Origin of the sequence: Xanthomonas sp. NCPPB 2632, assembly GCF_041228075.2 — a bacterium.
Lineage (GTDB): Bacteria > Pseudomonadota > Gammaproteobacteria > Xanthomonadales > Rhodanobacteraceae > Luteibacter.
This window is the reverse complement of record NZ_CM192979.1, coordinates 2,636,954-2,694,624: the sequence shown is the minus strand read 5'-3', so window position 1 is coordinate 2,694,624 and position 57,671 is coordinate 2,636,954. Positions and strand designations below refer to the sequence as shown.

Here is a 57,671-nt window from a genome sequence, read left to right as displayed (position 1 = left end):
CGGATTCCACGACCAGTAGAAGCCGCCGTGGATACCCTTGCCGACCAGGTAGTCCACCAGTGCGTTCTGCCAGGTCACGTCCTGCGCACTGCCCTGGCCGTACTTGCCACCGAATTCGCCCAGCAACAATGCCTGGCCCGATGTGGCGAAGCGGCCGAAGTGCTGGTCCCAGATGGCCGGCATGTTGGCCGGAAAGTTGGACGCGCTGAAATACGACTGCATCGACACATCGGGACCGTAGACGTGAGGCGCGAGCAGCAGCCGGTCGGCCGGAATGTTCAGTGGTGTGCACGACAGCGGCTCCAGGTTCTCTCCCCAGAAATGGCCACCGCTGCTGGAGCAACTCGGGTTCTCGCCGATGCCCTCGACCACGATCAGCCACTTGGGTGCGACCTTCAGCACCGCGGCCGATGCGCGTTCGGCGGCCTTGTTCCAGTCGGTGGCCGTGTTACCCGTACCCCATGTGGCCGCGCCGTGCGGTTCGTTCTTGAGGTCGATGCCGATCACGCCCGGTACCCCGGCGTAACGCCTCGCGACGAGGGTAAGGTCGTCGATCCATTGTTGCTCGCTGTAGGACGAGGTGTACCAGAGCTCGGATATGGCGTTGCAATCGGGCGTGTGATGGTCGAGCAGGACATACATGCCGCGGCTGCTCAACTCGTCGATCACCTTGTCCATCACCTGCAGTGAATTCAGCCCCTGCAGATCCGGGTTGAGGCTGTAATCGATGCTGCCGGGCGCAATGCCACTCAAGGACTGCGGACAGAACGGCAGGCGCACGGCGTTGAAGCCCAGGCCTTGCATCTGCGTGATCATGTCCTTCCAGTTGCGTGCCCACAGGCCATGCACGGTGTGTACGTTGGTGTCGAAGCCGAACCAGTTGACGCCGCGTAACTGCACCGGGTTGCCGTTGTCGTCGACCACCTGGCCGTTCTTGATGGCATGGCTCCATACCGAACCGCTCGTTACCACCAGCGCTGCGGCAAGCAGGCAGCGCGCCAGACAGGACTTTCTTGGCATCGACATGGTCTGTCTCCGAAGACGGCCCTCCCGGGAAGGGAAAGCCAAGGCCTGAACGCACGTGGCGTGTGGCGTGCATCATCGTGAGTGGATCGGTCGTGCGTTGTGACTGCGAGCACAGATGCAGGTTTCGTCCGAAAACGCGGTAGCGAATTCAGCGGCGCGTCACGGCAGGCGTTCGAAGGCGATCACCGGCTTTTCGCGGTAGTCGCGCTCGTCGATCGGCAGATAACCGAGCTTCTCGGCGACACGAAGCGACCCGACATTCTGTGGATCGATGATGCAGACGGTGCGCTGCGGGCCCTTCATTCGCAGGAACCAACGAAGTGCCGCCTCCGCCGCTTCGGTCGCGTATCCCTTGCCATGACTGCTGGCACCCAGAAGCCAGGCGCTTTCCGGATAAGGGTCGAAGTCGGTACCGAGGTCGCGCTCGAAGTGCGCCGTGCCCGTCTCGCCGACGTATTCGCCGGTGGCCTTGCTGCGGATGGCGAACAGGCCATAACCGTACAGGCTCTAGTGGCCGACACTGCGCAGGAAACGCACCCAGCTCTCGGGGCGTGGTGAAGGCCCCGCGCCGATAAAACGGTAGACCTCCGGTTGGGAGAGGATCGCGTGGAACGGTTCGAAGTCGTCGATGGTTGGGATGGACAGCGTGAGGCGGTCGGTTTCGATCATGCGATGTTCCCTGTGCATGCTGTCGCCCATGGGCGACGAACGAGGTGATGTCCGATGGCCGGCCAAAGCCGATGCCATCGCCGTGGTTGCCGATTATGCCGCGTATGCACCCGCGACCGCGCGTGCCTCCCTGGATGACTACCGGTGCCTGGGGCCAGGATTGCCGGCATGAGGGGGGGCTTTATCCGGTGCCCCGGCGTCCCTATCTCGACAGACAGCGTTCCCGCCTTGTCCTTGCACTCGCCTGGTGCAGAAGAAGTCCGGGGGCATCCGCCTTCCGTCGATAGATAAAGGACGTCTCATGAATACCTCGCAGAAAATTGCACTCGTCACGGGTGCCACCCGTGGCATCGGTACCGAAACGGTGCGCCAGCTGGCCCAGGCCGGCGTGCTGACCCTCCTGGCTGGCCGCGATGCCGGTCGGGCCAAGGCCGCTGCCGACAAGCTGGTGGCGGAAGGGCTTTCCGTCGAACCGATCGCCCTGGATGTCACGAATGCCGAAAGCATCGCCAAGGCCGTGGCCGAGCTCACGTCCCGCTTCGGCAAGCTCGATATCCTGGTGAACAACGCCGGCATCATGGTCGACGACATGAGCAAGGCGCCGTCCGAGCAGACGCTCGCCGTGTGGCGCGAGACCTTCGACACCAACGTGTTCGCCGTGGTCGAAGTCACGCAGGCGTTCCTGCCTCTGCTGAAGAAAGCGGACGCTGCACGCATCGTCAATGTGTCCAGCCAGCTGGGCTCGCTGGCTTTGCACGTGGATCCAACGTCGCCGATCTACAGCTTCAAGGTGCCCGCCTACGACGCTTCGAAGACCGCGATCAACGCGTGGACCATCCATCTCGCCTACGAACTGCGCGATACGCCGATCAAGGTCAATGCGATCCATCCGGGTTACGTGCAGACGGACATGAACGGCGGGCAGGGCGAGATCGACGTGCCGACCGGCGCGAAGAGCAGCGTCGGCATGGCCCTTATCGGCGAAGACGGTCCGACCGGCAGCTTTACCTACCTCGGCCAGACGCTTCCCTGGTAAACGGCTCACCCACGCTTCTGGCTCATGAGGACATGGCTATGACGACCTACGTCGTGTTTACCCGCGATCGCATCAAAGATGAAAACGAGTTCGCCACCTACGGGCAGCTCGCTGCCAAGGCGGGCGAAGGGCATCCGGCCACGCGGCTGGCTTTCTATGGCGAGGTGGAAACGTTGGAAGGTGATCCGGTCGACGGATCGGTGATCATCAGCTTCCCGAGCAAGGCCGAGGCACTGGCCTGGTACAACAGCCCCGCATACACCGCAGCGCGCGAGCACCGCTTCAAGGGAGCGGACTATCGGGTCTACATGGTCGAAGGCGTGTGACCCGAGTCGCCTGAACAGGCAAGGTCGAGAGAGACTTTCGCTTTGCGGAGGGCTGGCATCCTGCCGGCCCTTTGCCTTGCGGTGGTCGATTACTGCTGGGGTGCCGCAGCCTGCTGGGCGGCGGCCGGGGCCTGTGCCTGCTGCTGGCGTTCCTGCGCGGCCAGCTTCTGGTTGTTGGCCTCGAGGTTCCACAGGCTTGCGCTTTGTTCCGGCGTCTGGCCGATCGCCGTGTTCATGTCGACACCGGAGACCTTTTTCAGCGGCGAGTTCAGGTCGCCCTGCACGGTGTACGCCGTCGAGCCGTCATTCGCCATGACGAGGTGGTCGATGCGGGTGAGGCCTTCCGCTTGTGCCTTCTGTGCAGCGGCGCCGGCCACGTTCTCACTGATGGCGTCCGGCGTGCGGCCCAGCTTCGCGTCCAGCTGATGCACCTGCGCCAGTGCCTGTTCGTACAGGGCGTGGCCGGGGTGATCCTTGTCCTTCAGGCTTTCCATGGGCTGCTCGCGCGTCGCCGCCTTGAGCGCTTCCATGGTCTTCGGACCGGCGATGCCGTCGGCGGTGAGGCCGGCTTCGGTCTGGAAGCGCTTCAGCGCACCCTGGGTGTTGGGACCGAAGTCGCCATCGGGCGTCAGTGACTTGCCGTCGTTGCCGAGGTTGCCGTGCTTGTTGAGCATGGCCTGCAGCGCCGCTACGTCGGGCGAATGATCGTGCAGGCGTAGCGTACCGGCGCGCTGTACATGGTCACCCGATGCCTGGCTCGGATGATCGGCGGCGGATGCTGCCTTGCCCTTGTGCTCGACGGTCACGCCGTTTTCCTTGAGGACGCGATCGGCATCGGCGAGGACATCGAGCGACTCCTTCTCGTGCGCGATGCGCTTGGAAAGGCCCTTGTGCAGCTGGGGCGAACTGGCCCAGATATCCTTGACGTGCGCCGCCTTGTAATCCTGCACGGCATCGACGATGTCCTTGTCGCTGAGCTTGTCGAGCTGGTAGTCGTCGCCGAACTTCTCTTTCAGGCCCTTGGCGAAGATCTTCGGCGTGAGGTCGCGGGTCTGCACGGACGTGCTCCACACGGCATCCTGCACCGCCATGCCGCGGCCGGACAGGTCGATGCCGGCGGCCTTCAGCGCCTTGTCCTGCTCGTTGTAATGCGAGCGGCCGATGAAGTCTTTCTGGTCGGCACCGAAGCCCGGATCGTTCTTGCCCAGCGCCTTCCACTTCTCGTCGAAGGCGGGGGTGGCGGGCGTCAGGCCCTTGAACTGGTCCTTGTACGCCGACTGGTCGAGGTATTCCTGCAGCGTGCCCATCTTCGTGGACAGCTGGAAGGACCCGTACGACACACCACCGTGGTCGCCCTTGCCGGTGGATACCGCGCCGGGACCGGCCGCGCCGGATTCGTAACCGGCCGAGGTCTGGCCAAGGTGCCAGCTACCGGCGACGCGTTTTGCTTTATCGAGATCATCCGTCATGCATCTAACTCCTGGTTGACTAACGAAAACACCCGACATAACCGCCGGGTGGGTGTGATTATTTCTTCAAGCGGTTTTCCAGTTCCGTCGCGCGCTCCGCCGTCTGCGTCAGCGCGCAATCGCCGGAGACGAGCAGGGCAGCCGTGCCGCCGTCCTTGTCGGGCGCGCACTTGGTGTCGCGTGCCTTGATCCAGGCGCGCTCCTCATCGCGGAGTGCCAGGCGGTCCTTGTCGGAAAGCGACTTGCGCAGGGCCTGGTAGGCGGTGTTCAACCGCTTGTCCTGGTAGTCGAATTCCTTGGCGAGACAGCTGTTCATCTTCACGGTGACGCCTTCGGAGGCATCCATGCAGGTGTCGAAGCCTGGCCGGAGGTGCTTGTCTGCGCTGGATGCGGCGGTGTCGTCGGCATGCGCGGGGCCAACGAAGGCGCCGCCAAAGGCCATGACGAGCGCGGCCATGGTTGCCGCACGAAGGGAATATCGCGTCACTGCTATGTTTCCTTGTGTTCCACCCGGACGCGCATCATACCGTGTCGTGCGCGGCAAGGCTTTGAGTTATTTCGTAAGCGGGGTAGGGCGAAGAAACGTCGGCAGATTTGCGCGATGATTGAAGTGCATTATCCCAAGGTACTTACCCAGGAGTTCAAGCTCATGACGAAACCACATCTGAGAGCCATGGTTGGCGCGGCCATTCTTTTCATTTCCACTGCAGCATATAGCAGTGAACTTCCCGGCCGCTGGACCCTGGTCATCGAAAATCCTGAACACGTGGTCGTTGCCACTTTGGCCGTTGAGTTCATGGACGAGCAGGCGGTGTCCTGCCTAGGCGGCGATTGGAAAACCGTGAAAGTCGTTTCGGCGACGACCGGAGACGACGACTTTTTCCCTACGTCAGAGCCGCTTGCCTATCAGATAGAGAAAGGGCAAATCACCATAGGTCGCAACCAGAAGTGCGATGCCTATTTGTTGCTTAAGGGCAAGCTCGGAGAGCCCCAGGTCAAGGGTGACTACTTCAGCTTTGGGATGGGGGGGAGCTTTCCGCTGGGCTATTTCACCTTGAGTCTAAGCCGGTAAAAAGTGCGCCGAAACGCCAGGCGACGTCCGGCCCAGATTTGAGTGGCGGCCCGATGTCGAGTCCAATCCTCGACGGGAAGGATATCTTGCAGGCCGAACCAAACCGCCTTCATCGAATTGCCCAACGGCCCGATGCTCGATGAATACCTTGACGATCAATCGAATCGCATGACCTGAAACACGTTTCCCTCGGGATCGCGGCCATCGTACATATCGTACGGAAACCCTTCGTAGCGCTTCATATCGCCAACCGTGATGCCCGCGGCCTCGAGTCTGGCGCGGTGGGCCGCTAGATCGGATGTGATGGCGAATACGAACTTGGTCGTCGGGCCGGTTCTCTCGTCCTGCGCCGGTGAAGCGGAGGACGCCGTCGTGTTTCGATACTTCGCACCCATGCGATGCAGGGCTAGCTCGATGCCGCCGGCCTGCAAGACGACCCATTCATCGTCGATTTCCTCGACGACAGGAAGCTCGAAGTGGGTGCGGTAAAAAGCCTTGACCTTGGCAACGTCGCGGACGTAAATGATGATTCTCACCAAGGGAATGGCCATGACCGACGGTTCCTGTGCGTTGTTTCACTGCTTGGCAGGGGAGGCCACGAGGACCATGTCGAGATCGTAGTGCGACGCATCGGATCCAGCCTTCGTAGTGAAGGTCAAGGTCACGTCGCGGTTCTCCTGCCGACTAAGCCACCGATGCATGCCATCCGGCTTCCACAGCCCGGTCTTGCGTACGCCGACATCGAGCCGGTCGAGCAAGTCGGTTGCGGCCGTGGCGGTTCGTACGTGATACCGCGTTACCCAACGGTCCATATCGCCGGCGGAAACATATTCGTCGAACGTTGCATCCTTGGGCCAATCCACGCCGGACTGCACCTCTCGCTTGGTCAGGTAACGATCGGCAAACCGCGAGCGCACGAATCCGCCCTCCGGCTTCCAGTCGTACTCCAGACGCAGGGCTACGGTGCGTGCCTCGTCCACGCCGCGGATTTTCGCGACCACATGCAGCGCGGCATCGATACCGGAGGATAGCCCGGCCGATGTCACCAGCTTGCCGTTGTCGGCCCAGCGCACGTCGCGGATAACGTGAACCTTCGGAAACGCCTTGGCCAGTTCGTCGATCCGCGGTGTGAACGTGGTCGCCTTGTCACCGTCGAGCAGGCCGCTGGCCGACAGGATGAAGGCGCCCGTACATACTGACAACACCTGTTTCGCCGGTAGCGATCGCTCGCGGACGAAGTCGAGGATGCGCGTGTCACGCTGGGCGTCGGCCACGTCGCCTCCCGGGATCAACAGGATATCGAACGGAGGTGCCTTGGCGAAGCTCGTGTCGGGATCGATTTTCAGGCCCATCGCAGTGGTCACCGGCTTGCCGTCGGGTGACACGGTGACCACGCCGAAGCCGGCATTGCCGAAGACCTCGTAGGGTCCTGCGAAATCGATGATCTGGACACCGTCGAACATCAGGATGCCGACGCGTACGGGCGGGTCTGACATGGGTTGGTGTGCTGCGAAGGCGGGCAGGGCGAGGAGCAGGGCGATGAGCGGGAACAGATAGCGACGCATGGGTGAGTCCTTTGACTTGGCGTGCCGTTCTTGTCTGGGTAGGTGTGCCGCAACTGAATCTTAGCGGTAACACTTCCCGTGTCCTATAGCCCTTGGGTACACATCGCTTCGGGTACCAGCGGCCATGCCTATTCGCGGGCCACCACACGGTTGAGGAAATGACGGATCCGCGCGCCGTAATCGAACACCTGCATCGCGTAGTGCTAATGTCCCAGATCGTGGGTACGTCGGCCATGCGCTATCTTCCGTATCAGCGGCGGCTTCTGCCAACGAATGCCAAGGACTTTACCCATTCGGCGTCACGTTTCTGCGTCGCCACGCGTTGCTGGCGATAGTGTCGCTCGGCACGGTCCTGCAGCCATGTCACGTAACGGCGAACCACGCGCCCGCTCGCCAGTTGGGCAGGCACCAGGCGCCCCAGGAGGATTCGATGCGCCGCGGGTGCGAATCGCTGGAAGAGGTCGTCCTCGATACTGACGATGGCTTCGGTGCTACCCGGATCGCCCTGGCGTGCGCAGCGTCCGAACAACTGCCTGTCGACCCGCGCCGACTCGTGGAATTCGGTCAGGATGACGTGGAGGCCTCCTGCGGACTCGGCGTCTTTGCTCAGTTTGATATCGGTGCCGCGGCCCGCCATGTTGGTGGCGACGGTGATGCGTCCGGCGTTGCCCGCGGTACTCACGGCTTCCGCCTCACCTGCGTCTTGGCGTGCGTTCAGCACGGCGTGGTCGACGCCGCGCGCCTCGAACAGCGAGGACAGTCGTTCGGAGGCTTCCACCGAGCGCGTGCCGACCAGGACGGCGCGGCCCTGGGAAGCCATCTCGACCGCACGGTTCGCGATGGCTTGCCAGCGCTCGTCCGAGCGACGGCAGACCGTGTCGGCAAGCCGTCGTCGGCGCGTCGGCTTGTGCGTGGGAATGCGCGTTATCGACAGGTCATAGCTCCCTTTGACTTCACTGGCCACTTCCTGCGCTGTACCGGTCATGCCACAAAGCATGAGGTAACGGCCAAAGAATCGCTGGTACGTGATCTGCGCCAACGTACGCCGCTGGCCGGTGATCTCGCAGTTCTCCTTGCACTCGATCATCTGGTGCAGTCCGCGCTCCCACGTCCGGTCCGGCATGACCCGGCCGGTGGATTCGTCGACGATCTGCACCTTTCCCTCGGCCAGGATGTAATGTTGGTCGCGGTGGAAGCCGTGGATGGCCGAGAGTGCCTTCTGGATGAATTCCTCTCGCCACATCGCCGATCGCCAAAGGCCATCCCATGCGCTCGCACGCTCCTTCGCGTGTGTCTTGCCCGCAGGGGTGAGCCAGATATCACGATGCTGCGAACGACGGAAATGGATGGTTTCCTCGAGCGATCCGGCCAGTTCGATGGCGCGGGTGTAGACGGTCGGATCGAGGTCGTCGGGCAGGGTCTCGGAAATGATCAGGGGGGTACTGGCCTCATCGATCAGCACGCTGTCGGCCTCGTCGATGATGGCGATGTGCAATCCACGCAGGATCGGTGCCTCCGTGGCGCGGCCGCCGGCGAATTCACGCAGGCGTTGCTGTGTGCGGGAGGCGTCGCCCAATGCGATCGTGTCCTTGAGGTAGTCGAACGTCAGCTCCTTGTTCGACACGTAGGTGATGTCACAGGCATAGGCGGCGCGCCGGTCGGGAATCGACATGTCCTGTAACACCACACCGACCGAGAGGCCGAGGAAGTCGAACAGCGGCGTGTTGTGTTCGGCATCGCGTTCCGCGAGGTAGTCGTTGACCGTTACGACGTGCGTGGCGGCACCGGTGACCGCCGCAGAGCACGCGGCGAGCGTGGCAGCCAGTGTCTTGCCTTCCCCCGTGGACATCTCCGCGAGCCGCCCCTGCAACAGCATGCGGCCTGCCATCAACTGCACGTCGTGGTGGCGCATGCCGAGGGTTCGTCGCGACGCCTCGCGGATAAGTGCGAACGAGGCCACCAGCCGCTCGTCCGTGAAACCCCCGTGGCGCATGCATTGGGCCTCGTGGGCCAGTCGCATGCGCAAGGCGTCATCATCGAGGGCTCGTGCGGCATCCTCCCTCGCGTTGGTGGCGTCGATGAAACGGCGGGTGGCACGACCGTCGAAGCGGGGCAGGCGTGCCAGCCAGGTACGGAGGCGCTCCTCCCAGACCGAACGCTTCGCGTCGACGCGTTCCAGGTAGGGGCCATCACCCAGTTCCACGTCGCGTCCGGCGAGCAAAGCGCGTACGTCAGACATCGAAATGGCTCAGGAACACCTGTCGTAGCCGTCGAAACCCCTGCATGGCCAACGGCTCGCTGCCGTGGTCGAAGCGCACCTGGGCGCGCTCGCCGAACCGGGGCCTGGCATCGCGCGGCAACGCAAGGTCGACGATGAAAACGCGCTGGATCGTCTTCACGCCATTGGTGTCGTTCGGGTTGGTGGCGATGGTGCCGCCGGCGTTCAGGCCCAGGGCTGCGGTCGGCAGTTCGTCGACCCCGCCCGGGAAGGAGCGCGTTACCTTCGTGGTCCACGCATCGCCGAGTGAATCGGCCAGGCGCAATCCCACGCCGGACAGGCGGCCATGCACCAGGTCGATATCGTCCTGCTGGACGACCGCGCGGACGATCAGCTCGCGCTCCTGCAATACGTAGCCGAGCAGCTCGCCCTGCTTGTAGTAGTGCCCGGGCATATCCTGAGCGGTGGCGACGACCAACGTACCGTCGTCACCGGCGTAACCGGTGAGTCGCGCAAGCCGTGCTTCGGAACGGGCCAGACTTTCCTGCGCCTCGGCGAGCTGGCGGCCGGAGATCGCCGCCTTGGTGGGGTCGACGAAATGCTCGGCGTCATAACGCGCCTGTGCCTGGTCGACTTTCGCGCGGGCCACGGCGGCGTCGGCGCGGAACTGCGGGTTTTCCAGGTGATACAAGGGTTGTCCGCGGTGCACGGCCGTGCCCGGCGTGACCAGCCATCGAACGAAGAAGCCGTTGCCACCCGCGTGCAGCATCGCCTGGTCGGGCAACCAGACCACGCCGAGTGAGCGGCTATGCATCGGCACGGGAACGAAAAGCAGCAGGAGTGCCATGCCACCGACGACGTACGCGGTACGGCGTATCGCTCGCTGCCGTACGCGATGGAGGGAGCCGGACGTCGAGAGGTGTTTCCAGCCCTTCCGAAGCGGCGCCCCGAAAAGGCCCCAGGCGCTCCACAGCGCCATCATCGCGCCGACGAAGAAATACTTGTTGGCAACCGCGAAGATCACCGAAACGGTAACGAACGTGCGGTAGCAGAACGCCATGGGCGTGTATGCGGTCAGCCAGCGCTGCTCCGAGGGCGTCTCGTCCGGGCGGGTGGCGTCGGTGGACCCGAACCCATGGCGATCGATCAGGTAGGTCCACCATGCCTGCCCACGCTGGGCGAGGTTGGGTATTTCGATCAGGTCGGAGAGGATGTAGTAGCCGTCGTAGCGCAGCAAGGGGTTGCCGTTGACCACGAGCGTGGAGACGCCGCAGATGACCATGACGTTGAATGCCACGCCACGCAGGATGCCGGGTTCGGCGGCGAGCCATACGTGCAGCGCGAGCGCCGCGAGGAAAAGCTCCACCAGCATGCCGGCCGCGGCGACCGTCGCGCGCCGGTACTTCGACGGGAAGGCCGACGAGGACGATGCCTCGACATAGGGCACCGGCGCGAAGATCAGGAACATCAATCCCAGTTCGCGAACGGTGCCGCCCCAGCGCTTGGTGGCGAAGCCATGGCCGAGCTCGTGAAGCAGCTTCACTACGGGGTAGACCGCGGCCATGATCATGAGGTTGCTGCCCGAGAGCACCCGGTCGGACAGGTTCTCGGTCAGGTCGTGCCAGTGCTCGCCGGCGAGGATCAGCGCGGGCAGCACCACGAGGGCCCACATTGCCGCACCCCAGCGACCGAAGCACCAGCCGACATACGGCACGAAACGCGTGAGGAAACGATCCGGGTTGAGCAACGGGATCTTCAGGCTCATCGGGTTCATGAGCCATTGCTTGATCGTCTCGGTCCGCTTGCTGCGGTGGCGATCCAACAGCGCCGCTGAATCGGGTATGGCATCCGCCTGGAGCAGGTCGGCGGCATGCAGGCGGGTCAACAGGTCGACGACTTCCGGTTGGGTGCAAGCATCTCGAACGTCGGAAGCGTTGGCACGTTCCCACAAGGCCTGCACCGTGGTCCGGCCGTCCATGCCCGCCAGGAGGGCATACGCCGCGGCGGTCAGCCGATAGACCTTGCCGCCGGTCTGGTCCTGCACCACGTACCAGGGACGGCCGCGGAAGACCATGCGCTGCACGGTCGCGTACGGCATCAATCGCGGCTTCAGTTCCGCGACACTATGCCAGCCGGGGCTGAAAGGACTACGCGACATCGCTAGAGGCCCCAGCTCCACCACTGCATGCGCAACCAGTCGAACGCGTTGTGCAGCAGCACCCAGCCCAGCTGGCGACGGCCGACGCCGATCTTGGCCACGCCTTCCATGCCTGGCAGCAGACGCCGGTCCGGGTCGGTCAGGGCCGCTTCGACCCGGTAGACGTTCTTGCCGTCCTTGGTGGTGGCGACCGGCATGACCTTAACTACATGGATGGGCAAGGCGCCGCCGGCCAAGCCGTTGAGCATCAGCTGCCCGGCCTGCCCCTCGCGCAGGGGCGCGATGTCGTGCTCGTCGACCTCCAGGATGATGCGGTAGCTGTGCAGAGGCGCGATCTCGAACAGCTTCTTGCCCGCCTCGACCGGCGTACCCGCCTGCTGGGCGAGATCGCCGGACACGACGACGCCATCGTAAGGCGCCCGGATCGTGGCTCGATCGATCTTGTCCTCGAGCAGGTCGAGCTGGGCCTGCGCTTCGGCCAGCTGCGCCCCGGTGACGCGGATCGCCGTGAGGTCGTGCTGGGCCATCGCTTCGCGCAGCTTGTTATCGTACTGGTCGCGCTCGCTGGCCCAGCGAATCCGTTCCACGCGCAGTTCGTGGTCGTCCAGCCGTGCCAGCGGCTGGCCGCTGCGCACGGTGTCGCCCGCACGGACCAGTCCTTCGGCAAGGAAACCTTCGAACGGTGCGGCGGCGACGCGCTGGATCTCGCCTTCGGTCACGGTTTTCGCGGAAACGCGATAGTCGACGGGTACGGCGACCAGCACGAGGATCACCAGCGCCAGGATGGCGGCGACCGCCTTCCAGACGAGGTAGCGTGGTCCCACGATCGCACCCCAAAGACGACGGCCTTCGTCGTTCATGCGTCCGAGCGAACTGCGCTCGGCAAGCAGGCGCTGCTCGACCACCGGCGCGATGAGCGCGGCGAAGGTGTCGATCCAGCGCCGTTCGTCGTCGCTGAATGCGGTCTCGCGCTCGAACGTCAGCACCGCGACGATCTTCTGCTGGTGCACCACAGGCGCCGATAGCAGGTGCGCCGCGCCGGTGCGACGCAGCAGGGCCGCATGGGCGCGGAAACCCCCGGCGTCATCGCTGGCCTCGATCGTCTGGGCCAGGTCGAGCACCTCCGCCATCGCGTCGCGATACGCATGTACCAGCGGCGAGGAGGATTCGAAGGTAGCCGCCTCGGACAGCGCCGCGAGTTTGACCTCCGCTTCCCGGACGACGCCGGCGGCGACACGGGTGGCGGTGAACCGGCGGCGCAACTCGTTGACCAGGTCGAACAGCGCCTGCTGGAAGCGGGCGTGGCGCAGGGTGACGGCCAGGGTGTGGACGATACCCGTGGCGCGTTCGCCCGCCTCGACCGCCAGGTCGTGATCGCGCTTGCCGAGCAGGTTGGACAACCAGGCGCTGCCCCAGTGCACTTCCCTTAGCAGCGCGGGCACGATGGTGGCATCGCCCGCCAACTCGAACACTACGGCGCCGGCGACACGGTCATTCGCCGACACGGGCACGGCCACGTGCAAGCGGCCGGGCGTTTCCGCATCCGGCGCGATCACCACCCGGTGTTCGGCAAGGGCCTGGCCCACCGTCTTGCCCATGCGTGACATGTCGGCGTCCGCTGCGGGCCAGACGGCGATCGGCACGTAGTTCTTGCCGTCGGCGGCTTCGACCAGCGCGGCAGCGTGGTGGATCGCGGGGAAACGCTCGCAGATCAGCGCGAGCCACGCGTCGCAGAACACGTCAGAGGACCGGGCTGTGACGAAACGTTCCCACGCCGGGACGACGGGAGCCGCCGCGGTCGCGTCGGTGTCCGGATCCTCGGCGTGATTCTTTGGGTTGTCGGGCAAAGCGTTCATGGCGCAGCCGCCGCCGCGATGGCGGTCATGTCGTCGCGATCGTCGCGCGCATTCACGAACAATGCGTCCAGTTCGTCGACATCGGCGCCCGTGAGGTCACCCAGCGTGGCCTTGAGCTTGATGAAGGCGGTTAGCTGCTGGTAGCTGCCCTTGCGCCGGTCGCGCCGTGCGGCGGCGAGCTGCTGGCGTGCGGTGAGAACGTCAGCCTCCGTTCGCACACCGTGCGACGTGCCGCGACTGGCTAACGCCAGCGCCCGACGAGCCGCGTCGATCGCCGTCCTGGCCGCGACCGTGCGCGCACGCCCGGCACGCCAGCCGAAGAAGGCGGTCTTGACGTTGAGCACCGCCTGACGACGGGCGGACTCGAAGTCGTCGCGCGCTTTGTCGCGCAATGCGAGCGCCTCGACCACCTTGGCCGACTGCGTACCGCCGGAATAAAGCGGTACGTTCAGCTGCAGTCCCACCGTGAGCGTCGCAATCCGGTAACCCGGTTGGCCGGGAAAGTTGCCGACGTTCTGGTCGTTATTGCCGTAGGTGGCGACGATATCCAGCGTGGGCTGGTGCCCGGCGCGTTGCTTGTCGATCTCCGCATCCGCCGCGGCGATGGCTGCGGATGCCGCGCGCAGGGCAGGGCAGTGCTCGTCGATCTGCGCGACCCAGCCGTCCGCGTCGTCACCAAGCAGGTCCGGGATGCGTGCATCCTCGCGCAACCAGGGTTGCACAAGGCTATCGGCGCTGCCGATCCAGGGCTCGATGGCAGCGATCTTGGTCTGGACATCCATTTCGGCGGAAAGCTCGTCCGCGTCGGCCTGCTCGTACTTCGCCCGTGCGTCGTCGGCCTCGGGCTGTGACTTGGCACCGAGCTCTGCCGACCGCCTGGCGATATCCCATTGCGCCTTCAAGGCATCCCGCTGGGCCGCGTTGAAGTCGACCGCATCGCGCGCTTCCATCAGGTCGAACCAGCCCGTCGCGAGCTTGGCGTAGAGTTGCTGTTCGGTATCCGCCAGCTGCCAATTGGCCTGTTCCGCCGCGCTGCCCGCCTGGGCGAGCGCCACGCTGTTGGCCCGGCGCCAGAGCGGCTGGTTGAGGCTCAACTGGCCGGTATGGGCGTGGTAGCGGTCATGCAGGGTCGCGGTCTTCGTATCCAGCGTCTGGTACCGGCGGCCGTTGCCGTTGGTGCTTGCTGTGGCGGAAATCTGCGGCAGCATGGCGCCGTAGGCTTGCCGTTCGCGGGCGCGCGCGGCGACGAGGTTGGCCCGCGCGGCGTCGTAGCCGGGCTCGCTGTCGTGGGCCAGGGCGAACAGGTCGCCGAGCGAGACGACCTTCGGAGTCTGCGTGGCACCCAGGCAGGGAGCGAATAGCAGGGCGATAAGGACGATGGGTAAGCGGTGACGCATGTCCAGGCGCCGCGCAACGGCCCGCCGCCCCTGGATCGGGCTGACCAGCGGCGATATCGCCTGTATGACCGAACGTTCGACCAGCACCTCAAATCCCTTCGCCAGGCGCAGGAGGAGGCGGCCCGTCTTGGACCTGACGACACGTCCCCGCCACCGGGATGCCGGTCGAGGTGCGTGCGTTCTGTGGATTTCCCCCTGTACAGGCGGCATTTTCGCACCTCGACGGTGGCGTGCCAAGTGCGCCCGTGACGGCTACAATGCCGCCACGGTCCGCCGAGGGCGTCGACCGGGAACAGGGGAAAACCATGAAAAGGATGCTTTGCGCGGTCGCCCTGGCGATCGTGGCCACCGGCTGCCAGACCACCGGCCATAAAATCACGACCATCGACGTCGGTACCAGCCGCGAGCAGGTGATCGCTACGCTTGGCCGGCCGGATTCCATCCGGACGGTGGGTGACTTCGAAGTTTTGAATTATCTGGACCGGCACCGCACGCGGGTGTCCATGGCGCACACGGATTACGCGGTGGTGCTCAAGGACGGTAAGGTGAGCCAGTTCGGCCCGGGGCAGGTAAGACGGGACGGGTTGCATTCCGTGGTGATTGATGGGGCAACGAGATGATGAGATGGCGCAGTGAGCTCGTATTCTTTGTTCTTGCCTTCGTTGGGCTTGAGGTGGTTCACGCAACGGGGGATACCTCGCCTGGCTGTGACAGCGGCATGATCGAAACGGTTGCAACGATGTTGCAGGCATCCCGGGTCGATGTCGGTTTGTCGTCCTGCCAACGGCACCCCGTTACGGCGGACCAGTTCATCGTGGCGATAGTCAGTCCGGCGGATGTCCCGAGACAGGCGACGACGGGAGACGGTGCCGAGCATTTCGATCTCGATGTGGTGCTCTGGAACCAGCGAACGCAAGTCGTAGTCGCGCATCGGCACGACGCCGGCTATCTGCTTTCGGACGCATCGTCGCTTCGCGCGTCGTCCGTGGACACCGCACGCTACACGCTTGCTCCGGGTGTTCGTGCGTTCGGCGTTCGAGATATCCATTATCCCTACAACACCCATTCCAAATGGGGCGAGACGCGCCTGACGCTGTTCGTGCAGCATGGGGATCGCTTCGAAAGAATATTCGCCACCCAGGTAGAGCTTCTGACCGACGGCGATAGCACCGCCGCATGTCCAGACGCCACGCGCGCGATCCGGACCACGGTAGGTACGGCGCCAGGCCGGAGCCACGGGTATGCCGATCTCAGTGTGGTGGCCCGGGATGCCAATGAATCGGGAACGACTGAAAGGGCCTGTGGATCGCCAGGGAAAGTCGAGCGGCATCAGACGTCGTATGACGGGGCAGCGTATGGGCCTGTCGCAATACAGATGTACCTCCACCCGTTCGATTGAGGTTGATCCTGGTTCGTAGGAGTACCTCGCCGAGTACAGGAGAGTCAGGGCGTCGACGCATCCACTGCGGGCAAACTCACTCCCAACCGTTGCCGTACCTTTGCCAGAGCGGCCGCATCCGCTTCGACGAGAACGCGTCGGCCCCGTGCGAATGCCGAAGGGTCGGGATTGTCGGCATCGGGTCCTCTGAAACTCTGCCTGCTGAGTTTGCATGGATCGCATAAAGTCGCATGGTCACCCGCCAGCACCAGCGTGGTGCCGGGCGCACCTGGCCCTTCTGGCGAACTCATCAACTCGAACGTAAGCACGCTCATCCAGGAGCCGACGGGAAGCGAATGCTTCTCGCGGCTGGCGAGACGGAATCCGGACTGCTCGTACGACTCGATGTACGCCCGCTCCAAGGCTTCCGGGGACATGCCGACATGAGGCACCTCGGTGACGGCGCGACTTTGTGCGGAGGATGCGTCGTGGACTAGCAGTCCCAGAATGGCGGCCGTAGCGCAAACGGACAACCTCCGACGCTGCGTTGCTTCTCGCTGCTTCAAGGGCATTTCCAGGACATCCTACGCTTGAACGGTTTGGACGTTGCACACGCCACTTGCGTAAGCCTACTGCGAATCTGAGCGATACCCGAACTAGCTGAAAGTGGCGACGGGCTTCGTGTCGACCGGGACAGCCTTGCCGAAGAAATCCGGGTCATCGAGCATACCTGCTCAGTTTGAAAGCGCAGTCGGCGTTGTGCACCCATACGCCGGCGGGGCCGACGTAGTAAGTGTGGAAACCGTCGACCTCGAAGTTGTAGACGTCGACGCCAAGGAGTGGCCCGTCGACGAACTCTTCGTAGGGGCGGGAGGTGTGCGATTTGACTAGGCGCCATGTGGGGCCGTTGAAGTCGACGTCGTTGCCCAGAACATCGTAGTTCGGGGCCAATTGGTACCAGCCGACGCCCGGTGTCTCGGTACGGTGCACCGGCGAGACGGCGCTTACGACGATCTTGCGACCGTCCGTTCCCTGTAGTTCGTAGCCGGGCCGCACCGCGCCGGCAGCGACCCATCCACGACCCTCCACCCAGAACGGATGGTTGTCGGTCGCGAAGGTGGGGATCTCCGCGTCCGGTTCGTTGGGGTCGACATAGGTGATCGCAACGATGACCTTGTTCGAGTGCTTCACCGTTCTTACAACCGGACGATAAGCCAGCTCGCCGCCTTCTTCCGGCCGCGATAGCACCATGTCGCCCGGCTTGATCGACTCGATCGGGACCTCGCCCGCCTCCGTCAATACCGATGTGCCTGCAATGAAGCAACTGGTTTCTGAGGCGATCGTGTCGTCGACCTTGGCGAGGACTTCGTCGAGCATCTTGCGATACAGGGCATCGCCGGAGTACTGGTTGGCGAACTTCGCCCGGATGCTTTCGCGTGATGCGAGTACGAATTCCTCGAGGAACTCACCGGTCAGGGTACCGTCTACCAGGCCGTCGGCCGGGGATCCGTTAGGGTCGTTCTGGCCAATCTTGCCCTGTACCGGGTCACTTCCGCGACCGACCAACAGCAAGAGGCCAACGAACGGGCGCTGCGTCAGTGTGCCCTTGGACGGATTGGTCAGGCTCAAGGTAAGTGCATCGTCGTCCTGATCGGCGACCAGGCAGTCGAAGTCGATGCGTACGCTGCCGTCCTTCTGCACATGGAACGAAGCGTTTTGGGCGGTTGGCGCATGGTTCACTTTGACGGTGACCGATACTATCGGACTTCGATTGTGCGGCCAAGATGTAATCACCGTTCGGCATCCGAGTAAGGATCAGGAGCCAACGCATCGTAGCGTCTGCTTCTACGTAAGACACAACCCCTGCCCAATCTGTTAAGCCATCACTGTTCAGATCTCCTTGCACTTCCCACTTGTTTAGCAGGTGCGAACCGTAGATAAACGTCAGCGCTGCCTCCGGCGATCGGTATGCCTGCCCTTTACCGTCGCTAGTGCCGCGCGAGATCGGCGCGAATACGAAGCATGCAAAGCCCAGAATGGTGGCCATAGCGCAAGCGGATAACCTCTGTCGCGGGGTTACTTCTCTCTGCTTCACAGGTATTCCCAATGCACTATCTTGACACCTTGAACAGATTCAGAGACGACACATGCCACGTGAGTAAGCCTACTGCGAGTCGGCGCGATACCCGAACTGGCTGAACGTGGCGACGGGCTTCGTCTCGACGGGAACAGCCTTGCCGAAAAAATCCGGGTCATCGAGCATGCCTGAGTAGATACGTTGCTTGCTATCGCATACGCGTTTAGCGTCGTATGACGGGGCGATCTATCGTCCCGTCATACGGATGTACCTGTATCCGACATCAGATCGTATTGTCGATCAGGTTCGTGGAGTCGACGGGTTGCTTTGATTTTACGGTACGCACGACTTTCTCACCCTCGAGATACGTAGTGATCCGAGCGCCATTCAGGAGATTGGTGTCCTCGGTTGTTGCCTTGTCGCTTTCCGAGTAGTACGTCGTTACCGTCTTGCCGACGACCGACCATATACCCCGATACTCGCGTACCTTTGCCTCGGAGGCCTGCGGGTGATCGCCGGGAAAGGACTCCCGGACGTGGAGCGTCAAGCCGCGGATTTCCATCTCCTCGATAAAAGTGCGTGGCAGCGTATCCGGTTTCGATAGAGCGGCCACCACGTAAGCGCCTTGCTCATTTTTCACAAGGATCATGAGCCGACGCGAGTTGAGGTCACCATCCTGGTATGAGATTTCAGCTGCCCAGTCTTCCCGGCCATCCCCGTTCAGATCTCCGCGGGCCTCCCATTTTTGCAGCAGTTTCGCTCCATACAGGGCCTTGACCGCAGCTTCGGGCGATTTATAGCTGGCCGGTTGAGTGTCCTGTGCGCGGCACGATGCGCCGAGGAGGGCGGGTGCGGTATAGACGACGAGGGCCAATGTTGCAACGAGTGTCTTCATCAATCCGTTCCATTTCGCAAAACATGCTTGGCGGGCCAGTCTCGCCCCGCCGATCGGAGATCGGCGGCGCTTATACGATGGCAGACTATCAATCCCTGCACACGACCAGTCCCGTCTGAATTGCCAGGACATCCATGCCACCCAGGTTCGTTCCGGATGTCTCCGACCATCAGCCGGCCGTTGACGCAAGAGTCGACGTGGTCGCTCCCGTCCAGTCGATCACCGGCTGGCTCGACCCGCCGAGATTGACGACGATGTAGCCGCCCGCTTGTGCATTTCCTGGCGATGCGGATGCTCCGAACAGAATCGTCATCGCATTACCGCACGGAGGATTCTGCGAGACCACCAGCGTGATGGTCGCATTGGACGACAGCTTGCCGTCGCTCGCCGAGTAGGCGATCGAGGCTCAGTTTTCTCGAGTCGTTCAAACATAAACCCTACGGATAGCGATCGCATAGCCAGACGTGGCCGTCCACGTCCACGGCTGCGCTTCGGTCCTCACCCGCGGCGATCGCGATGGCACGACCGAATCCGTTCACTCGCAGGGGCTTTTCCGAGTAGCCATCGTACTGAGCCAGTTCGGTGCTGGACACACAGGCAGGCACGTTCGAAGCGAAGTGCTCCATGCGACCTAACTCGGCGAAACCATTGTCACCCGTTGCCCATACATCGTCGTCGCTACCCAGGAATAGGGCGTGCCTTCGTCCAGCGGCTATGGCCTGGATCGCTGGAAGTCCGGCGATGATCTGGGGTTCAGGTTGATAGCCTCCGTGGTGCGATAGCTCGGATGGATCCCCACCCACCTGTCCGCAGTCGTTGTTTCCCCATCCCCAGACATGTCCCTGCTTGTCCAGCACGAGGTTGAACCCATGAAAACTAGCGATCGCTTTTGCGAACGGAAGGTCATCGACGATTGCCGGCTTCACGGCCGGTGACTCCGACAATCCGAATGGATTGCTGCCTCCACTGCAATAGAGAAAATCCGCGGTAGGTTGAAAGGGGGTAGAGGAACCGATCAAAGGATGGGACAAGTTTCCCCATGTCCAGACCCTCCCATGCCTGTCGAGAGCCATGCTATTGCGTTTGCCGGTCGCGACCGCTACGACATCGATGAGACTGGGGATCTGCTCTAGAGCGAGAGTGCCGGCCTCTGCACGCCCGAGTTGTCCACAGTCGTTCATGCCCATACTCATAACGTTGCCATTGCGCAAAGTAACCAGAACATGAGACGCACTACCAGCAACCCCTTCGACATCTCCAACGCCCTTTTTAAGGAGCACAGTGCAAGCTACCGGACTACCGCCATCAGGGCACGCGCGGTGACCATTTTCCGGGTTCCATACCGCGAGTCGACCATCAGACGTGATACCGATACCGTCGTAACTCGATGCTGCGATGGTCTGTAGTCGCGGTGGCGTCGCTTGCCCTTGAGACGTCTCCGGTTGTATGTCGATGCGCCGGGCGACGGATTCACACGTCTCGCTATTTCGCGGATCGTACGACCACAACTGTCCGTCGACATCGAGAGCGACCAACCGGTTGCCCTGAAACGCTATCGCAACGGCGTGATCCATCCCAGACACGCGGACCGGGGCCGTCCGCCGCTCCGGACACGAACCGGAAATCTTGACTGGCGCAACCCCGCCGGAAGTCGCCACGATACCGATGCCGATAAGGGTCAGCGCGACAACGACGGCGATCGATGGTATCGGCCGGCGCTTCGGTTTCCATGTCTTCGCTTGGCTAGACATACACACCCTTCATACGTATGAAAACACAGGCGGCGGATGCTACAAACGCAGAGCAGCTTCGCGCAGTGCTGCCTGGCTCATGGCGTTGTGTCCTCCAGGAGGTTGGTTGTGTCGCTGACATTGGATCGCTCGACACGGAGCGTTCGTTTTCCGTCCATGTAGGATGTGATTTTGTTTCCTGTGAGCATGTTGGTGTTTTCGACGATCGACTTCGTATCGTCGACGTCGAACGAAGTAATTTTTGTCCCTATGACCCGCCAATGACTCTTGTAAAGGCGAACTTGCGAGACCCACTTAAAGGGATGCTCGCCCCCTCCGTGCGAGAAGTTGACGAAAAGATCCTTACCGATAATTTCTAGTTCCTCGACGGCCGAATCGCATTGGACGTCGGGCTTCGATTGTGCGGCCAGGGTGTAATCACCGTTCGGCGTCCGGGTGAGAATGAGGAGCCGACGCATCGTAGCGTCTGCTTCCATGTAAGACACGACCCCTGCCCAATCCGTTAAACCATCACCGTTCAGATCTCCTTGCACTTCCCTCTTGCTTATCAGGTGCGAACCGTAGATAAACGTCAGCGCTGCCTCCGGCGATCGGTATTCCTGCCCTTTACCGTCGCTAGTGCCGCGCGAGATCGGCGCGAATACGAAGCATGCACAGCCCAGAATGGTGGCCATAGCGCAAGCGGATAACCTCTGTCGCGGGGTTCCTTCTCTTCGCTTCACAGGTATTCCCAACGCATTATCTTGACACCTTGAAAAGATTCAGAGACGGCACATGCCACTTGAGTAAGCCTACTGCGAGTCGGCGCGATGCCCGAACTGGCTGAACGTGGCGACGGGCTTCGTGTCGACGGGAACAGCCTTGCCGAAAAAATCCGGGTCATCGAGCATGCCTGAGTAGATACGTTGCTTGCTATCGCATACGCGTTTAGCCAGCAGCTTGCCGTTTCGCTCTACCAAGATGCCGCCCGCATCGAGGGCACCCTGGCCGGTATTCGACGGTGACGCTGTTACGTGGTAGACCGTGTAGCTGGTTTCGCGGTTCGTCATGCGTAGGAACACCATTGACCCCCTGGACATGTCTCCACGAGATGCCCCCGATGCGATCGATGCCGGATACGTATTCGCTGCCGGAAACGACAGGTCCAGCCAGTTGGTCGTGCCGAACCGGTACTGCAACGAAGCAAACGCCTCGTTGCCAGCTTTCCTCGCGCACACTGCCACCTTCTTCATCTTGAGATCGCAGGCGAACATCACGGTTTCATCAGAAGTACATAGCGTGCCATCGACACGACCACCGAAAGAATTCTGGGCGTTGACGGGCTCGGTGAAAACCGAGGCAAGTATGACCATGGACAAGCCAGGCAGGATGACTTTCACGCGTTACTCCGTGGCTTTTGCAATATCGATGCTCGGTTTCTCGAGTCGTTAGAGCATACGCCCTATGGATAGCGACCCCATAGCCAGACGTGGCCGTCGACATCGACAGCCGCGCTATGGCCGCCGTCAGCTGCGATAGCTATGGCGTTACCTATGCCTTCGATTCTGTGAGGTTTTTCCGAGTATGCGTCCAGACCGGCACGCCGGGTGCTGGAGACACAGGTGCGACCGTTCGGCGGTGAGCCACCCAACATGGCCAACTGTTCGAATTCGTTGTCGCCCGTTGCCCAGACGCTTCCGTCGATTCCAAGAAACAGGGCATGCCGCCGACCTGCTGCGATGGCCTGGATCTTCGGCAAACCCTCAATCATGGCCGGCGACGCCTGGAAACCGCCTGTCTTTACGAGTGCCACCGGATCGCCACCGATCTGTCCACAATCGTTGTAGCCCCAACCCCAGACATGTCCATTCCTGTCGAGCGCGAGGTCAAAGCCGTGAAAACTCGAAATCGCGGTAACGGGCGGCAGCCTGGGCATGATGGCGGGTGTCGTATCCGCAGTCTCGGAGAGACCGAACGGGTTTTGGAAGGGGCCACAGTAACGTGTATTCAACGTTGGGTCCGGAGGAATCGATGATCCAACCAATGGATGGGACAGGTTTCCCCATGTCCACACTTTGCCGTCTCGACCTAGGGCCATGCTGCTTCGTTTACCCGCGGCAACGGCGACCATTCCAGTGAGTCCTGGCACCGGTGCGACGAACGAAGCCAGCGGCGGTGAATGATCTTCGGTACGCCCCAGTTGCCCGCAATCATTCATTCCGGCGCTTAGCACCCGCCCATCTTTAGTTACGATGAGTAGGTGCGATGCGCTCTGAGCGATATCGTGTATACCAGTGAAGCTGCGTTTGACGAAGACGCCACAGTCCCCTCCCGTAAGGCCGGCCGCGCATATCGGGTGAGCATCGCTGGGCTCCCAAGTGACAAGGGTTCCATCTATCGTTAGACCTACGCCGCCTTCGGCCGAACTGGCGATCTGCGCCATTCCGGCCGGACTGACGCCGCCGTTCACCACTTTTCTAGTGGGATCTAACGCTAAGGCATACGTCTCACAACTTGCCGCATGCTCGACGAAATAAGACCACAGGTGGCCTTGGCTATCGAGGGCAACCAAGTATCCGCCCTGGAAAGCGACGGATTTCGCATTATTAATTCCAGGCACTTGTATCGGCGTGGAACGCTGGTCTGGACAATGAAGCCTTATGGCTTTCATGTCATAGTCATCGGCATTGGACAAATGCACTTGTCGGGGGATGATGACCACTATCAGCGCGATAAGAGTGCCCACGAATGCCGTGCTGATCAGAGCGAATATTTTTATGTTCTTCATAATGCTCGACGTAACGGTCCCGCGCTTGAATCACCACGCCAACCGAGAAGTGTTATTCGTTCGACTCGGCGACTCCTTGCCTCATACCAGTAGATCGTCCCGTCCCGTAAGTCCTTTTGCACAACCAGTCCCGTCTGCGCCGACGGTGGGGCAGCGTCCAAATTGCCGTGCATGGCAAGTAGTCCACTCTTTGCCCACGACGGCAAGTTAGCTATAGGCACCGGATGCTACAAACGCTGCAGAGAATATCCGCGCAGTGCTGCCTGGCTCAGGGCGTTGTGTCCTCGAGAAGATTGGTCGTGTCGCTGATCTTGGATCGCTCGACACGGAGCGTTCGTTTTCCGTCCATGTACGACGTGATCTTGTTTCCTGTGAGAAGGTTGGTGTCTTCGACAATCGACTTGGTATCGTCTACATCGAACGACGTGGTTTTCGTTCCTATGACACGCCATTGACCCCTGTAAAGGCGGACTTGCGATACCCAGATGTATGGGTGCTCACCTCCACCGTACGAGAAATTTACGAACAGATCCTTGCCGTTTATTTCCAGTTGCTCGACGGCGGAGTTCGCTTCGGTCTCGGGCTTGGATTGTGCGGCTACGGTATAGACCCCGTCCTTCGTACGGGTGAGTATGATTAGCCGGCGGCGGTTGGCGTCGGCCTCTTCGTAGGCCACGACCCCCGCCCAGTCGGACTGGCCATCGCCGTCGAGATCGCCTCTGACTTCCCATTTGTTTATCAGATGGGAGCCGTAGATCGCCTTCAGAGCAGCCTCCGGTGACGGGTAGGTCAGGGAGGCGCTGTCACCGGCACCGCGCGAGGTCGGCGCGAAAGCAACGCATGCTAAGCCGAGAGCAACGAAGGTTGCACCACTGGAAAGTCTCTTGCCCATCTTTTCGTGCACTCCCGTCGATATCGTGTAGGACAGTTGCCCGCATTTCGGCGTCCTGCACCGTGATGCTGACCATCGCCACGCCCGACTTCCACGGCTGAGCTTCGGTCCTCACCCGCGGCGATCGCGATGGCACGACCGAATCCGTTCCCTCGCAGGCGCTTCTCCAAGTCGCCGTCGTACTGAGCCAGTTCAGTGCTCGGAGACACAGGCGATACGCTTGAAGCAAAATGCTCCAGGCGGTCTAACTTAGCGAAGCCGTTCTCGCCGTTTGCCCATAGATCGCCGCCGCTTCCCAGGAACAACGAGTGTGTCTATCGGGCGGCAATGGCCGAGGTAGGCGGAAGTCCGGCAAGCGTCCGGCAACGGTCCGGGGCTGAGATTTCCATCCTCGGTGGTGCGACGGCCCACGCAGGGCGCGCTCCTACAACGTATTCGTCCCCAAGGCCATGAAGGCCATCCGCCGCCCAAGGCATGGAGCGAAAGGAGCGACAGCGTCAGGGCGTCGGCTTCTCCACTGGAGGCAGGCTCACGCCCGACCGTTGCCGCACCTTGGTCAGGGCAGCCATGTCAGCCTCAAGGAGCATGCGTCGCCCCCGCTTGAATACCGCAGGGTCGGGATTGTCGGCATCGGGCCCTCTGAAGCTTTGTCTGCTAACGCTGCATGGATCGCATACAGTCGCATGTTCACCCGCTAGGGCCAGCGTTGTGCCGGGTGCGCCGGGTCCTTCCGGAGAACTCTTCAACTCGAACACAAGCACGCTCATCCACGAACCGCCGGGAAGCGAATGTTTCTCGCGGCCTGCTAGACGGAATCCGGATTGCTCGTAGGACTCGATGTACGCCCGCTCCAAGGCTTCCGGGGGCACCCCTGCATCAGGCACCTCGGTGACGGCGCGGCTCTGTGCGGCGGATAAGTCGTTCATCAGCAATCCCAAGGTGAAGTTGGCGATCAGAAGCAATAGACGTGTACGCATGTGACGGTCTCCGGTTCTTTGAACATAGCTACCCTCATGTGAATTTCAGTGGCCGCGCCCGCGGGGCGACAGACACAGTTTAGTCGCGCCGCACCAAAAGGCCCGTCTGCGCCACCAGCAGATCCATGCCCGGCGCCGATCCGCCCAAGAGGGCCGCCCATGCGCCGTTCCCCAGACCCGTCAGATACGTACCCGCCATGTCCGTCCAGTCAATGACGGGCCGGCTGGGCGCACCCAAGTTGACGACGATGTAGCCGCCGCCCTGGACGCTTCCGGCCGACACCGAAGCCCCGAGGACGATGCTCATCGCATTGCCGCAGGGCGGGTTCTTCGACACCACCAGCGTGATGGTCGCACTGGCCGACAGCTTGCCGTCGCTGACAGAGTAGGCGAACCCATCTGTACCGATAAAGCCGCTCTTGGGGCGATACATATAGCTGCCATCGCCATTGCGTTTCAGTGAACCCTTCGACGGATCGGTGAGGCTGAGCGTCAGCGCATCGCCATCCGGGTCGTTGACCAGGCAGTCGAAGTCGATCAGTATGCTGCCGTCCTTCTGCACCTGGAACGAGGCGCTCTGGGCCGCCGGAGCGCGGTTCACCTTCTGCACCGTGACGCTGACCATCGCCACGCCCGACGGCGCGTCGCCATCGGTCGCCCGGTAGCTGAAGCTGTCGGTGCCGTACCAGCCCTTGTCGGGCGTCGGCATCTGTGTCGTTGGTGAGGAAGCCGATCCGCACCGGTGTACCGACGTTGACTCCTTGCCTCATGCCAGTAGATCGTCCCGTCCCGTAAGTCTTTTTTCACAACCAGTCCCGTCTGCGCCGACGGTAGGACAGCGCCCCAATTGCCGTGCATAGCGAGTAGTCCACTCTTTGCCCATGACGGCAATTTAGCTATAGGCGGCGGGCGCTACGAACGCTGCAGCGAATATCCGCGCAGTGCTGCCTGGATCAGGGCGTTGTGTCCTCGAGAAGGTTGGTCGTGTCACTGACCTTGGATCGCTCGACCCGGAGCGTTCGCTTTCCGTCCATGTAGGATGTGATTTTGTTTCCGGTGAGCGTGTTAGTGTCTTCGACGATCGACTTCGTATCGTCGACATCGTACGAAGTTATCTTCGTCCCGATGATCCGCCACTGATTCTTGTAAAGGCGAACTTGCGAGACCCACTTAAAGGGGTGGTCCCCCCCTCCGTGCGAGAAGTTGGCAAACAGATCCTTACCGGAAATTTCCAGTTCCTCTGCGGCCGAATCCCACTGGACGTCAGGCTTAGATTGTGCGGCCAGGGTGTAACCACCGTTCGGCGTTCGGGTGAGGATCAGGAGCCGACGCATCGTAGCGTCTGCTTCCACGTAGGACACAACCCCTGCCCAATCCGTTAAGCCATCACCGTTCAGATCTCCTTGCACTTCCCGCATGGTTAGCATTCGGGTTCCGTAGATTGCCTTGAGGGCTGCGTCAGGCGAAGCGTATTCCTGCTTGCCCTCACTAGCGTAGCCATTCGATGTTGGCCCGAAAACCATGCAGGCGAAGCCTAGGGCGGCTACGGTCATGAATGTGCGTAACGTCTTGGCCATACAGTTTATAAGCTCCGAGATTCATGTCGTAAAGACGCCGCTTTGGGGAGGCGGTGCCCACTTTCAATTACGTTTTACCACCAGGCCCGTCTGCGCGATCAGCATGTCGATCCCCGACGCCGAGCTGCCCAGCAGGCCAGCCCAGGGATCGGAGGATACGTCCATCGACCGTGTTTCCGCGTACCCATTCCAATCGATCACCGGTGAGACTGCCGGTATCTGGCTGACGACAATATAGCCACCAGCTGAGTCCGCGTTCGCCGACATCAAAGCTCCGAAAATGATGCTCATCGCATTGCCGCACGGCGGATTCTTCGAAACCACCAGCGTGATGGTCGCACTGGCCGATAGCTTGCCGTCGCTAACCGAGAAGGCGAATGCATCGGTGCCAATGAAGCCGCTCTTCGGACGATATGTATAGCTGCCATCGCGGTTGCGTGTCAGTGAACCTTTCGACGGATTGGTGAGGCTGAGCGTCAGCACATCGCCGTCCGGGTCGTTGACCAGGCAGTCGAAGTCGATCAGTACGCTGCCGTCCTTCTGCACCTGGAACGAGGCGCTCTGGGCGGTCGGAGCGCGGTTCACCTTCTGCACCGAGACGCTGACCATCGCCACGCCCGACTGCGCCTCGCCATCAGTTACCCGGTAGCTGAAGCTGTCGGTGCCATACCAGCCCTTGTCGGGCGTGTACGTGTAGCTGCCGTCCGCGTTGATCGTGAGCTTGCCGTGGCACGGCGCGCAGACGAGCAGGGCGGCGAGACGGTCGCCGTCGGCATCCGTGTCGTTGGCGAGGACGTCGATCCGCATCGGTGTACCGACGTTGGTCGTCGCCTTGTCGTCGCGGGCGACCGGGGCGTGGTTCGGTGCCAGTACGGTGAGGGTGACCGTTACCGGCCTGGAGTCGAGCGAACCGTCAGTGGCCGCGTAGGTGAAGCTGTCCGTGCCGACGAAGCCCGCCTTGGCCGTGTAGCTGAAGCTGCCGTCGCGGTTGCGCGTGAGCGTACCGTTTTTCGGCGAGCTGGTCAGTTTCGAGGTGATGGCATCGCCGTCGACATCGCTGTCGTTGGCGAGTACGTCCAGGCGCGTCGCCACGCCGGCACGTACCGTGAAGGCATCCGCGGCCGCGACGGGCGCCTGGTTCACGTGCGACACGCGGATCCAGACCATCGCCGGGTTCGAGCGGAACTGACCGTCGAATGCCTGGTAGGTGAAGCCGTCCAGGCCGTACCAGTTGGCATCCGGCGTGTACGTATACGTACCGTCCGTGTTGAGGGACAGGCTGCCGTGGCTCGGACCGCAGACCAACAGGGCCTGCAAGGCGTCAGCGTTTATATCCCAGTCGTTGGCCGTTGGGTCGGTTCGCACCGAACCGTTCTCCTTAAGGTCCACCACATCGTCGAAGGCGAGCGGCGGCAGGTTCGGCCCGAGCACCGTGACCGTGACGGTCGCGAGGTTCGAGTCGGCGTTGCCGTCGTTGGCGACGTAGGTGAACGTATCGGTGCCAGTGAAGAGGCAATCGGCGGAGTAGCTGAACGTGCCGTCCGCGTTCTTCGTCAGCGTGCCGTGCTTCGGACCGGAGACGATTTTGGCCTTCAGTGCATCGCCGCCCGCGTCGCGGTCGTTGGCGAGTACATCGATCCGTGCCGTCTGGTTGTTGTGCACGCGTACGCCGTCGTTCATCGCGACCGGGGCCTGGTTGGCGGCCGAGACCGTGAGGCGCACCGTCGCCACGTTGGACAGCGACTTGCCGTCGCTGGCCTGGTAGGTGAGGGTGTCGGTGCCCGTCCAGTTGCCATCCGAGACGTAGGTGAGCGAACCGTCCGCGTTCCGTGTCAGCTTGCCGTGCTGCGGACCGGCGACGATCACCGTGGACAGCGCATCGCCGTCCGCATCGCTGTCGTTGGCCAGCGGCGTCAGCATGATGGCCTTGCCCTGGATACCGGCATACGCGTCGTCGTTGGCGATCGGCACGTGGTTGGTCTGGCGGACCGTCACGGTGACCGAGGCCACGGCCGAATCCACCGCGCCGTCGTTGGCGACGTAGGTGAAGCTGTCCGTGCCGAAGAAGCCGCTCTTCGGCGTGTAGGTCAGCGTGCCGTCAGCATTCACCGTGACCGCACCGTTGGCCGGCTGGCCGACGACGCGGGCGGTGAGGCCGGCGTTGGCCGGTAGCGGCGCAGCCGCGTGGGTACCGGTGGTGTTGTCGATGTCGCTGTCGTTGGCGAGCACGGCGATGACGACGGCCTTGTCCTGGTCCGTAGCAGCCGTGTCGTTGACGGCGACGGCGTCGTGGTTCACCGGCGTGACGGTGAGCGTCACCGAGGCCACGTTGGAACCGCCCTGGCCGTCGTTCACCGTGTAGGTGAAGCGGTCGCCGCCGGCATAGTAGGTATCCGGACGGTAGGTGTACTTGCCGTCCGCACCCTTGACCAGCATACCGTGCAGCGGGCCGTCGACGATGGCGGCGGCGAGCGCGTCTCCGTCCACGTCCGTCGCATGAGCCAGCGGGTCGAGCAGGACCGAGCCGTCCTCGGCGACCGTGGCGGTGAAATCACTGGCCTTCGGCAGATGGTTCACCGGTGCCATCACGATCGTGACCGTCGCCACCGCCGAGGTCAGCGAGCCGTCGCTGACGCGATAGCTGAAGCTGTCCTGGCCACGGTAGAGGTCATCCGGCCGGTAGCTGAAGCTGCCGTCTGCGTTGAGCGTGAGCGTGCCATGCGCGGGACCGCCGACCAGCTCGACGGCAAGCGCATCGCCATCGCTGTCGGTGACCCAGGCGAGCACGTTGCCGGCGATTGCCTGTTCCTCGAGCGACTGCACCGTCGCATCCTGCGATACCGGTGCGTGGTTCACGTGCGCGACGTTCAACGTCACCGTCGTCACGGCCGAGTCCGCGGTACCGTCGTTCACCACGTAGGTGAAGGTGTCGGTGCCATGGAAGCCTGCCGTCGGTACGTAGCTGACGGTGCCATCGACGTTCGTGACGAGCGAGCCGTGCAGCGGGCCGTCCACGATGCGCGGGGTCAGCGCGTCACCGTCGAGGTCCGACGCATGCCCACCGAGGTCGATGCGCGCGTCGCCGTCTTCATCGAGCGAGACGGTGAAACTGCCGGTGATGGGGGCGTGGTTCACCTTGTTGACCGTCAGGGTTACGGTGGCGACGTTGGATTGTGCTTTGCCGTTGTCGAGGACGTAGGTGAAGGTGTCTGCGCCGAACCAGAGCGCTTCGGGCGTGTAGTCGAACGTACCGTCAGCGTTGACGTCGAGGTGGCCGTGGATGGGCCCAGCGACGATGACGGCATGGGTTCCCGTGATGTTTGCGTCGTTGGCCTTGACGTTGACGATGCGATGATCGTCCTCGTTCAGAGCGATGTTGTCATCGATCGCATGCGGGTCGCCGATCAGCCCCACGTTTTGGATGGTGACCATACTGTTCGCGGCACCGAAGCCAAGCAAGTCGAATGTAAGAAGCAGGTTCGTCCCGGCGGCAAGACCGCGCACGTCGACGATATAGAGCCGGCTTCCATCTGGCTGTACTGAGTAGGACAGCCCATTGGCGAGATGGATCTGCCCGTCGGCCTGGACATTGAGCATATCGTCGGTACGGTCGAGGTCGATCGATCCGCCCACGGACAACCCCGTCGTGGCATCCACCAACGCGGCTTCGAACACATCCGTTATGCCTGCCTCAGCCACGAGCGACGAGGTCACCGTGAAGGTCAGGAAGCGGTCGCCTTCACCAAGCGTGACGATCTTGCCCACACGGGACTGCACGCCAGTGCCTTCGCTGATGTGCAGGCTTCCTGCTGCCGACTGTGCGTCGCCTTGTGCGGTCCATCCACCATCGAGCAGCGTTCCGGTCGCTGCGGTCGTCGCCGGGATCGTGCTGGCGGCGGTGGACGGTGAGCCGGACTGTTCGACCACGTAGTGGGCGGGCACCGCCGACTGGGCATCGGTCATCATTTGGCCTCGCCTGTTGAGCAGTTCCTTCAGTTGTGCCGCCGTCGGCAACCGGCGCACACCGGGTGCCAGCGTTTCATACATGAAATCCATCGGGTTCGGCGAATGATCCATGCCGAGCGCATGGCCATACTCGTGAAGCAAGACGCTCAGCATGTCCATCTTGCCGTCAGCCGGGCTCCCCGGGCGAGCGATCCAGATCGTGGGATCGGACGTCGGCAGGAAGTTCGCATCCTCCACATACGAGGCACCCAGGTACCAGCCATAGCCTTGTGCATCGTCATCAAGGACGATTCGCGGTCCTGCACCTACGTCGATCGTCGTTGCCGCCGTTCCAGGTTCGAGGCTCGAGATCGCGCTCACCACGCCCTTGGCAGCGGAGAGTGCGAGGTCGATATCCGAGCCGGTTGTGCCTCCGGTCCAGACATCTACATCGTGCCAGGTCAACGCCGTGGTGGGGGTGGGCGATGCCGTTTCTGGCTCCGGCACGGCGATGTTCGCCCCCCCGCCGATCTTGACGGGAGTCACGGTAGGCCGGCGAAGGTTGATGCTGAACGCACTCTGGGATCCGCTCTTGTCCGGATGGGTAAAGCCGAGCTGGGAGAGGATGGCTCGCATGTTGCTGTAAGGATTGCCACCCTCGGTCATCAGTTTGTTGATATTGGCAAAGGCAGTGTTACGGATCGCCCGATCTGCCGCTGCCAGCTTCGAGTTGATTACGTTGGTCACGCCCTCGAAGTGGGTCGGATTCGCGTCCACGGTGTCGTTGATCTTGTGCGTCACCCAGAAGGACGTCGCAGAGTAAGCACTCAGCAGTCTGCCGTTGGTCGAGTTTTCGGAGATGAGGTCGGGGTTGGCCATCAACGTGTCGTAGACAGACTTACCCGGCAGCACGGTCACCAGCTCGGGATGATTCGCGTCGATAAACTTGGCGAAGATGCTGTAGTTGCTGAAACCGGTGATCTGCGCCAGTCCGCGGCCGCGGTACTTCCAGCCGTACCCGGAGGCTTCGGTTCCTCCTCCTTGGCCGGCACCGACGTCGGTGGAGTAGATCCGGTTTGCGACGGCCTTCTGTACATCCACGCTCCATCCGGCGACGTCCATGCCGGCGAGATCGGTGTCGATGAAGTGCTGCGCGTTCTTGACGCGCGCCGCCAATCGGAGCGTAGCGGCGGCGTTTTCCCCCGTGCCGGCAGGGATCACGGCTACGTTGGGGTTCTTTGTGTCGTTCGCGCCCTTGTTGGTGAATGCGGTTGCGAAAAGTGATGCCATTCGGTTGGCCATACCGCCGGTCAGGTACGGACCGACGTCCTCCACCGTCTTGGTTAGCTTGCCGCTCTCGCCGAACACTGTCGCGAGAAAGGCGGCAGCGCGTTCAGGCGTGTTGATCTGCGCATCCTTCATGACGGCATTGAGCGGATCGAGCCACTTTGCGACACCGGCTTCGTCGCTCCCCCTGTCCATGGCCTTCGCCAGAAAGCCCAGTGTCATCGGCCACGACCAGCCGTCACCACCGACACCCACCTTGCTGGGATCGATGAGTCCGGTAGCCTGGCTTCCATCACCGAACAAGGCACCGACGATCGTGGGTGCGGAGGTGTTCTTGACCAGGTTGCCGAGCTCCTCATACGAGCCATCGTGGTTAGCCGCACCCCCAGCGCCCTGACTCTGCGTCACGTTGTAGACTGCCAGGAAATCGCTGAAGGCGGCCTGTTCGTTGTCGACGCCCTTACCGTTGTCGGCGCTGTTGACCAGCAGCTTGGTCATGAGTGCCGCGTTGACGTAGTTCCAGGTCTTGTCGGTAAAAGCCTTGGTGTTGAAGCCGGCGTTCTTCTTCAGATCGACCAGCGCAGAAGTCAGGTCGATGAACGTGGCGTTGCTGGCCTGCATTGACTGGTTGCTCTTGACCTTTGCCGTTTCGGTGAACGTTTTCGGGTCGGAGACGTAGGCGTTGTCGACGCCCAGGGCCAGTGTGAGGCCCAGGTGGTTGGCGCTGAGCTTCGTACCCACTTTCACTTGGTTCGCCGTTTCAGCGCCGGAGAAGGCCAGTGGCTTGCCGCCGGGTGCGCCGAGGGAAGACTTACCGGCGGCGACCATAAGATCGAACATCCAGCTAGTTCCGAAAACGGCGCCGTTGGCAGCGGTCGTCTGCGTATTGACCCAGTTGCCGAGGGCGGCATTGGTCGCCGCATAACCGCTGCCCTTGGATGCGAAGAACTGCATCCAGTGTGGTGCGTTGAACGCGTTGAGCCAGGTCAGGTAACCATCGCCGGTCGCGAGCGATGCTTCCTTCTTGTATGTGTACTTCCCGTCTGTGCCGCCAACGATCTCCTCGAAGAGCGAAAGTGCGCGGGCTTCGGCTTCACCGAACTTGCCGTCGACCTTAAATTCCTGAAGCGCGTTCTGGTCGGTGGCCGTGAGGCCGAGTGCCGGGTAGCCGAGGTATTTCAGCCGCTGTTCGACACGATAGACATCCACCAGGTCGTTCTTCTTGCCTATGCCGACTGTGCCGAACAGCGTCATGGCGGTGTAGCCGGGATCGGCGAGCGGTCGGTCACCCATGAGAACGGTTCCGGAAGCCTTCGTATAGTCCTTGGCGGTGACCGAAAGCGTCAGCTTGCGGGCGACCTTGCTGACTGATCCATCGGACTTGGTGACCGTCTCGAAGAAGATGACCTCGAACCCGTCGACGGTCTTTGCCGTCACCGTGCCACCGGCACGAAGGATGGCTTCATCCGCATCGGTCAGGTTCGGCAGGAAGTACAACGAGCCGCTGTCCGCGAACGAAACGGATTTTCCGGTGGCGTCACGCGAAACAGGCGAGGTCTTCTTGTTGTTCTTCGCCCCTGTGGTTTCCGTCAGAAGCAGCAGGTTCTTGCCGGCCGCGGCGTTCGCCGCGTTCGCACTGTTAGCGGCGGCTTCGTTCGGCGTGAGATCGAACCCGGCGAGGTTCTTCATCATCGCGTCGACGCTAGCCTTCTGTGCCGTGGTCAGACCGCTGTAAGGGGTGTTCTGCACGGTAGCCGGCAACGTGCCGGCCTTGACCAGCAGACCGACCGCAGCCAAGTACTTGACGTCGACCGACAACAGGTCACCCACATCGCCGGTGAACGACGCCTGCACGTCGGCGTCGTCGAACCATGCGCCGGCGGGCGCCGTCGAACCGACGCCGTTCGCCGGCGGGATCTCCTGCTGCGCATCGGCCGGCAGCGTGATGTGATCGGTGAGCGCCTGCGACGCCGGTCGCGCGAGGGCAGCCTGGATCAGGGCGGCGACGTCCCACGCCGCGTTTCGGTTCGGGTTCTGGGTGTTCTGGTCGATCGTCCCGAAACCGCCCTTGAGCTGGCCGACCAGCACCTTGCCATCTTCCGAGACGGTGAGGTTGACGATGCCGTATCCGTCCAGTGGCAGGGTTGCGCCCAGGTACTGCGGAATGCCCTTCAGGCCGAACGGGTCCTTGACGATGCCGAGCTTCCCGCCCACGACGACTTTCTTCGCGCTCGCGCTACCGCCGACCGCGATCGGTGGCCCGAACGGCGAGTAGACGAAGTCGGGCGCCTCGAACATCGCCTTCCAGTAAGGGTCGTTGAAGTTGTAGTTATCGTCCGCGACGATCGCGTATTCGACGCCTTCGATCGTGACGAGTACGGCACTCTGCGCGCGCTGGATGTCGAGGCGATCGGTCTTGATCGCGCTGCTCGGCTGGGACAGGTCGATCGCTGTCATCGTGGCGCTGACGACGTTTCCGTCCTTGTCACGGGTCAGAACAAGCGTAGACAGGCCGCGGTTGTAGTCGGCGACGTTCGAGACCAGATAGCGGTCCGGATCGGCCGTCGCGGCGATGAGCTGGGGCGCCTTGCCGCTGATCCCGTCGCCCGGCAGCTGCGCGACGATGGGATCGTCCATCGTCCCAGTGGCGAAGTCGAGCGTGCTCAGGTCGAAGATGAGCACGTCGCCTCGTTTGGACGGATCGCCCAGCACGACGCTGTTCGGATTCTTCGGTACGCCGACTACAAGGGTCTTGCGGTCGGGTCCGAGCGTCAGCCCCGTCACGCCGTAAGGAGAGTCCTCGATCAGCGGCTCCTTGATGGTCACGGTCTGGTTGTAGGTGGCGCTGCCCGGATCGATGTCCATCGCGAGCAGCCGATTGTGGCCGGCTCCCACGCCGTAGCTCTGTCCTTCGCCGATGATGAGAAGATTGCCGACGGCTTCCAGGCTGGCGATGTTCTTGCCGGCAGGGATGGCGATCGTACTGATGAGGCGGAAGCTCACCATGTCTATGACGTAGACGCCGCCGTTGCCGCCGACATACACACGGCTGAGGTCACCGGAAAAAGCCAACGGCCGATCCTTCGCGCCCGTGAGGTAGGTGCCATCGAAATCGTTCGGCGCACCTAGCAGGTCGAGGAGGTTCGTCTCGCCGACGACCTTGTTTTCCTGGATGAACTGGATGCCCGTACGTGTCAGTACCGCCCCCATGTCCGGCTTGAGCGTAATCTTCAGCACATTGCCAGCAAATTCCAGCGGCGCGTCGTCAGACAGCTCGCCCGAAGGCATGAGCGTCTGCGCGGGCACGATACGGACCAGTTGCCACCGGACGCTGCCGATAGCGATGCCGTTCGGCACATCGATGGATACGTCGCCCTTGACGTCGCCTGCGAGGGTCTGGATATCGCGCGTCGTGCCATCCGGGAACAGGACGCGTACGACAATCTTCCCGGCGAAATCGCCGGGGTCATCGTTCTGGACGGTGAAGACGAGCTTCTGTGCACCCGTGTCGTAGTGGACATCGCTGGCATTGGGGGTGACGACGTTGCCGTACGGCGTCTCGGAGGGCGGCAGTAGCGCGCCGACATCGAGCGAGTAGTTGGCGTCCGGTTGGAGCGTCGGCAGCGGAATATCGGCGAATTTCGGTATGCCGAACTTGTAGCTTCCGGCCGTGATACCGGTCGACGAACTGGCCAGTATGCCGATCATCGCGGAGGTGACATCCACTCCGTATGCACCGCCGGCCAGGCTGATGCCCAACCCGTCGAACGTGGCCCAGTCGCCCGCACCGAGGGACAGGTCCATATTGGGAACCACGCCCGGCAGGCGACGCACGACCACGTAGTCGCCGGACGTGCGCAAGCCGTCGTAGGGAGGACTTGCCGTACGCGCCACGCCGTCGTTTTCGACGTAGCCGTTGTCGACCAGCCACCAGGTGTCGCGCCAGGCGCCGTCGACTCCCAATACGGTGCCTTTGCGCAGGAAAACCACTTCGTCGCCGGCCTGGGCCTGTGAGACCTGGACCGGGATCGCGAGCTGCAACGGTGCGTTAGTCGGCGTCGTGCCGACATCGAGATGGAAGGCGGCGACGGCCTGTATGCCCGGCGCCGTCGGTACGGGTATCCCCATGGCCGCGGGGTCGAGGACGTTCGTCCGGCTGATGGAGACGTTCGTGTCCTGGGTGAGGGTTCCCGCGCCAATCATGACGGTTTCACCGGTCGGTGCAGCGACCACGCCGCCGTCGTCTTTGTCGATCTGGATCACCCGCGGTGCATCGGTGCCGTTGCCGACCGTCTGTGCTGAGTCGACGTGAAGATCGATGTCGCGCTGGCTGATCGTCTGCGAAACGATCGCACCGAAGATGTCGCGTTCGGTGTGTACGTACACGACTGTTATCGTCACCTTTCCGGTGTGCAACGAATGGATCAGGCCGTCCTGCCCGACCGTGGCGATGCTTTCGTCGCTGGAGAAGTACAGCGTGCCGGCGGAACGCGCGGCAATATCGATCACGGCTCCCGTTTCGCTCGTCGCGTGTACCTTCAGCTGGCGTGTTCCATCGGCTAGCAGCGATAGCGAGGACGGATAGACGTCGTCCACTACCACGACGGGTGCCGCTGACGCGAGGTCCTCGTCATTGCCATTGGTATCCACGGCACCGTCGTCGATCGCGAACGGTAGCGTCACGTTGATCGACTGGACGGCACGAACGGTGTGACCGGCCGCGTCGGTGTTCGTCGCGACGATCAGGGCGGGGCCGGATCCGACCGCCGTCGCGATGTCACGCGCATCGTCGATGGCGATGGCCGAGGGGCCGGCGACGCCGACCGTGTCGAGCGGAACGACCGACAAGGTGATGAAGGAAGGATCAGCACTTACGTCCACGCCTGCCTGGTCGGCGAAGTCGACGATGGTGCGTACGGCGATGACCTGTCCCGTCAGCATGTCGGCGATGGGGACGAGGTGGATGCCGGTGACTGGCGCCGCACTCACGTGGATGGTGAGGTGGATCGGCTGGCCGGTCGTGTAACCGTCATCGGCGAACAGCGTGATATCCGCGTCGCCGCTGAAACCCGCGTCCGGCGTGAAGACGAGCGACGCGCCGTCCGTGCCCAGGCGGGCGGTGCCGTGGGTGCTGCCGGCGACACTCCAGAAAATATCGTCGCCTTCTGCATCCTGGGCCAGTGATGCCAGGGGTACGGCGATACCCAAACCCGTGTGCGTCAGTGCCTGCGCATTGGCTGAGGTGGCCGTGGGTGCGGCGTTCTCACGCCAGCCGTAATTGGCGTACAGGATCTGGCGGTCGGCTTGGTCGACCACGCCGTTGCCATCCAGGTCGCCTGTCGGGTTTCCATTGGCGCGGGCGTCGTTCCACGCGTCGACGTCGCTGCCGTCGATATGGCCGTCACCGTTGATGTCTCCCGCGACGGATATCGTGAGGGAGACGTTCCCGAGGCCCGTCACACGTAGTAGCTTCAGGCCGGCCTCGGTCACGCGGACGATCAGGGTACGGACACCACCGACGAGGGTGCTGCCCAGTACGTCGCCACCCACGACCTGGAGCGATGCGGCGGCATCGGCGGAGGTGAGTCGGAGGGCAACCAGCAGCGATCCGGCGGCACCGGGTACCTTGACTGTCGACGCCAACTCGCTGTCGCGCACCTGGAAGGCGATAGAGGTGACCGTGCCAGCCGTTACGGCACCGGTCCATACGGCCGATCCGGATGTCCAGGAGGCGGCCGAACCCAGGTTGGCGACGAGGGTGTCGTTCTGCAGTGCACCGTCCTTGTCGTAACCGTATGCAGTGCCGGTGTCAGCGGCATTCAACGTCCTGACGAGTGCCAGGCGGGCCTCGCTGTCGTAGCGATAGACGAGCGTCTGTGCGTGCTCGCCCGGTCCGGTGACCGATGCGATGCGTCCGTCCGCCCCGCGCTGGATCGACACGCGCTCGCTAGAATAAGCGCCGACCACTGCGATACCGCTGTCGGAAACCAGCCACTGGACACCGTCGACGAACGCAACGGTCGAGACCTTGCCTTGTGCGTCGAGCGTATAACGCGTGCCGTCCGGACCGGTCAGTTCATAACCCGACGGCGACCAGGGAAGCCCGCTCGACTGGTCGTAGAGATGGCTACCCTGGTGTTGCAGGGCATCGCCACCCAACGCGCGCAGCGACCATCCGCGGTCCGTACCGAACGTGGCATGGTAGGTGACCGGTGAGCCCGGATCGGTCGATGCGCGCACGCCGTCGACTGAGAGCTTGAACGCGAGGTTCAATACGCTCGCACCCGCACCCAGGGTCGAAGGCACCTGCAGCCACACGCGTGCGCCGTCGTTCCAGGACGCCAAGGCGCCTGTGCCGGTCAGCGCGGGTTGATCGGAGGTGAGGCCCGTATTGAATCCGCCCAGGGTGAAGTTACCGAAGTCGCCGGTATCCGGCGCGGTAGAACGATCCAGGGAGAAGGCGTGCCCACCGAGCGTCCAGTTCGCGTCGCTGACGAGGGTGTTTCCACCCGTTTTCGTCGCGCTGTCGATCACGATCGACGCGACGATTTCGCTGGTTCTTCCGGCGAGGTCCCACGCCGTGAAACGTACGACATACAGACCATTGCGTAGCGACGCCGGATCGAGCGTACCGAGCGAGAGCGTCTGGGCAATACGAGTCGCGGCGATGTCGGCGTGGAGGAGCGTGGTCCAGGCCGTGCTTCCGGCGGGTGCGATCTCGACCCGATAGCCCATCAACTGCGCGTCGGCGATGCTCGCCGCCAGGGCAGTCGGGTCCGTGATCGTTACGGGGCGTGTCTGCGCCGTGGCGCCTGTGAGCGGCCCCGACCAGTTGAGCGCAGGCGCGCTGGTATCGGCTGGATCGCGTACGCGAAGCTGACTGGTCCGGATCGTGATGAAGCCATCGGCATCGGTCGCGGTGACCTCGACATCCACCAGGCCAGGCTGGGACGGGGTCAGTCGGAGGCGACCGCTCGTATCGAGGCTGGCGGAGGTCCAGTCGGCGCTGCCGATGGCGGCACCGCGAATGCGTACGGCCACCGTTACGACCGGGCTGAAGGAGGCGGCGCGCACCGTGACCAGGGCGGTCTGGCCGGGCAGCATCGGCCCGCTGGGCACGCTGTCGATGACGACCTCCGGTGAGTTCGCGGAGGCGTCGGCGACGACACGCAAGGTGAAGGTCCGGGCGACGGTGGCACGTCCGTCGGAAACCGTGGCAGTTACGACGAAATCACCGACCTGTGCGGGGCCCGGCGTCCAATGAAGCTTTTTCGTCGCCGTGTCGTAGACGGCTCCTTCCGGAAGGCCGAGGAACGACACAGTCAGGGCTGCGGTCTGCGCCGCGCCGTCAGGATCGTTGACGACGAAATCGCGGGTTCCGCTCGCGACACCGAAGTCGACGGGCAGGGTGAGTTCGGTCCCGACGAGTGCGGCCCGGTTGCTGACCGTCAGGGTCGGCAGGCGGTTGACGTCGAAGACCCGGACATGGACGGTCTGCAGCGAACTCATGACGCCGTCGGTGACCTTGAACGTGAACGCGAAGTCGCGGCTGCCTTCGACGGCGTTGTCGACGATGCCGTTATCCGGGGTCCATTCGAAGTAACCGGTATTGCCATCGAACGACACGCCCGGAGGCGTCGAGGCGTCGTAGACCAGGCTGGCGTGCGTCGCGTCACCGTCGACGTCCACCGTCCTGAGGGTGAACGAGAGCGTGGTGCCCTCGTCCACCAGCTGCAGCGGCATCGGCAGGATCAGCGGAGCCTGGTCCACGTTGGCGACATGCACTTCGAACTGACGGTCGAAGCTCGCCGTTCCGTCGCTGCCGGTGACGCTGAACCGGTACACCCCGGGTGCCTGGGCACCGGCGTTGCCGCCTTGCGCCGCAAGGACGTCCGGCGTCCACGCCAAGGTGACCCGGCCGGACGATGCCGGATCGGACACCAGCGTCATGCCCGGAGGCAGGCCGGTCGCGGACCAGTTGATGGTGTCGCCGTCCGCATCTGTCGCGAACAGGTCGAGCGCCATCGGCACGGTTTCCGTCGTGTCGATGCGAACCGGCACGGCAGGGTCGGCACTGTCGGCTACCATTGCGCCGTTGAACTGCACCCCGAGTACCTGGGGCTCCGTATTCGCGGCGCGGACGACGATCCGTATCGTGCGGCGGACGACGTTCGGTACGGGGACGGCGGGGTTGGTATAGCCCTTGTCCTGCGGCGGCAGGCCGCTATCGGAAACCAAGAAGGTGATGTCGTGCGGACCGATGTCGTCGGGGCCCGGAGTCCAGGTGAAGATCGCTTCGCCGTAGCGGGCCTGGGGAGTCAATACGGCACCCGGCGGCAAACCCTCGACAGCGTAGGTCAGGCCGTCCTGGTCGAGATCGGCCACGCTCACGGGCAGGCTGACCGACTGGCCCGAGACGGCCACGATCTGGGTCGGCAGTGTGATGACGGGTGGCTCGCTCTGGCTGCGCACCGTGATGACGAAGCTCGCTGCCTGCGTGAGTACCCGGCTCGCATCGCCGTCGCCGTTATCGCGCGCGGCCAGCGTGATGGTGTAGTCGCCACGCGTATTCGCGCCAGGCGCGAACCGCAAAGTGCCGGTCAGGTGTCCGTCCTGCGAGCTCGCATTTCGGATGAACGTGGCGAACGCGGGAAGGCCCGTGATTGTGAGATCGATCGGGTTGCCGTCCACGTCGGTGATGTCCACCGGGATGTCCAGAGTCGCACCCTTGTCGACGAACGCGTTGACGATCGGTGCGATGACCGGAGCGCGGTTGGTGTCCGCCACGACGATGGGGATGGTGACGCGCGTGCTGGCGGGTGTACCTGTGCCGTCGCCGTCGTCGGTCGCCACGACCGTGACGTAGTACGTGCCGGCCTGCGAGTAGCCAGGGGTCCAGACTATCTCCAATGTCTCGTTGTCGAAGATCGCTCCAGCCGGCAGGCCTTCCACGCGGTAAGTGACTGTCGCGTTCATCGCGCTACCCTGGTCTTGCGTGGCGCCTCCGTTGGAGATGCGGACGCGGGGAGCGAACTGCGGGTTGTCGGGATCGAAAGCGAAAGCACTGATTCTTAGCGCCTGGCCTTCGAGTACGTTCCAGGGCTGATCGATGTTGGCATCGAAGACGGGCGCACCATTCGCATTGAGTACGTTCAGCGTCAACGTCGTCGATACAGTCTTCTGGATATCGTCGCCATCGGCTGAGGGGTAGGTTGCGATGAGCGAGACGGTGACGGCGTACGCGCCGTGCTGATCGTAGCCGGGCGTCCAGCTTAGCCAGCCCGTGTCGGCGTTGATGGTCAGGCCACCCGGTCCGTTCGCGATCACGTAGCGCAGCGTCACCGTGGTGCCATCCGCACGCGTGGTTCCGCCCGGGATCGCGCCGATCAGTTGGAGCGCAAAAGCGCTGCCCTCGATCAGGGTTTGGGGCGGAACGGCCGCAAGAGTCGGGCCTGGCTGTGCCTGATTTACCGTTATCGAGATGCGCTGCTCGCGCGTGGTTTTTCCGTCGCTCACGCGGACGAGGATATCCTCGTAGATACCCGCCTGGGCATAACCTGGGGTCCATGCGATCGTGTTGCTGCGCGCGTCGAAGCGGGCGCCCGCGGGAAGGTTCGACACGCTGTACGTGAGCACGTCGCCGTCGGCGTCGCTGGCGACCAACGGAACGGTCAGCGCCTGGCCCTCGGTGGACGTCAGCGTCAGGGTGGGCGCGATGAACGGTGCACGGTTTCCGCCCTGAACGGCCAGATGATAGGTGCGCAGCATGGTGCCGCCGCGCTGGTCGGTCACACGAAGCACGATGAGGTTGTCGTCGGCATCCCGCGATGTCGGCGTCCAGGACAGCGAAAGTGTCGTCCCCGCCGCACCGGTGTCGTCGCTCGCACCTGCCGTCGCTCGCATGCCGGCGGGCATGCTGACGACTTGCCAGTACACTGGGGAGCCGTCGTTGGCGGTCGCGAGAAGTACGGCGCTCCATGTCGTTCCCGCGATGCCGGGCTGCAGCATGTCGGGATCGGACGAACCGTCATCGTAGGAACCGTCGGCTTCGCCATGATCCGCATCGGCCACGACGGGACCGCTTTGCAGGATGGTGATATCCGGCGGCGTGACGGCGGCCGGCACGGCGTATACCCCATGACCGATATCGAAGGACGCCAGGTCGGCGAGGCCGGTGGCATCCAGCACCGTACGCGGCACGACCGTGACGGTCGTCTTGCCGATCACCGTGCCGGGAGCCGCCGAGCCACCCATCGCCCCGAGCAAGTCGGACAGGTCGATCATCCACAGATCGGCGAGATTGCCCGAACCGGTCGACGCTCCTGGGATGGAGAGGCCGAAGTACTGACCGGGATCGAGCAGCAGGACGAGCGGTGCCTTCAGCGGATCGTGCCCCACGTTGGTGAGGGTGACGTCGTAGCTTACGGCACCGGTCAGGTGATCCGAACGCGTGCCGCTGAAGGTCAGTTGTACCTGTGCACTCAGATCAAGCAACGCCGTGAAGTGCACGCTGTAGCTGTTGCCGATGGCGAGCTGTGTCGCGCTGCGCAGTGACGATGCGATGTCGAGTTCATATGCACCGGCCGTCAGTCCGGACACGTCGAGGTAGGCCGTATGCGTTGCAGCATCCCAGCGCACGGCGTGCGGATGGAGCGCAGCCGTCGTTCCATCACCGAGGACGAGCTGGTAGTTACGGACATCCAGGATGCTCGACGGATCGCCGTCGTCGCTGGCGTAGTCGCCACCCAGCCACATGTCCTGATCAAACACGACCGCAATCTCACCCAGCGGCAACGGCACCAACGCCCCATCCGGCACGCTCGTCGCCAGAACCTTCGGCGCACGCGCCGGAGCGATTTCATCTATGTGATGGGTCTGCGCCACGAGCAGGCGCCCATCGCTGGTAGCGACGATCGCCTCGGCCTGGGTACCACCGCCGGCAAGCTGCAGCACGCGGCGAGAATCCAGTTCGATCATCCAGGTGGTCGAACCGTGCGTGGTGTCGGTGACACCGGCGACGGTGACGTGCTGCGCAAGCTGGCCGGAGGCGAACAGCAGGCCGGCGAGCGGGGTGCCCGCGGCGCCGAACGCGATGGACGAGACCGTGCCGGTCAGGCGGTACTCGAGTTCCGCGCGGCCGATGGTCTTGCCGGACATCGGGAAGCTGACGATCTCGGTGCTGCCGTTCGGATCGGCGGCGGTGATCTGGCTGCCGGTCCAGCGGACGGCCCACAGGCGCCCGTCCGGGCCGAAGGCGAGGTCGCCGACACGGGTGTTGCTGAAGTGCTGCCAGGCCTTGGCGGCGTTGGATTCGTTCGGATGGAACACCTCGATGCCGCCGCCGGACGACACGTAGATGTCGCCGTTGGCCGCGATCGCCAGCGCGTGGGTGAGCGGCTGGCCGCTCGGTCCCTGCAGGCGGCGCAGGATCGCGCCGCTGTTCGCGTCGACCTGGAGCAGTTCGTTACCGGTCATCACCCACAGCTGGCCGAACGCGTCGACGGCCATGTCGAGCACGGGGCTGTCGAGCACGAACAGCGGGGTCACCGAGTGGCCACCGTCCTTGCCGACCTTGAACACTTCGTTGCGCTGCGCGCCGGCGCTGAACAACACGCCGTGATCGGCGAGTTCGACCATCGCCATCGCGCCGATGTCGGCGTCGCCGACCGCGAACCCGTCCGCGAAGCCGCGCGTCGTGAACGGCGAGAGGACATTCGCGTAATCGCCCGGGCTCGTGCTCGCGACCACACCCGGCAGCAGCTGCGTGGCCTGCTGGAAGAGGGTGTTTTCCGGGTAGTCGCGATCGGGGGCCGCCGCCGGGGTACTGGGTGTCTGCTCCAGCCCGGGCGTGACGCCTAGCCCGTCCAGCACGCCCTGCCTGCCGCCATCGTCGGGCAGTACCGCATTGGTGATGCTGGCCGCCTCGCGGTTGCCCGCCAGGTCGGTGGCCACGGCGAGGAACTCGTAGGTGTGGCCGGCTTCGCCGGTGAATACGGCACTGGTGCGATCGGGCCCGACCTGGCGCTGCCAGATACGGAAATCGCCGCCGTCGGTCGCGACATAGACGGTGACGAAGCGAATGCCGCTGGCATCGTCCTGCGCGTCCCACTTCACGGTGTAGGTCGGTGCGCCTGCGGCGTTGTTGCCGAGCCTCGTGACCGTGACCGTGGTCTTCGGTACGCCCGCGTCGAGCGTGACGTTGAGCGTGCCGCTGTCGATCGGCGGGGTCTGGTCGAAGAAGATCCGCGCATTAGCGCCGATCTTCGTGCCGGTGACGGCGGAAGCCCCGACGGCCACCGTATAGGTCACGAAGCCGCCGACCGAGGCGCCGTTGGTCGGTACGAGCAAGGCGCGGCTGAGGTCCGTCATCACCTCGCCGGTGGCCGGGTCGATCGCCTGGATCAGCCAGGTGGCGATGCGCGATTCGATATCGATGCCCGCGCTGACACGCAGCACGTAGCCCTTGGTGCCGGTGAAGTCGAAGTCGGCCTGGAAGTTGGCGCGATCGGCCGGTACGTGGATGTTGATGTCGCCGAGCTTAAGATCGCCCAGGCGCAGCGAGCGCGGATCGAGGTTGGCATCCAGCTGGCTGACGATGCGGATCTGGCCCACGCCTTGCGCGGTCGGGTTGGCGAACGCGAACGAGTAGGGCAGCGGCGTGGCCGATGGCACGTAGACGCTACCGTCGGCGGCCGTGGCCCGTCCCTGCGGACCCTGCACGGCAATGGCCGCATCGTCCACACCGGCGCGCTGGGCCATCAACTGCAGGTACTGGGCGAGGTTGAGCGACTTGCCCGGCAGCGGGTTGAATTTCTCGTCTAGCAAGCCTTGCGCACGCAAGTATTCCAGCTCCGACTGGCCACCCACGAACACCTGGAAGTTCTCGAACTGCAGGGTGCGGCCGGCGTGCCGGTCGTAGTCAGCCGGATTGGCTAGTGACGGCACCGGCACGATGACTTCATCACCCTCGTCGGTGTAACGCACCTCCGTGTGATCGATCGGGCCGGTGGCGGCGCCCTTGTCGCCGCTGTACTTCGCGGTGTCGCCGTACCACTGCTGCACCTTGGCGAAGAAGCCGAGCAGGTCGGCCTGGGTGCGGTAACTGTCGCCGGCGCGCGAGAGCAGAATGCCGGCGGCAAGGGTGGCGTTGAGGCTGACCACCTGCGGGTTCGTGGTGATCGGCGGTGCCTGGTTGTCGGGACGCAGCATGCCGCCGGTCTCGAGTGCGGCCAGCCAGCCGTTGACCCAGGTGGACGGATCGGCGGCAAGCACGGCAAGGCTCGCCGGAACCGTCGGGTCGGCGAGGATGGCGGTACGCAGGCGCAGCGCGTAGGCCGTCTGTTCCGCAACGAATTCGGCGCGGGTCAGGGCCGTCGCGGCGGCCACGATGTTCATCTCGAACGATTCGGACAGTGCCTCGACCTTGGTCAGGATGTCTTCCGGCTCGGTCGAGCGGAAGCGTCCCGCCAGGCCGGAAGAGATGGCGTCCAGCCCATCGATGCCACCGTCCAGGATGCCTTGCGCCTTCCACTCCGGATGGACGGCGTAGAGCGCATCGCGAAGCCCGGCGAAGTCGCGGTTCACCCAGGCGGTGAGCCCGGGGTAGGTCTGCAGGCGGAAGGTCATGCCGACGAAGCCGCTTGCAGCGACATCGAAGGCGTAGCCGGGCGCAAGGTTGTAACCGGACGTGTTCAGCGTGCCGTCCAGCGACGCCCACGGGATATCCGTGCGCGACTGGCTCGACGGTGTCTGGCCGTAACCCTGCGTGTTGGCCGGTGAAGTGGCGGTGTTGCCGTACGGCGAGCCGGCGACGTTGGAACCGAACAGCGCGTAGGGCAGGTTGAGACCGTCGATGAGGTACTTGTTGTAGCCCATCTCGACCGCGCCGACGTCGAAGCGCACGTACGGCGTGTCGACGTTGGTCAGGCTCTGCAGCGAGACGGTATATGTGGCGCCCTGGCCGGGATCCAGGTTCCGCGGGCCACCGACGCCGATGGTCACGTCGTCCTCGATGCCGCGCTCGACGAGGTAACGGTTCGCCTCGGTCACGCGCTGGCCGTTCGGGTTGACAACGGTGACGTCGTACAGGCCGAGCGGGAACGCACGCGTGTCGAAGATCGCGCGGATATGGGTGGCGTCCAGCACCTGCCAGCGGTCCGGCTCGGCTTCGTAGACACCGGGTCGGCTGAGCTTGACGATGGCGCCGGGCTGGAAGCTGGAGCCATAGATATCCAGCGTGACCCAGCGGTGCTCGTCGTCGCTCACGCCGCCATGGTCCGGGGTGACCTGGGTGATGGACAGCGGCAGCAGGTCCGCGCGCAGCGTGGCGGCTACCGCATGACCGCCCCGGCTGCGCACGAGGATGTAGTAATCCCCTGCCAGCGTGCTGGCGATGAGCGCCTGCTGGTCCGCCGCGGACGGGTTCGAGTACGAAGCGTCGTAGGCGTAGGTGGTCGGGATGTCGCCGTAGCGGATATACAGCTCGTTGTCACCGGACAGTGCCGACGAGTCGAGCAGTACGCGCAAGGTCTGCCCGGAGGCGACGCTCACTTTGTAGAGCTGGGTGACGCCATCGTCGAGCACCATCGCCGTTGGGCTGGCGACGGCAAGCACGGGAACCGAGGTCTGGATGGTTGCGGCGGAGGCCGTGAGGTTGTTCGCCTCGCCCGGCGCCATCACCAGGCCGGTCGGGCCGTAGCTGATCGCGCCTTCGTAGACCTCGTTGTAGAGGTCCGGACGGACGATGATGCGCCAGCTGCCGTCCTTGAGCGGCGGCAGGTTGGCCGTGAGCGTGCCGCTGTAGCTGGTGTGGCCGGCAAGGTCGCCACTGTGTACCACCTTGCCGAGCAGGATGTCGCTCAGGCCCCAGGCGTTGTCGATCGACAGGTAGACCGCGTCCGTCCACGAGCCGTGGGCGGTGTTGTCCGAGTCGTTGGTGATGGTGTAGTTCACGGTCACCGGCTGGCCGACCTGCGCCTGCGGCGGCACCGTCACCGTATCCACCTTGAGGTCGGCCGGCGGCGGGATCTCGACCAGGACCGGCTGGTCGGCGGCGCTGGCGTTGTTCTGGTCCTTGCCGAACTCGAGCACGGCACCACTGGCGCCGGCACCGAAGGCGCGCGCCGGATCGGTGATGACGAACACGTACCATGCGCCGCTCAGGTCGCCCGGTGCGGTCACGCTGAAATGACCGTCGTAGGTACCACCGGCGGCGAGGCCACCGGTGTGCGACAGGTAACCCAGGTAGCGATCCTGGTTCACGTCGAGGAAGCGGTCGCGCGACAGGTACACCAGGTCGTTCCAGCTGCCTTGGTCCGACGGAGTGGCACCACCGGCGTTGACTACCGAGTACTCGACGGTGAAGGGCTGGCCGGCAACGACGTGGGACGGCGCGCTGACGGTCGACACGGTAAGGTCGGGCGGTGTCGCCAGCGTGATCGGCAACGCAAGCGAGGCCACGTTGTTACCTTCGTCGCGGAACTCGAGCACGGCACCGGGGCCACTCCCGCGGACGACGTCGAGGCCGTCGCGGATCGAACTGGGTGTGCTGCCGTCGAAGTCCTTCACCGTGGACGTATCGGCCTTGACGATGACGTGGAAGTTGCCGCTGATCGACTGCGGCAGGTGGAAGGTGACGCTCGCGGTATACGACTCACCCGGTTGCAGGTAACGCGGCTTGCCGTTCGCGTCGAGAATCGTGATGCCCGTGACCCGGCCCGGGTTGCTGTAGCGGTCGCCTTCGGGCAACGGCGTGTCGCTGGCGTCCAGCGTATCGTCATTCGAGAGGTAGACACCATCGGACCATGAGGTGACACGCGTGGCGCGATCGCCGCGGTTGGTTACCGTCCAGGTCACCGTGACCAGGTCACCCGATTGCGGGGTCGGGTTGGAGATCGACACCGTGTCGATCTGCAGGTCGGCCTCGCGGTAGGTGATGTCGATGCCTGCGCTGCCGAAATTGTTGGCGCCATTGAGGCCCTCGAACACCGACAGCCCGTAATAGCCGAGTGCGTAATCGTTGCGGTTGCCCGCGTTGAGCTCGTCGAGCGGCTTCGACCTCGGTTCGGGCGAGGCCAGGGTGTCCTGACTCGCGCCCGTGTCGGTGATCACGTAGATGTAGTAACGGCCGTCGGTTCCGGGCGGCAGCGTCACATTGGCGGTAACGCTGTAGCTCGCACCGGCGGCGAGGCCGGCAGTGTTGTAGTGCGTGAACGCGCCGAGCGCGGTCGCGCGCGACGGGATGAAGGTCGGATCGGTGCTGATGAAGACCGAATCGATCCAGGCGCCGGTGGACGGCCACACAGCTTCGCCCTGATTGGTTACCGTCCAGGTGATCGGTGTCGGTTCGCCGGAATAGTTCTGCGGTGGAATGAGGACCGAGGTGACCTGGAGGTCCGCCGGATGCGTGATGACATTGGACGCCACCGCGTTGGCGTTGTTGTCCTCGTTGGTCTCGCGGACCTGCCTGAGTGCATCGGACACCACGATGACGTAGCGGCCGGTGACCGACGGTGCGAGCTGCACCGTCTGGTTGACGGTGTACTTCTCGCCGTTGTTGAGGGTGCGGTTCTGCGTGTAGCTGCCGATCAGCCAGATCTTCGTGGCCTTGGACAGGTCCGCGTTGTCGGCCACATACACCGTATCGGTCCAGCCGCCGGTGAACAGGTCGCCCTGGTTCTGCACGGCGTAGCTGAAGCTGAGGTTGCCCCCGGCATCCACGGTCTGCGGTGCAGTTACCTGGGCGACCACGAGATCAGGCGGGGTGATGCCCAGGACCGAGATCGAGCGCGCCTTGTAGTTGTTGTTGTCGAGCTGGGTGGGGTCGTCGGCATTGACGTTGGACGCCAGCGTGTCTTCGAGGATGCTGTCGTAGGCATCGCTCCAGACGGTGATGTAGTACTGCCCGCTGAAGGTGTCGTTGGGGATGGTGACGCGCAAGCTACCCAGGTAATCCGCGCCCACGGCTAGGTTACCCGTGTGCGTCACGCTGCCCAGCAGCACGTCGCCACGATTGGCACCCGGACGGCGTGGGTCCTTTGCCAGCCAGACGGTATCCGTCCAGCTGTTGGTCGCGGCGTCGACCCCACGGGTGATCGCGCTGCCCTTGTTGGTCACGCGGTAGTCGACCTGGATGGTCGCACCGTGTACGGCCTGATCCGGGGCGACGACGTTGTCGGTGACCAGGTCGGCGAACGGCACCGGGTCGACGTGGAAGCGGACCGCCTTCTGGTTGTCGTCGTCCTTCGGGTATTCGTCGACGTTGTTGTCGCCGTCGGCGACGACGATGATGTACACGTCACCACGGTAAGTGATCGGGATGTCGATCGACCCGGTCACGTTCGCATACCGATCGGTCGGAGCCAACGCGCTACCATTGTCGAAGATGCCGACCAGTACGTCATCGCCGGTCAGGGTGCCATCGAGCGACAGGTAAACCTTGTCGCGCCAGTGACCGCTGGCGGGTACCGAGCCGTTGTTGACGATGGTGTACTGGATGCCGACGCGGGTGCCCGCGGTAACGCTGTCGGGAATCGATACCGTGTCGACCTGAAGGTTCGGGCGGGCCTGCAGCACGATCTGCGACGGTGTGGAAGCGATCGTCAGGTTGTTTCCGCGTGCATCGCCGTATTCGTAGACCTGCGCGCCGTCCTTACCCAGGTTGCTGTTGGTAATGACTTCGAGGCGATAAAGCCCTTCGATCTTCGCCGGCAGGCGGACCTGCTCGGTACGCGTGTAGGTCTTGCCGGCCTCCAGCGGGCGATCGTACGTGTACGTACCCAGCAGGATATCCGGGCCGCCGTTGGTGGATACGAGCTTCACCGTATCGACCCACGGGCCGTTGGCAACAGCCTGGCCCTGGTTGATCACCGTCCAGGCGAGGTCGACCACCGCGCCTTCGATGGCGTTGTCGGGCATGCTCAGCGCCTGCACGACCAGGTCGGGCGACGGTGCCAGTTGCACCGGCACCGCCGCACTGTGACCGACGTCGTTGTCGCCGTAAACGAACTCGAACGGACCGCCGGTGCGGACGTTGACGTACCACGTACCGGAAATACCATTGGGCACGTTCACCACGATGCTGCGTGCATAGTGGTCGCCCACCTCGAGCTGGCCGATATGGTTCGCGCCGGCGAGCTGGATCGGCGAGCCGGTGCCGTCGGGCGACGTACTCAGCCAGACGGAGTCGGACCACTCGGCGGTATCGGTGATGCCGATGCCCTGGTTGGCAACGGTCCAACTGACCGTCAGCGGCTGCCCGCTGATGGCGTTGCCCTGGGTCTGCACGGTGTTGACGACAAGGTCCGCGTACGGCTTCGGCATCACGTCGACCGTATGGTCGCTTGCAAGGGTATCGTTCGCGGTCGCACCGTCCTGGAAGACCTGCATCGTCGCATCGGTCACCACGAACAGCTTGTACCGCCCGGTAAGCCCCGGCGGAAGCAGGGTGGTGAAGTCGCCCCGGTAGCTGTCGCCCACGGCGAGCGCGCCATCGTGGCGCACTTCGCCCACGACGCGGTCGTCGCCGTTGCCGACGATGTCGTCGGTGGAGAGGATGATCCGGTCGACCCAGCCCGACGCATCGCCCGCCCCGGTACCACGATTGGTCACCGTCCAGCTCACCGCGAGGGTGGCCGGATCGGCGATCAGCGTGGTCGGCGCCTGCACGGCGCCCACGACAAGATCGGCATGGGGCGCCAGCTGGACGGTGAAAGACTCGCGCCCGGTGTTGTCGGCACGCGAGCGGTCGTCGATCACGTTGCGAGCGTCGGTGACCACCACGACTTCGTAGTTGCCACGTGCATCGAGCGGGATGGCGATATCGGTAGAGGCAACGTACGAGGCGCCCTTAGCCACGTCCGTGCCGTGCGCGACTTCGGCGACCTGCGTGAGTTGGCCGTCGCGAGACAGGTACACACGATCGATCCAGCCGCCGCTGGCCAGCCCGCCGCTATTGGCGACGGTCCATTCGACATGCAGCGAGGTACCGGACTGGACCAGCGAAGGTCCGCTCACGGAGGCGACGGAGAGATCCGGACGGCTGACCGCGACATCGGCGGTGGCCACGGCCGTGTTATCGGCCTCGTTATCGCGCTCGTAAACACTGTTGTCGCTATCGGTGACGACCACCCAGCGGTAGCCGCCTTCGGCCAGCCACGAGGGGACGGACACATCGATGGTGCGCGACGCGGTGGCACCGGCGGCGAGGCCGTCGGTGTAGAAGCGGCTGGCGACCTGGGTCAGCGAACCGTCGGCGGCGCGCAGGTAGACCGTGTCGCGCCAGGCGGCCGTCACGGCGATATTGCCCGTATTGGCCGCCGTATAAGTCACACGGGCGATGTCGCCTGGGCGGATGGCGGTCGGACCGGTGACGGCGGATGCCACCAGATTAGGCACGGGTGCGAGCGCGATCGACATCGCCGCGGACGCCGCCGTGTTGTTGCCGGTGTGCCCCCGTTCGGTGACGGTATCGTTGAGGTTGGTCAGCACCAGCACGTAGTACGTGCCGACGAGGTCTCGCGGCAGGGTGACGGTGGCTGTACCGGTGTAGCTGCCGTTCACGCCGAGCACGCCGGTGTGCACCACCGAACCGGCCAGCACGATGTCGCTGAACGATGGCGTCGGCGAGCGGGCCAGCACGATGCGGTCGTTCCACAGCGCCAGGTCGGTCGGCGAGTTGCCGGTGTTGGTGACGACCCAGGTAACCTTGACGTTTTCCCCACTGAGTGCGCTGGCAGGCACGGTGACGGCGGAGACGCCGAGGTCGGCGTATGCCGCGGTGACGTCGATGCCGCGTGGCGCCGAGAGGGTGTCACCGCGCGTATCGGGCAGCAGTACTTCGCCGAGCGCGTCGGAGCGAACCCGTATGGTGTAGTGCCCGTCGGCGACTACCGGCATGGTCACGCTGAGGTTCTGCGCATAGCTCTGACCATTGGCCAGTGCGCCGGTATGGCGGACGCTGCCGATCACCATGTCGGCCATGCCGTCGCGGCTGAGGACGATCTGGTCCGTCCAGGCGGCAGCGGTGGGTACCTGGCCGGTGTTGCCGACCGTCCACGAGACGGTGACGGGCTGCCCCGTCGTCGCCTGCGTCGGCGCGCTGACGCCGGATACCTGCAGATGGGCGTATTGAGTTATCGCCGAGACCAGGGACGACGAGGCGGAATTGTTGCTTTCGGCGTTGCCGGCGAGGTTGGCTTCGAACAGCACGCCGTTACCGGCGGTGTTCTGGTCGGACGTGACGGTGATCGACAGGTTGCCGGCACCCTTCAGGCCGTCCGGCAGGCGGAAGGTGAAACTGCGCAGGCGGCGTTCGCCGGCGCCGATGGGACCGTTGGCCACGCCTGCGACGATCGTCGCCGGATCGTAGGGCAGGGTCGTATCGACGAGCACCAGGCCGTTGTCGGCACGGGCGATCGTGATGCGGTCCATGAAAGCCGCTGCGGTCGGGCTTGCGCCCTCGTTCCAGTCTTCCCAGGTAAGTGTGACCACCCCGCCGGCGCTGACCTGCGTGCTGACGAGGGTGAGGTTGTGCACGGTGAGGTCGGGACCGGCCACCACGGACACCGTGGTGGCGTTGTTGGTCTCGCCGGTACCGGCGGGGTTCGCCTCGTCGATCTCGCCCAGCGCATCGGCGATGACGCGGATCGTGAAGCTGCCTGCCGCATCCACGCCGGACGGCCAGGTGAAGCTCGCATGGCGGCTACGCGTGTCGCCGGCGGCAAGCGGTCCCTGGGTGAGAGGATCACGCAGGGTGACGGTGGCGACGACGCGGCCGGTCGACGTATTGCGAATCTCGACCGTTTCGCTGAACGGATGGGTGACATCGCGGTCACCCGTGTTGGCCAGGGTCCAGTCGACGGCGACCGGCTGGCCGGCCACGAATCCGGAGGCCGGAGACAATACCAGCCCGCTCACGCTCAGGTCCGCGTGGGCGGAAAGGGCGACATCGACGTTCACGACCGCGCTGTTGTTGGTCTCGTTGTTTTCCTTGACCAGGTTGTCCGAATCGGCGATGACCGTGATCGACAGCGTCCCGGCCGCAGCAGCGCCTGCAGGCAGATGCAGCGTGACCTGGCGGGTGATGGCCTCGCCTCGCGGGATGCCGGCGCTGCCGTCATAAGGCACGGTGAGGTCGAGCAGGATGTCGCCGGTGGCCATGTTGCGTACCACCACGCGATCGTTCCAGGCGCCACTCGTGTCGAGCGTGCCCCGGTTTTCGAGTACCCAGGACAGCTGCACGGTCTGCCCGGTTTCCAAGCCGGTTGCCGGGCTGAGTTCCACGTGATTGACCGTGAGGTCCGGCGTTGGGTCGGACAGGAGCGTGCCCAGGTCGACGGTCGGGGTCTGCGGCACGTGGACAAGACGGATCGAGGCATCCGCCACGATCTGCGTGTCGCTGCCCGTACGCTCTACGATGAGCGTGTAGTGCCCGCCCAGCGTGAGCGTGCCCAGGGCGATACCCGTACCGTCGAACCGGTATTGCAGATTGCCCTGGCTGTCGTAGGAGCCACTGACGTTGCCGATCGCGTAGCGACCAGTCACCTGCTGGCCGGTCGGGTCGATCAGCTGCCAGGTCATGGCGCCCTCATAGTGGTCCATGAAGGCACCCGGCAGGACGTCGAGGAAGTACGCTTCGCCAGCGACCAGGTCGAGGCCATACATTGCGACACCGCGCGGCTGGTCGATGTGGACCTGGGTCGTGGTGTCGACGGGCAGCGGTATGGCCACGGTGGTGTCGAGCAGGCGGAACGCATAGTTGCCTGCGGATGCATTCGTGCTGGTGAGCACGAGCATGTAATCGCCCGCGGGGACGGTGATGGCGTAGTCGCTGCTGCCGTCGCTGTAGTGAACGTAACCGCTGGAGACCTGTCCTTGCGGGCCGATCAACTTCCACAGGACCGAATTGTCGCCGGAAAGCCCGTCGACGACGATGGTGGTGTCGTGGTTGGCATGGATGTCGTAGCGCACCGAACCGCCGCCCGTGGGCAGCTGGCCCTGCGTGACGACATTCGCGGCGAGTGACTGCGACGCACTGCTTACGGCGAACCGGTAGTTTGCCTGGTAGCTCTGGCCGGCCTCGTCCATAACGAGGTAGTACTGGCCGGCGGCAAGTCCGAAGAAGCCACGCGATGTCGTCGCGTCGCCATTCGCCACGACGTCGCCGGCGCTGGACAGCAGGCTGAAGCGCAAGGGATAGCCGGTGCCGGTGGTGTCGAGCCAGAAGGCGCCGGAGGCATCGACATCCACCTTCCATGCCAGTGCGCCGGTCGTCGCCGTGAATGTGCCCGAGGCCGGATCGCCGCTGCCGAGTGCCGGCGCGCTGCCGATGTCGTCGAGGCGGAACGTCACGGCGTGGGCGTAACCGTCCGGCGCGCTCAGGCGTAGCGTGTAATGCCCATCGGCTGGCAGCAGAATGGCCTGGACCGGGAGGTAGTCCGGTGCGCGCGAGTACACCAGCACGCCGTGTGCGTCGAGAATTTCGATACGGGCATGGAAGTACCCGCCGGTGGTCAGCCACAGGACCTGATTGGCGCTACCGTCGAAATCGTAGATCGTCGCGCCGCTCGCGGGGATCGTCGCAACGACCGACGTGCCGAGGGCCAGCGGGCGACTGGCGGCGGTCAGCGAGAAGTCGTTGTAGAACGTCTGCCAGCCAGAACCGGCACGATCACGAACGAGGTAATAGTGACCGGTGGAGGGCAGGGCGCCGGATGTACCGCCACCGCCGAGATCGGTGACCAGGGCACCGTAGGCGTCATAGACGCGCCAGGATGCGCCGTCACCCTGATCGGAGATCGTAACGACCTGTTCGGCCTGGGCATCGAAGCCGTAAGTCGATGCCGTACTGCCGTAAACCTGCTGGCTGAACGAGCCGCCGTTCGGTGCCATCGTGTTATGCGCGAGGTCGTGCACGGTCAGGTTCAGCGAGCCATAACCCTCCAGACGCAGATCGTAAAGGCCTGCCGTCACACCCAGGACGACACCCCGCGCGAGCGAGGTCCGGTCGAATACGCCGTTGGCGACGACCTGCCCGTCGCGCAGAAGGCTCCATGCGCGAGGCGTATCCGCATAGGTCACGTCGAGCAGTATCTGCGTGGGCGCACCGATGGAGAACGATAGATCGGTGGGCGAATACGCATTCACCGAGAGGTCGGGCGTGTTGGCCGTCCGCCGTACGATCACATCGATCGGGTCCGAACCGGCAGCCAGTCCCGTAAATACCAGCCGGTAGGTCCCGGAAAGAGTGACAGAGGCATCGTCGCCGACGGCACCGGACGCGACCGTGTATCCGCTGGCGTCGTAGATGGCCCAGCGGCCGGGCTCGTTGTGTGCGAAATGTACGTTGAACGGGCCGTTGGTGCGGGAGTCGAACGTGTACACCCGCGGCGAACCGTTACCCGGCACGACCCGCACGGGCGTGTCCACGGTCAGCGCGACCGACGACGAGGCGTCGTAGAGCTTCAGGTCGGCGGTGTCGCCATCGTTGGTGAAGGCAAGAGCGTAATGGCCTGCCGGAAGGTCGATGGGAGTGAACGAGGCATCCTCGTTCCACTGGCCCGACAGGGATAACCCGGTGTCGGAGGTCAGCGTCCAGCGGCCATGACCGTTGCCCGTCCCGTCCGTGCCCAGGAGGAGCCAGGAAGGATGGGACAAGTCGAACCCGTAGATCGCGCCGAAGGCACCGTTGCCGGTGGCGGGGACGGACATGGCGTCATCCAGGGCGACCAGCGGGGTAGGCGCGAGCGGGGCGCTGACATGGAGCGTATAGTCGCTCGGTTCGCTGCTGTCGAAGGTATTCACCATCCGCAGGAAATACGTGCCCTCGGCGGGAAGCGCCGGCAACAGGGTATCGGCTGAGCCGCTAGAGGTGGCCAGCACCGTGCCATCGGGAGCCAGCAGCACCCAGTCCATGCCGGAGGTTGGCATACTGAGTTTGCGCACCTCGCCTGCATGGCCTTCGAAACGGGCGAAGCCAGTGACGCCGGGCGACAGCGTCACGGTGGTGTCCTGTTCGGTATTCAGAACGGTCGCGGCGTGCAGGTCGATGAAAGACAGGCCGAATGCGTAGCCGTATCGATAGCCGCCATAGGCGGAGAGAAAATCGACACGGTAGTCGCCGGCAGGCAGGGCGAGCAGCACGCCTGAGGGACCACCGTTGGCGAGTGGGAAGTCGCGATCGATGCCAACACCGGAGACGTGGATACGCAGGTCGGCCGGGACATAGTCCAGTGCGACGTACCAGCTACCGTCAACGCCCACGTGGAGTGCGCGCGAAGCGAAGTCACCGAAACCGCGGTAGTCGACGCGGTCCGGTCCGTCGAGCTTGGCCGCGGGCATGTCCGTGAAGTACAGGCCATCGCCGGCGTACCCGCCGACGTCGACCTTGAAGTACCAGGTTTCGTTGGCCGTCGCGGCGATCAGGATCGGATCGCCGCTGTTTTCGTCGTCGCCATTGAAGTCGATCGGGGCCTGGCCCGGGCGTAACAGGGTCACGTGGCCCTGGAACGTCGGCTTCATCAGCCACGACTGTCCCGCCGTGACCGACAGGGCATAAAGGCCCTGGTTGCCTAAGCGATGCGAATCCGCATCGACCATCGTCGCGGATGCCGAGGTCTGCATGCGCAGCGGCAACGTGCGTGCGACGTCGTCGCTGTTGGCCACGACCAGGCGATAGTCACCGGCGGGCAGACGTATGATTTGCGAACCGTACGACGACAGCTGATCGCCGCTGACCACGGGCTGGCCGGTCGCAGTGAGCAACTGCCAGGTCAGGTTGTACTGCGGATCCGTCGACGCCGGCCAGACGAAGTCGTCATGGTCCAGGTGGAACGCGAACCCGGCACTGCCGTGCCCGGCTAGGGCGACGTCGGTCGTGGTATCGGTGGAAATCGCGACGTCTGCCGGTGCCGCGGGCGCCGCCAAGCGCGTGGTCGCGCTGAAGATGACCGGCGTACCCTCGGTGTTACCCTGAATGCGCAGGTAATAGGTGCCGACGCGCTGGAGCATGACGTCGCCGACATTCTCGCCGTAGCCCCACATGACGACGTTGCCGGTCGGGTCTATGACGTTCCAGCTGAGGTTGGAGGCATGACTCGTCTGCACGAGCGTCAACATGCTACCGGTGGTGGCATCGATACGGATGTAGCGCGTATCGCTTTGGTCCGTGGTGTCGACGGTGACCGTGCCGCCGCCGGTGAGCGACGGAGCCGCCTCGAGGCTGTCGAGACGGAAGGGGAGTCCCGCGGAAACGGCAGCGAACGATTCCTGGCCGGACGCCTGGCGGACGCGGAAATGGATGACGTAGTTGCCGGCGCCTAGCGCGGTCAGGTCG

Annotated in this window: 28 protein-coding genes and 1 pseudogene (2 of these 29 running past the window's edge); 5 read left to right on the top strand and 24 right to left on the bottom strand. The window is 63.7% G+C overall.

Translation table 11 applies throughout. From position 1 onward, the window contains the following. The 3 genes and pseudogenes from AB8808_RS11585 to AB8808_RS11575 all read right to left on the bottom strand — a co-directional run. A pseudogene (locus AB8808_RS11585) lies at window positions 1-1,026 on the bottom strand (glycoside hydrolase family 5 protein); its annotated part reaches 90 nt to the left of the window's first position; the annotation flags it as partial. Between the two features lie 159 nt (window positions 1,027-1,185). Beyond that, window positions 1,186-1,506 carry a GNAT family N-acetyltransferase gene (locus tag AB8808_RS11580; protein ID WP_506193272.1) on the bottom strand — a complete coding sequence of 107 codons (321 nt, stop codon included), beginning with the start codon at window positions 1,504-1,506 and terminating at the stop codon, window positions 1,186-1,188. Window positions 1,507-1,533: 27 nt separating this feature from the next. Further along, window positions 1,534-1,695 (bottom strand): GNAT family N-acetyltransferase, encoded by a 162-nt coding sequence (locus AB8808_RS11575; protein ID WP_369929504.1) that lies wholly within the window; start codon window positions 1,693-1,695, stop codon window positions 1,534-1,536. A gap of 301 nt (window positions 1,696-1,996) precedes the next feature. Here AB8808_RS11575 and AB8808_RS11570 point away from each other — a divergent pair, with 301 nt between their 5' ends. Both AB8808_RS11570 and AB8808_RS11565 read left to right on the top strand, forming a co-directional pair. Then, the gene (locus AB8808_RS11570; protein ID WP_369929503.1) at window positions 1,997-2,731 is read left to right on the top strand and encodes an SDR family oxidoreductase; all 735 of its coding nucleotides are present in this window, start codon (window positions 1,997-1,999) and stop codon (window positions 2,729-2,731) included. 38 nt (window positions 2,732-2,769) lie between these two features. Then, complete coding sequence (locus tag AB8808_RS11565) at window positions 2,770-3,057, top strand: DUF1330 domain-containing protein (protein ID WP_369929501.1); 288 nt, start codon at window positions 2,770-2,772, stop codon at window positions 3,055-3,057. 89 nt (window positions 3,058-3,146) lie between these two features. On the opposite strand, the gene AB8808_RS11560 is transcribed toward AB8808_RS11565, so the two are convergent. Together AB8808_RS11560 and AB8808_RS11555 are read right to left on the bottom strand one after the other, a co-directional pair. Then, window positions 3,147-4,526, bottom strand: a complete 1,380-nt coding sequence (locus tag AB8808_RS11560) for a VgrG-related protein (RefSeq protein WP_369929499.1) — start codon at window positions 4,524-4,526, stop codon at window positions 3,147-3,149. 58 nt (window positions 4,527-4,584) lie between these two features. Beyond that, window positions 4,585-5,013 (bottom strand): lysozyme inhibitor LprI family protein, encoded by a 429-nt coding sequence (locus AB8808_RS11555; protein WP_369929497.1) that lies wholly within the window; start codon window positions 5,011-5,013, stop codon window positions 4,585-4,587. Between the two features lie 114 nt (window positions 5,014-5,127). Here AB8808_RS11555 and AB8808_RS11550 point away from each other — a divergent pair, with 114 nt between their 5' ends. Next, entirely contained in the window at window positions 5,128-5,598 is a 471-nt protein-coding gene (locus tag AB8808_RS11550) for a hypothetical protein (RefSeq protein ID WP_369929496.1), read from the top strand. Window positions 5,599-5,753: 155 nt separating this feature from the next. Here AB8808_RS11550 and AB8808_RS11545 read toward each other — a convergent pair whose 3' ends face one another. The 6 genes from AB8808_RS11545 to AB8808_RS11520 form a co-directional block, all read right to left on the bottom strand. Beyond that, window positions 5,754-6,149 carry a VOC family protein gene (locus AB8808_RS11545; protein WP_369929494.1) on the bottom strand — a complete coding sequence of 132 codons (396 nt, stop codon included), beginning with the start codon at window positions 6,147-6,149 and terminating at the stop codon, window positions 5,754-5,756. Between the two features lie 24 nt (window positions 6,150-6,173). Next, window positions 6,174-7,163 (bottom strand): DJ-1/PfpI family protein, encoded by a 990-nt coding sequence (locus tag AB8808_RS11540; protein WP_369929492.1) that lies wholly within the window; start codon window positions 7,161-7,163, stop codon window positions 6,174-6,176. A 250-nt stretch (window positions 7,164-7,413) separates the two neighbouring features. Further along, on the bottom strand, window positions 7,414-9,402 hold the full coding sequence (locus tag AB8808_RS11535; RefSeq protein WP_369929490.1) for a preprotein translocase subunit SecA: 1,989 nt from the start codon (window positions 9,400-9,402) through the stop codon (window positions 7,414-7,416). After that, window positions 9,395-11,539, bottom strand: a complete 2,145-nt coding sequence (locus AB8808_RS11530; protein ID WP_369929488.1) for a hypothetical protein — start codon at window positions 11,537-11,539, stop codon at window positions 9,395-9,397. Before AB8808_RS11530 ends, AB8808_RS11535 begins: the two co-directional genes overlap by 8 nt. 2 nt (window positions 11,540-11,541) lie before the next feature. After that, window positions 11,542-13,395, bottom strand: coding sequence for a GAF domain-containing protein (locus tag AB8808_RS11525; protein ID WP_369929486.1), 1,854 nt, complete (start codon window positions 13,393-13,395; stop codon window positions 11,542-11,544). Further along, window positions 13,392-14,879, bottom strand: coding sequence for a TolC family protein (locus AB8808_RS11520; protein WP_369929484.1), 1,488 nt, complete (start codon window positions 14,877-14,879; stop codon window positions 13,392-13,394). The genes AB8808_RS11525 and AB8808_RS11520 overlap by 4 nt, the downstream gene beginning before the upstream one ends. 218 nt (window positions 14,880-15,097) lie before the next feature. On the opposite strand from AB8808_RS11520, the gene bamE reads away from it, so the two are divergent. Next, on the top strand, window positions 15,098-15,412 hold the full coding sequence (gene bamE, locus AB8808_RS11515; RefSeq protein ID WP_369929482.1) for an outer membrane protein assembly factor BamE domain-containing protein: 315 nt from the start codon (window positions 15,098-15,100) through the stop codon (window positions 15,410-15,412). Between the two features lie 98 nt (window positions 15,413-15,510). Continuing rightward, window positions 15,511-16,191: a PA3715 family protein gene (locus AB8808_RS11510; protein WP_369929480.1), complete on the top strand. Its 681-nt coding sequence runs from the start codon at window positions 15,511-15,513 to the stop codon at window positions 16,189-16,191. Between the two features lie 44 nt (window positions 16,192-16,235). On the opposite strand, the gene AB8808_RS11505 is transcribed toward AB8808_RS11510, so the two are convergent. From AB8808_RS11505 to AB8808_RS11445, 13 genes are all read right to left on the bottom strand, one after another. Beyond that, window positions 16,236-16,607, bottom strand: a complete 372-nt coding sequence (locus AB8808_RS11505; protein ID WP_369929478.1) for a hypothetical protein — start codon at window positions 16,605-16,607, stop codon at window positions 16,236-16,238. Window positions 16,608-16,887: 280 nt separating this feature from the next. After that, window positions 16,888-17,910: a polymorphic toxin-type HINT domain-containing protein gene (locus AB8808_RS11500; protein ID WP_506193215.1), complete on the bottom strand. Its 1,023-nt coding sequence runs from the start codon at window positions 17,908-17,910 to the stop codon at window positions 16,888-16,890. 620 nt (window positions 17,911-18,530) lie between these two features. After that, a complete protein-coding gene (locus AB8808_RS11495) occupies window positions 18,531-19,142 on the bottom strand; it encodes a hypothetical protein (protein WP_369929474.1) in 612 nt (203 codons plus the stop codon). Window positions 19,143-19,311: 169 nt separating this feature from the next. Next, window positions 19,312-19,455 (bottom strand): hypothetical protein, encoded by a 144-nt coding sequence (locus AB8808_RS11490; protein WP_369929473.1) that lies wholly within the window; start codon window positions 19,453-19,455, stop codon window positions 19,312-19,314. 124 nt (window positions 19,456-19,579) lie between these two features. Beyond that, on the bottom strand, window positions 19,580-20,893 hold the full coding sequence (locus AB8808_RS11485; protein WP_369929472.1) for an RCC1 domain-containing protein: 1,314 nt from the start codon (window positions 20,891-20,893) through the stop codon (window positions 19,580-19,582). A gap of 77 nt (window positions 20,894-20,970) precedes the next feature. Further along, the gene (locus AB8808_RS11480; protein ID WP_369929471.1) at window positions 20,971-21,567 is read right to left on the bottom strand and encodes a hypothetical protein; all 597 of its coding nucleotides are present in this window, start codon (window positions 21,565-21,567) and stop codon (window positions 20,971-20,973) included. A 117-nt stretch (window positions 21,568-21,684) separates the two neighbouring features. Continuing rightward, window positions 21,685-22,272, bottom strand: coding sequence for a hypothetical protein (locus tag AB8808_RS11475; protein WP_369929470.1), 588 nt, complete (start codon window positions 22,270-22,272; stop codon window positions 21,685-21,687). 62 nt (window positions 22,273-22,334) lie between these two features. After that, complete coding sequence (locus AB8808_RS11470) at window positions 22,335-23,660, bottom strand: RCC1 domain-containing protein (protein WP_369929469.1); 1,326 nt, start codon at window positions 23,658-23,660, stop codon at window positions 22,335-22,337. A 268-nt stretch (window positions 23,661-23,928) separates the two neighbouring features. After that, the gene (locus AB8808_RS11465) at window positions 23,929-24,552 is read right to left on the bottom strand and encodes a hypothetical protein (RefSeq protein ID WP_369929468.1); all 624 of its coding nucleotides are present in this window, start codon (window positions 24,550-24,552) and stop codon (window positions 23,929-23,931) included. Between the two features lie 497 nt (window positions 24,553-25,049). Beyond that, complete coding sequence (locus AB8808_RS11460) at window positions 25,050-25,529, bottom strand: hypothetical protein (protein ID WP_369929466.1); 480 nt, start codon at window positions 25,527-25,529, stop codon at window positions 25,050-25,052. A gap of 79 nt (window positions 25,530-25,608) precedes the next feature. Next, the gene (locus AB8808_RS11455; protein WP_369929464.1) at window positions 25,609-26,238 is read right to left on the bottom strand and encodes a tandem-95 repeat protein; all 630 of its coding nucleotides are present in this window, start codon (window positions 26,236-26,238) and stop codon (window positions 25,609-25,611) included. A 244-nt stretch (window positions 26,239-26,482) separates the two neighbouring features. After that, window positions 26,483-27,106, bottom strand: a complete 624-nt coding sequence (locus AB8808_RS11450) for a hypothetical protein (RefSeq protein WP_369929462.1) — start codon at window positions 27,104-27,106, stop codon at window positions 26,483-26,485. A gap of 63 nt (window positions 27,107-27,169) precedes the next feature. Beyond that, window positions 27,170-57,671 carry the 3' portion of an Ig-like domain-containing protein gene (locus AB8808_RS11445; RefSeq protein ID WP_369929460.1) on the bottom strand. The gene runs 6,875 nt beyond the window's last position, so the window shows 30,502 of its 37,377 coding nt (coding positions 6,876-37,377); the start codon falls outside the window, past its right edge; it ends in the stop codon at window positions 27,170-27,172.

Excerpts from the sequence above, each read along its gene's own strand:
- AB8808_RS11575 (WP_369929504.1), bottom strand. The coding sequence starts at position 1,695 with ATGATCGAAACCGACCGCCTCACGCTGTCCATCCCAACCATCGACGAC.
- AB8808_RS11570 (WP_369929503.1), top strand. The coding sequence starts at position 1,997 with ATGAATACCTCGCAGAAAATTGCACTCGTCACGGGTGCCACCCGTGGC.
- AB8808_RS11565 (WP_369929501.1), top strand. The coding sequence starts at position 2,770 with ATGACGACCTACGTCGTGTTTACCCGCGATCGCATCAAAGATGAAAAC.
- AB8808_RS11560 (WP_369929499.1), bottom strand. The coding sequence starts at position 4,526 with ATGACGGATGATCTCGATAAAGCAAAACGCGTCGCCGGTAGCTGGCAC.
- AB8808_RS11550 (WP_369929496.1), top strand. The coding sequence starts at position 5,128 with ATGATTGAAGTGCATTATCCCAAGGTACTTACCCAGGAGTTCAAGCTC.
- AB8808_RS11545 (WP_369929494.1), bottom strand. The coding sequence starts at position 6,149 with ATGGCCATTCCCTTGGTGAGAATCATCATTTACGTCCGCGACGTTGCC.
- AB8808_RS11540 (WP_369929492.1), bottom strand. The coding sequence starts at position 7,163 with ATGCGTCGCTATCTGTTCCCGCTCATCGCCCTGCTCCTCGCCCTGCCC.
- AB8808_RS11535 (WP_369929490.1), bottom strand. The coding sequence starts at position 9,402 with ATGTCTGACGTACGCGCTTTGCTCGCCGGACGCGACGTGGAACTGGGT.
- AB8808_RS11530 (WP_369929488.1), bottom strand. The coding sequence starts at position 11,539 with ATGTCGCGTAGTCCTTTCAGCCCCGGCTGGCATAGTGTCGCGGAACTG.
- AB8808_RS11525 (WP_369929486.1), bottom strand. The coding sequence starts at position 13,395 with ATGAACGCTTTGCCCGACAACCCAAAGAATCACGCCGAGGATCCGGAC.
- bamE (WP_369929482.1), top strand. The coding sequence starts at position 15,098 with ATGAAAAGGATGCTTTGCGCGGTCGCCCTGGCGATCGTGGCCACCGGC.
- AB8808_RS11510 (WP_369929480.1), top strand. The coding sequence starts at position 15,511 with ATGATCGAAACGGTTGCAACGATGTTGCAGGCATCCCGGGTCGATGTC.
- AB8808_RS11505 (WP_369929478.1), bottom strand. The coding sequence starts at position 16,607 with ATGTCCCCGGAAGCCTTGGAGCGGGCGTACATCGAGTCGTACGAGCAG.
- AB8808_RS11495 (WP_369929474.1), bottom strand. The coding sequence starts at position 19,142 with ATGAAGACACTCGTTGCAACATTGGCCCTCGTCGTCTATACCGCACCC.
- AB8808_RS11490 (WP_369929473.1), bottom strand. The coding sequence starts at position 19,455 with ATGACGATTCTGTTCGGAGCATCCGCATCGCCAGGAAATGCACAAGCG.
- AB8808_RS11485 (WP_369929472.1), bottom strand. The coding sequence starts at position 20,893 with ATGTCTAGCCAAGCGAAGACATGGAAACCGAAGCGCCGGCCGATACCA.
- AB8808_RS11480 (WP_369929471.1), bottom strand. The coding sequence starts at position 21,567 with ATGGCCACCATTCTGGGCTGTGCATGCTTCGTATTCGCGCCGATCTCG.
- AB8808_RS11470 (WP_369929469.1), bottom strand. The coding sequence starts at position 23,660 with ATGAAGAACATAAAAATATTCGCTCTGATCAGCACGGCATTCGTGGGC.
- AB8808_RS11465 (WP_369929468.1), bottom strand. The coding sequence starts at position 24,552 with ATGGGCAAGAGACTTTCCAGTGGTGCAACCTTCGTTGCTCTCGGCTTA.
- AB8808_RS11460 (WP_369929466.1), bottom strand. The coding sequence starts at position 25,529 with ATGCGTACACGTCTATTGCTTCTGATCGCCAACTTCACCTTGGGATTG.
- AB8808_RS11455 (WP_369929464.1), bottom strand. The coding sequence starts at position 26,238 with ATGCCGACGCCCGACAAGGGCTGGTACGGCACCGACAGCTTCAGCTAC.
- AB8808_RS11450 (WP_369929462.1), bottom strand. The coding sequence starts at position 27,106 with ATGGCCAAGACGTTACGCACATTCATGACCGTAGCCGCCCTAGGCTTC.